The following is a 57,671-nucleotide window of genomic DNA, read 5'->3' as shown; positions in this document are numbered from 1 at the left end:
CAAATTTATCGAGAAGAATTATTAGACTGGATTGCGAGCAACTGGATTAAATTATAATTTTTTACCCCAAATGAGGAAAACCATAAAGAAGTAATTTTTTTGTGACTGTAGACTTGTAAAAAGTTAACAATCTGAACAATTAGAAACGATGAATCAACATTACAGTAAATATTATCCATCTAAACATAAATAAGAATGAGAATTAAACTATTTTTAACATTTTTAAACATAAAAAGTCATTTACAAATTTAAAAAAAATACAAGCCCCCACAATGAAAATACTTTTTAAAACTATCTTAGCACTTTCAATAATTCTTTTAACAATACTAACATTACTATGACTTTAAAATTAAATTCGGTAGCATATAAGTTCTCACCAAAAGAAACAAAAAATATTGTTTTAACTCCAGGAGATTACGATTTTAGAGCATCTGCCCCAGGTGTGGTCCCAAATGTCGGAATAAAGAATTTTGAAAGTAATCGTGCTTATACTTGGCAGTTCTATCTTGTAACTCAAAGAAGATAATATGGCAAAAATTCAATATACAAGTTATATTTTTAACAAACCACCAGATTTATCTGAAAAGGAATATAAAATTATGAAAGAACTTTTTAACGATAATCCTAAATTAAATATAAATCCAGTTTCAAGTTTTAATAAAACATTTAAAGTTGAAATAATATTTCTGGGGATAGGTATTATTTGTGGTCTAATAGCTTCTTTTGACATTGCAAACTGGTTAAACCTAGTTTTTGGAATACCATCTTTTATAATTGGAATTACCTTTGTTTTTAGTTTCATACCTTCTTTTTTTTCATACTTGGGTTTTCTATCTGACAAATCAAATTATTATTCAAATTTAAAAAAAGACATAATTAAGACAAGTACATTCACTGATTATATTAATTTAAGAGAGAAAAGACGATGGAGTCAGTTTTAAACAACCCATATAGAATAATCGGAATATTAGTTGGTACTTCAACAAAGGAAGAGCATACTAAAACTAAAAAACTCAAAATGTATATTGAGGCGGAACAGGAGGTTCCAGAAGATTTTAGCTTTCCAATTATTGGTTCTTTAAACAGAAATATTGATGCCGTTGATGATGCTATTTCAAAACTGAATTTGAATAATGATCGTGTAAATGCTTCTTTATTTTGGTTTTATAATGGTAATGCGATAACAGACGAACCTATGTTTGATGCTTTAAAATCTTCAAAAGAGGAGGCTAAAGAAGCTATTTATGTTTGGATAAAATTAGCAGCAGCGGAAGAAGTTACAAAAAGAAACGCATCGGCTTTTCAAAACCTTTCCACATTATACCTCAATAGTGCTTTCAAAAAGGCAACAATTACTAAAAAAAATCTAGAAAAGGGAATTACTCTAAAATTAAAGTTTTTAGAAAGCGATTTTATAGATGATTTTATTAAATTTTCTTCGGACGAAACTTATAAAGTATCTAAAGAAGCTTTGCAAATCCAGTTTTTAACACAAGTTTATTATGAAATTGAAAAAGTAGATAAAAACATTGTGGATTGGTATCTTGAATGCATTACAAAAATTTCATTTACTGCAAAGCAAAATTATTTAAATGATTTCGTTTCAAAACCAATTGACCATATCAAAACCAAGATTGATGAAACAAAATCGAAAAGAAAAGAAAATCCAAGTAAAGCGTATGATTTAGGGTTAAGCCTATTTGAAAATGAAAACGAAAGAATAAATACAATTCAAAATATTCTAGGCAAAAGCAATATTCAATTTACATCCATCACTGATAAACTTTCTGATGAAATATTACAATGTGGAATTGTTTATTTTAAAAAATATAGAGATACAAATACTGATTCAAGCGAAAAAGCAATGGATTTATTCAAAAAAGCAAAAAAATTGGCCGTTGGAAGCATTGCAATTCAAAGATGTCGGGAAAATACAGAACACCTCCAAGAATGGATTGATGAAAAACCAGAAAGAGAAAAACACAATAAGATAAGTGCAGATTTAACAGCTTTAATTGAAATACTCGATAAATTTGATAAAAAAGCCGAGACGATTGAAAATGCAAGAGCATTTATTAACTTGAGTAAACCACATTTAAACAACATAAAGAATACTTTAGGTGCTACTGATGAAATGTATTTAAAACTTTCAACACGTGTTGCTAGTCAGGCACAAAGTTTTATCATTGAAGAAGTAAACAATGCTCAAGATAATTTTGAATATAAAATTGCAGTAGACAGATACGGAACTTTGAATAAAATAAAGACTGCCCTAAGAATGGGTTGGGAAGTGACCAATTTGATTGGCACTTTAGATATGGAGGGTGACTATAAAACAGGACGATTTAACCAGAATAGAAATGCTTTAAAAAATCTTTGTGTACAGTTAGACGTTAGTACGCCAAGTCATGGTTCATCTTCCCCAAGCACTACTCCAAGACCGTTAACATCGCCAAGAACTAGTCCTACCTATACTCCTCCAAAATCTAATTCAGAAGATATTAATTGGGGCGGGTGGATTTTCGGAATAATTCTTTTTATAATTGTAATTAAGTCTTGTAGAGCAGCGAGCAAAAATGATGATGACAATAATTCAAACCATGAAACAGCAGTTGATTCTAATGCAATTGAGACAATTAATTCAACAGCAGCTTATCCATATGTTGATTCATCAGTAGCAGCTATAGATACAACCGCTATAGCAATGCCTGCCGAACAATATTCAAGTGAGTATATTGGTAATAAATTAGAAAATGGTGCTTCACCGCTAGATAATTGTTTTGGTTCAGGTGACTATCAAGGCAATGCTACTTTGACAATAAAAAATGGTGGTAGCTCTGATGCAATTATATGCTTGTACAGTGTATCTAAAGACAGAACTATAAGAAATGAATATGTGCAAAAAAATTCTACTTTTAAAATGTCAAGCATTGCTCAGGGCAATTATAAAATAAGAGTATTTTATGGTAATGATTGGAATCCAAATATAGAAAATAGTTGTGGTACTAAAGGAAATTTTGAATCTGATGTGAATTTTTCAGAATTTGATGGAGAGGAATATTTTGAAGATAGTTCAAGAGGATTTACAAATGCAACAGTTACTCTTTATACGGTTGCTAATGGTAATGCATCATCATCCACAATAGATCAATCCACTTTCTTTAATAAATAAATAACTGATGTATAAAATGAAAAAACAACTAATATCCGCACTTTTCCTACTCTCTTGTTTTGATGCTTTTGCACAAGTAACCAAAGAAGATATAGGCAAGGAAATTAAGCCTTTGACAGAAAAGGTAAAGTCACTTCAATCTGAAAACAATAAACTGAAAATTGAAATCAGTTCAATAAATTCTAAAATAGCCACTGTAAATCAAAAACTTGACACTCTTAATAAAAAAGTGCAATCAAATATTTCTGATATTCAAAAGACAAATTCAGAGTTAAATGGGAAAATAACAAATTCAGAAACAACAACAAATCAAAAATTCACACAGGTTGACAATTCATTAAGTAAGAATTCATTGTGGTCTATTATTGGAATATTAGGTGCTATTATAGTTTCAGGGTTAGTGTATTGGTTAGTAAGCAAACGGCAAACTACTGATAAAACAGATGTGGAAGCACAAATTAGTAAAACTAAGAAAACACTCGAAGAAGAAGGAGTGAAATTAGATACTAAATTGACGGAAGTACTAGAAACTCAACTAAAATTAGTACAAGAAGAAAGAGCTAAAATACCGGCTAATAAATCAGAAGAAATAGACCATTCACTAGCATTAAAAGTAGCTGATGAAATTGTGCGTATAAATAAAAACCTATCCAATATGGATACCAATACTAAGGGTTTGAAGCAACTATCAGCGTCAGTAAAACGTATTGAAGATAACTTTGCAGCAAATGGTTATGATATGCCAGAGATACTAAACAAACCATTCGACCCACGAATGAAAATGGTGGCGAATATGGTTGAAGATGAAAATTTAGAAAAAGGATCTGAAGTAATAACTAAAATAATCAAACCACAAGTTAACTTTAAAGGAGTGATGATTCAATCAGCGCAAGTAGAAGTTTCTGTAGGTCAATAAATAATTAAAAAATGAGAACAAAAATAGACTTTGGTATTGATTTAGGAACTACTAATTCAGCAATTGCAAGAATTGAAAATGGCAAACCAGTTATTAAAAAATCGGACACCTTAAAAGACACTATTCCTTCTTGTGTTAGTATTAATAAGAAAAAGGATATTTTAGTTGGCGACCCTGCTTTTAGTGTTTTAAAAGCTGATAAAATCAGAGCACTTAAAACTTTGAAGCAAGAAAACTCAAATGCTTACATTGAATTTAAAAGAACAATGGGTAACGATGCAAAATTCCCAAGCTCTAATATGGGCAAAGATTTTACATCGGAAGAATTATCTGCTGAAGTATTAATGAAATTAAAATCATTTATTACAGATGAGGCTGTAAAATCAATAGTAATCACAGTTCCAGCTAAATTTACAATGGTTCAAAAAGATGCTACAGTTAAAGCGGGTAAATTAGCTGGTTTTGAACATATTGAACTTTTACAAGAGCCTATCGCGGCATCTATGGCTTACGGACTTGATGCTGATAATAAAGATGGAATGTGGTTGGTTTATGATTTTGGCGGTGGTACTTTTGATGCTGCTCTAATTAAAGTCGAAGATGGGATTATGAAAGTTGTTGACACAGAAGGAGATAACTGGCTTGGTGGAAAAAATTTAGACGAAGCTATAGTTGACCATATAATTTTGCCATATATAGAAAATAATTTCTCTTTTAGTGATACTATTTCTAATACAAATCAAAAAGAAGTTCTAAGAAACTCGATTAAGGGTTTTGCAGAGGATTGTAAAATTCAAATGTCATTTAAGGACAAGCATAATATATTGACAGATTTAGGAGATTTACCTATAGAAGATGAAGATGGTGAAGAATTGACTTTAGATATTGAAGTAAATCAATCTATGATGGAAGATACTTTTGCTCCAATATTCCAAAAATCAATTGATATATGTAAAGATTTATTAAAGAGAAATAATCTTAAAGGTTCTCAATTAACAACTTTATTATTGGTTGGTGGTCCAACATATTCTCCAATTTTGAGAAAAATGTTAAAAGAGCAAATCACAGATAAAATTAATACAAGTATTGACCCAATGACATCTGTAGCAACTGGAGCTGCTTTATTTGCTTCGACTATTTCTGTTTCAGAAGAGGTGATTGAACAAAGTAGAGACACAACGAAGTTACAATTAGAGATCAAGCACGAAGCAACAACGGTTGAGACTGAGGAAATGGTAAACATCAAAATCCTTAAAGAAAAAACAGAAGGTACTATTCCAGATAAAGTTTTTGCGGATGTGGTTCGTGGCGATAAAGCTTGGTCAAGTGGAAAAAAACAAATTAGTGAAAAAGCAACTTTAGTTGATGTCCAGTTAAATATGGGTGCATCAAATACTTTTGAAGTTATACTGTATGATGAACAAGGTAACAAACTAGAATGTCAACCTAATACGTTTAACATATTACAAGGGATTAATCCGGGACAAGCTACTTTACCCTATCATATAGCAATTGAAATTACTGACCGTATTCAAGGGAAGGATTTATTAACGGCAATAAAAGGATTAGAAAAAAATCAGACTTTACCAGCGACAGGAGTTACTGAAAAATTAAAAACACAAAAAGATATTCGTCCAGGAATAACTTCAGATGAAATTATTATTCCTATTTATCAAGGAGATTATTACGCTGAAGGGACAACTGCTATTCATAGCACTCATATAAATGACATAAGAATTAACGGAGAAGATTTACCTTCATTGCTTCCTGCTGGTAGTGATGTTGAAATCACGCTAAAAGTGAATCGTTCCGAGCAAATGACTGTATCTATTTTCTTTCCTTATTTAAATCATACAGAACAACAAACTGTTGAAATAATACAAGGTAAGTCAGTTAGTAAAGAATGGTTAGAAAATGAAATCAGAAAAGCGAGAAAAACAGCTAAAAGATTACAGGAAGAAAACAATTCAAAAGAAGTTGAAAAAATTATTACCAACATTAATGGTATTACAGAGCAATTAGAGCATAAAGGCGGTGGTGACAGCGGTAAACTTGAAGTTCAGGATAACTTATTAAAAGAACTAAGAGCATTAGATAAATTGGATAGTGAAACCGAATGGCCAAAAGTGGAAAAAGAATTAAAAGAAAACTTTTATGACTTAGAAGAATTGCTAAATAGGGTAAAAAATAATGATGATGAAGGAGATTTAAAAATGGAAGCTGTCGATGCACATATGGAAGAGTTCAAAGTGAAAATTGAACAAATCATAAAGGCAAAAGATGTTATTCACGCCAAAGAACTTATCAAAGAAATAGATAGTTTAGATTGGAGTGTCAGAGATATTTTAGCGGGTCCACAAATGGATATTTCTTTAGTTAATAATATTAACTCCACCTTTTCTGAAATTAATTGGAAAGACAGTAACAAAGCCAGAACCTTATTAAACCAAGCTATTCAAGCAATTAATAATGGAAACGTATCTAATTTGAGACCTTTAGTAGTTCAGATAATTGGAGTTATGGAGTTAGAAGATGCTGAAAAATTAACTGGTAAATTAACTAGATAATTAGAAATTAACGTAAATAGATGCTTTCAAAAAACTTTTCAATAAATGATGATTATAAGGTTTTACTATTCGTAAAACAAGGTTTCTATGCAGAAACGTATAGAGTTAAAGGGAACGATGGAAAACTTTACTTCTTAAAGCTTTTTAATTATTCACAATTGCATAAATCAGCCTTTGATGAAAACAATAATATTCTTGAAATAGAATTAGTAAAATCAATTCAGCACCCAAATTTGGTCACTTACAATGACAGCGGTGAAATTGTTATTGAAAATAAGAAATATGCCTATTTGGTTCTAGATTTTATAGCAGGAGAAACACTATCGGAAAAAATTATTCGTGAAAGATATAACTCTCTTTATGACATTAAAAACCTTATTATTGGAATACTTGAAGGAGTGAAATATTTGCATCAACAAGCTAACCCTATAATTCACAACGAAATTACATTACAAAATGTAATGTTAGATTTAGCCCAAGGTAATCCAAAACCAAAAATTATTGATTTTGGTTACGCAAGAGGGTTTCATCAATCATCAAAGGTGTATAATAAAGAGGGTTTAAATCCTAATTTTCTGGCGACAGAATGTTTTCATAATATTTATTCACCTCAATCGGACCTGTTTTCAGTGGGTATCGTTTTATACCAATTAGTTTATAATTCATTACCGTGGGTTGTTGATGTCTCTAAATTTAAAGGGAAACAGTCTGAATTGGAAGCCAAAATTGTTGAGGAAAGAAAGAAAAAAATCCAATTTCCGGATGTTTCAGATAAGATTATTGATTTTGATAATGAAATAACTAATATTATTAAGAAGGCACTGCATACAGATACGGAAGTTAGATTTAGTTCTGCTGATGAATTTATAAAAGCATTAAAAGGTGAGTTAAAAGTTGATGATATTGATACAATACAAATTCAAAAATCAGATAAAGAACCTACTAAAAAGAAAGCAACATACAGTTCAGCAGCAAAAGGAAAAGGGTTTAGTGCAATTGCAGGAATGCAAGATTTAAAAAATCAGCTTCAAGTTGATGTTATTGATGCGTTACGAAATCCTGAAGAGTATGAAAAATACGGAGTAACTATTCCTAATGGGATGTTATTGTATGGTCCTCCGGGTTGTGGTAAAACATTTTTCGCAAAACATTTTGCGGAAGAAGTAGGTTTTAATTTTATGTTAATTAAACCATCATCATTAAAAAGCCGCTATGTCAATGCTACTCAAGAAAACATTGCAAAAATGTTTGAAGAGGCAGAAGAAAACGCACCTACTATTATTTTCATTGATGAAATGAATGAATTAGTTCCCAATAGAGATAGTGAAGTTCACGAAATGGCAAAAAGTGCTGTAAATGAAATGTTAGCCCAAATGGACAGAACGGGTGAAAAAGGAATATTCATTATCGGTGCTACTAATTATCCGCATATGATTGATCCTGCTATTTTAAGAGCAGGTAGATTAGATAAAAAATTCTATTTGTCCCCACCTGATTTTGAAGCAAGAAAAGCTATGTTTGAAATGTATCTAAAATCTAGACCGATTGATTTTGGAATGGATTATGAAAAGTTAACAAAACTTACAGAAAATTATGTTGCTGCTGATATTGAACTTTTAGTAAATGATGCATCTAGAAATGCATTAAAAATTAAAGGACGGATAACTATGGAAATACTTGAAAATGTGATAGAAAACACAAAACCGTCAGTTTCAATTTTGGAATTAAATAAATACGAAGAGCTTAGAAAAAAAATGGAAGGTGAAAATACTTCTATTAATAGTAAAACAAGCGAACGCCCAATAATTGGTTTTAAAAAATAGAAAGATTAACGAATTATTTTTATAAATTTTAACAATGAGTAAACTTTCGCATCGACAAGAAACTATATTATCCAATACTCGAGATATTTTTGAAAAAAAAACAAATGTTGATTTTATTCAAAAACTTTCAAATTTTTTAAATAAGGTATTTCCTAAAATTGAAAGACTATATGAAAATTATCCAAATGAATTTGAGGAAATTGAGAATAAAATACATTCCATAATATTAAAACAAGATATCATTGAGCATACACTTTATTTGAAAAATCAAGATTATCAGGGCTTAAATAAACATAGAAATGCTTTAGTAGACATTATGCGAACTAAAATTGTAATCCTTGAAAAATCAGATGATTTAAGGTTATCTAAATTTTTAAAAAAATATGGCAATCTGATTCAACATTGGTTTGATAGTGAAAATGGTAGTCGAGCTATTTTGAAAGAAGTTAATAAAGATGAAGGACATTGTTATGTAGCTACAATGGTTTATGGTGATTATAATCATCCAAATGTAATTCATTTAAGAAATTTTAGAGACAATACACTTAATAAATATAAATTAGGAAGTGTCTTTATTAAATACTATTATAAATACTCTCCCTATTGGGTAAAAAAAATGAAGAATAGTTATTTAATCAATAAGCTTTTGAAAGTTTCTATTGATTTCATTGTTTGTAAAATACAAAAATAGTTTCATTTATATTTTATTGATTATCTATCAAGTTTTAATCAATATCAAATGAGAAAGCACAGAATGTCTAATAGTTGAATTAAAAAACAGAAAATATGGAAACAATCTCATTTGACAAATTACTTTTAAAAACCGCTTTTTGTTGCATGGCTTCTGATGGAAATATTGACAAAAAAGAAGTTGAACTAATAAAAAAAATGTGTGAGCAATCACCATTATTTAAGGATTTTGATTTTAGCAAAGAAATCAATATTCTATTAGCAAAGATTAACGAACGTGGTACAGAATTTATTCAATATTATTTTGACTTACTCAATAATTCTAATTTATCAGAAAAAGAAGAACTAATCATAATTGACTTCGCTATTAATACCATAAATGCGGATGAAGTTGTTGAATATTCAGAGGTTAAGTTCTTTAAAGCAATACGAAAATGTCTAAATATAACTGACGATAGCATTTTAGATGTCTACCCCGATTTAGAAATTTATTTAGAAGAAGATATTGACACCGAAAGTAAGTTAGATAAATTAGTAAACAACTATTTAAGTTCAGTTGAATTACCACAATTTGAACAGATTAATTTAGAAAATTTAAGGGATAGTGTTGAATAATTCTATTGTTAAACTCATTTTGGCTATATTATTACTCTTATGTGTTATTAATATGCCTTATGGATATTACCAATTTGTACGTTTTGCATCCATGCTCGCATTTGCCTATTTATCCTTTTCAGCCAATGAACAACACAATAAAAATGAAGCAATCATATATATTTTATTAGCAATCTTATTCCAACCCTTTATAAAAATAGCATTAGGCAGAACGCTTTGGAACATAATAGATATCGTAGTTGGGACTGGACTTTTGGTTACCGTTTTTGGAGATAAAATGAAAAGCGATAAATAATTTAAACTATCTTTAATTAAAAAGCACAAATTTAGAAATATCCTATTTTGTAAGTTAAATGACGAAAAATAATAAAACAATAGTTGTAAAAGGTATAGTTATAGCGACACTAAAGTCAGGTTCAGAAGATTATATCTCTTTAACTGATATAGCAAGAAATAAAAATGCGGAAGAACCAAAAGATGTGGTAAAAAACTGGATGCGTTCGCGGACTACCGTTGAATTTTTAGGTATTTGGGAAGAGTTATACAATCCTGATTTTAAAGGGGTCGAATTCGACTCCTTTTTATTTGAAGCCGGTAGTAATTCTTTTACTTTGTCACCAAGCAAGTGGATTGCAGCAACTAATGCAAAAGGTATTATTTCAAAGGTTGGGAAGAATGGAGGGACATTTGCACATAAAGACATCGCTTTTGAGTTTGCTTCTTGGATAAGTTCGGGATTTAAACTCTATTTAATTAAAGAATTTCAACGACTTAAAGAGGATGAAAACAAGCGTTTGAATTTAGGATGGAACTTACAAAGAACCATTTCGAAAATAAACTACAAAATTCAAACTGATGCCATCAAAGAAAATCTCATTCCAAAAGAAGTTTCAAGATACCAGGAAAGCTTTATTTATGCTAGTGAAGCCGATTTGTTGAATGTGGCTTTATTTGGAATCACTGCTAAACAATGGAGGGAAGCAAATCCGGAAAAAGAAGGTAATTTAAGAGATGATGCTACTATAGAGCAACTAGTGGTCTTGAGTAATCTGGAAAGTATAAATGCCTTATTGATAGCACAAGAATTAAAACAAACGGAACGTCTTTTTCAACTAAATAAAGTAGCTATAGCTCAAATGAAATCTTTAGTTGAAAATAATTCCATTAAAAAATTAAAATAGCAGTAATGATTATTAAGACACAAAAACTCTATTCTCTCTTACTATTCCTTATTTCCTCCATTGCTTTCTCCCAAACCAAACTCCTTTCTTGGAATTTGGAAAACTTTGGTAAATCAAAATCTGAAGAAACAATCAACTACATTGCAAATTCGCTGAGAGATTATGATATTATTGCCATTCAGGAAGTGGTAGCGGGTTATGGCGGCGCACAGGCAGTCGCAAGATTAGCGGATGAGCTCAATCGCAAAGGAGCCAAATGGGATTATGTGATTAGCGACCCAACCAGCAGTAGTGCCTATAAAACCGAGCGATACGCTTTTATCTGGAAAACCAGCAAACTTAAAAAAATAGGCAACCCCTGGCTCGAAAAAAAATACCATTTGGAGATTGACAGAGAGCCGTATTTCTGTACGTTTCAATATGAAAACAAACAATTTACCGTGGTTAATTTTCATGCTATAACCAAAAACAGACAACCTGAAACAGAAATTAAATATTTCAAATTTTTACCTGATGAATATCCCACTTTGAATTTAATTTTTGCAGGTGATTTCAATTGTCCGCAATCACATACGGTTTTCAATCCTTTGAAAAAAATGGGGTATCAGTCTATTTTGGTTGACCAAAAAACGTCGCTGAAACAAGAATGCAAAAATGATAAATGTCTCGCATCAGAATTTGACAATATGTATTTCAAAACTTCGAAAATCACTACCCTAAATTCGGGGGTTATTCCATTTTACAAAAACTTCAACACACTAAAAGAGGCCAGAATAATATCCGATCATATTCCTATTTGGTTTGAGTTTTCTTTGAATTGATAAAATTGAATATAAATAAGAATGAATAGCACACCGATTTAACGGATTGAACAGATTTACACGAATTAAAAAAATCATATTTGTCATTTAGTAACTCAAAATAAAAACTTCAATGATTTCATTAATTATCATTAAAATCTGGGTAAAATTTATGTAATCCGTGTCTAAAACAATCCATATTTGCACAAAAAAACTTAATGGATATAATCAGCGTAAATCTGTTCAATCCGTGTTATCCGTGTACCAATAAATCATTCAAAAACTTCGAAATTATCACCATCAAAACTGGCAAAAACCATACTGGGATGCGAATCTTGATGAAACATATTCCCTTGATTATCAATAGCAATTGCGCCTGCAAAACCATCATAAGGTTTTAATTCGTTGAACGTTTTAGTAAAGGCTTCTTGCAAAGTAAATCCATCGGTAATACGAGTGACAATTTTGGCAGCTGTTGCATTACTTACAATATCTTCGCCTACACCAGTCAAACTCACACCACAAAATGCATTGGCATAATTTCCTGCTACAGTCGCAGAATCTGAAATACGTCCTGGAATTTCAAATCCTTTTCCGCCTGTAGAAGTAGCTACTGCAATTTTTCCATTTTGGTCTAAAGCCACACAACCCACTGTTCCTGTTCCCAGTGATTTCAGTTTCGCTTCATATTCAGCTCGTCGTTGTGGAATCTCGGTTGAAAAAGATTCAAAACCGTGTTGTCTCGCAAAATTAGTTGCTCCACTTCCGCCTAAAACTCTATCGTCATATTGCATCAATATTTGGGCAACCTGAACTGGATTTCGCACTTCTTCGATATTGATAACGCCACTCATTTTCTGGCTTTCACCATCCATAACCGCAGCACTCATTCTTATTTTTCCGTCACTTTGTATTTGAGAACCAATTCCTGCATTAAACAATTCATTATCTTCCAAAAGGGAAACTGCATAAACAACAGTTTCTAATGCCGAATGGTTTTTTAAAAATGCATAGGAATCTTTCACTATTCGTTCTAGTGCATTTTGCTTGGCAACTTTTGTTTCGTGATTGGTAGATGATTCAGAGAAAAAACCGCCGTGTATGATTAGTTTCATGTTATGGGTGTTGGGTGTTGGGTGTTGGACTAAAGACTAAAACCAATTACCCAAAACCTGAATTACAAGTAATGTGAAGATTGTATATGCATTAAATGCGTTTCTAGATTATAGGTGTCAAATTTGCTCATGACATGTGTTACCAAATGTGAAATTGATATCGGTTGTCCTAATTCTACTTTCGTCAAATTAGTATCTTTTATTTCACGACCATCAACCAAAATAACCAATCCGGAACCAATAGCTTCCATTTGGGTATTATTGGTAATCAACAATCCCGTATCTTCTCCAAGTCCTATTCCCAGTACTCTAGGATTACCAACAACGGCTTGAAAAAGTCTGCCAATTCTACCGCGTTGTACAAAATGAGTATCGATAATAACACCATCTATTAAACCCAATCCGCTTGAAATTTTCACTTCGCCTTTCAACAAGGCTTCAGAACTACTGCCCTGATAAATCATATTATTGGAAGCTGCCGCAGCTCCGGCAGAAGTACCGGCATAAATAAATTCTTCGTTATGGTATTTATCCAATAAAATATCGTGAAATGGTGTTCCACCAAGAATGGAAGTCAATCGCAATTGATCACCTCCGGTAAACATAACAATATCTGCTGCTTTTAATCGGGCCAAAACAGCTTCATCGGCAGCTTGCTCGCGTCTTTCGATAGTAAGTATATCAACATTTTTAGCATTCAAATACTCAAATGCTTTAACATATTCAGGTCCAATTTCTCGTGGAATGATTGAAGCCGTTGTAATGACTTCTATTCGTGAATTCTCTTTGTGTTTTGATTCGTTTAGTATCCTTTTTAAAATTCCAGTTTCAAAAAAGTTTAAATTGCTAGTTGCATTTTTATCCAAATCGGTTTCAGTAAAACTTCCTTTATCTACCGCACCTCCTATTATTATTAGTTTTCCTAGTATATTCATTTTGTAAAAATAACCAAAAAGATAAAAAAAGCCATTGAAGTAGTCTTTTTTTTTTAAATTATAACAAACTGAATAATTATTGTTTATTTTTGAGGAAATAAATTTTGATTCCTCTTTTTAAAAAACTATATTAGTTGAATTCTATACTTTTTTTTTAAAAACACCACCACCTAAAACAATCTTTTTTTTCAAAGTTAGAATATATTAGTTTTAAAATCAATTCATTACATATCCATTTTTTAGTTCAAAAAATAACATTTCCGTTTTATGAAAATAATTAAAGTACAAGCCCTTCGTGGCCCCAATATTTGGAGCATCCAAAGAAAAAAATTAATTCAAATGCGGTTGGATTTGGAGGAAATGGAACAATTTCCAACTAATAAAATAGAAGGATTTAGAGAACGAATTGAAACTATGTTCCCTACAATGATTGAGCATCGCTGTTCTGAAGGTTGTCGTGGCGGATTTTTTTCCAGAGTGGAACGCGGTACTTGGATGGGACATGTAATTGAACATATTGCTCTTGAGATACAATCTTTGGCAGGAATGGAAACCGGCTTTGGTAGAACCAGAGAAACCAAAACTCCAGGTACTTATAATGTAGTCTTTAGTTATACCGAAGAAAATGTTGGTCTTTTTGCTGCAGAATCATCTGTTGCTATTGCCGAAGCATTAATTGCCGGAACTGCTTACGATTTAAATGCCGACTTACAAAAAATGCGTGAAATACGGGAACGTGTACGACTAGGACCAAGTACCGGAAGTATTGTAGAAGAAGCCGTTTCCAGAAATATTCCTTGGATAAGACTTGGAACAAATTCCTTAGTTCAACTAGGATATGGTATCAATCAAATGCGTTTTCAAGCAACAATTACCTGTAAAACCAGCAGTATTGCAGTAGATATCGCCTGTAATAAAGAGCAAACCAAAAAAATGTTGGATATGGCCTCGATTCCTGTTGCCAATGGAAGCATTTGTGTAGACGAAGAGAGTTTGTCCGAAACCATTAAAAAAATTGGATATCCTATTGTGCTAAAACCATTGGGTGGAAATCATGGAAAAGGTGCATCTATTAATGTTACCAATTGGGAAGACGCCGTTTCAGGGTTGGCTTTTGCACAAGAATATGGCAAACGTGTCATCGTAGAAAAATTCATTACCGGTTTCGACTTTAGGATATTAGTCATCGATAATAAATTAGTTGCTGCTGCAAAACGAGTTCCTGCTCACATAATAGGAAATGGAAAAGACACTATTCAGCAATTAATTGACACAACCAATCTGGATCCTAGAAGAGGTTATGGTCATGAAAATGTGTTAACCCAAATAGATGTCGATAGAGATACCGAAGACTTATTGGAAAAATTAGGCTACACATTGGAAACCATTCCGAGAATTGGCGAAATTGTATTTCTAAAATCTACAGCAAATTTAAGTACTGGCGGAACTTCTGTAGATGTTACCGATATGATGCACCCTGAAAACATTTTTCTTGCCGAAAGAATTTCAAGGGTAATTGGATTAGACATTTGTGGTGTTGATATCATGGCTGAGAATTTAACACAACCTTTAAAAGAAAATGGCGGTGTAATTCTGGAAGTCAATGCGGCTCCGGGTTTTAGAATGCACCTTGCTCCTTCTGAAGGATTACCCAGAAACGTAGCTTCGCCGGTTATTGACATGTTATATCCTCCGGGTAAATCCTTTCGTATTCCTATAATTGCTGTGACGGGAACCAATGGCAAAACCACCACTACCCGCCTTTTGGCACATATTGTAAAAAATAATGGTTTCAAAGTAGGATTCACCACATCGGATGGAATTTATATTCAAAATCATATGATGGAAAAAGGAGATACCACCGGGCCTCTAAGTGCCGAATATGTTTTGAGAGATCCAACGGTGGAATTCGCCGTTTTAGAAACGGCTCGTGGTGGAATCCTTCGTTCTGGTTTGGGGTTCAGCCTTTGCGATATTGGAATTATTACGAATATACAGGAAGATCATTTGGGTTTAAGTGACATTCACTCTTTAGATGATTTGGCAAGAGTTAAAGCTACAGTTGTAAAAAGCATCAAAAAAGACGGTTGGGCAGTTTTAAATGGTGACGATGAACATTGTGTAAAAATAGGTCAAGATCTAAATTGCAATGTTGCTTATTTTAGTTTGAGTGAAGATAGTGATTTCATTAAAAAACTTTGTACTGAAGGAAAAACGGTTGCGGTATATGAAAACGGGTTTATTACCATCAAAAAAGGGGAATGGAAAATCCGAATCGAACGCGCCACTCACGTTCCTTTAACGTTGGGAGGAAAAGCAAAATTCATGATTGCCAATGTACTTGCGGCAACTTTAGCGAGTTATTTATGGGGTTTTAAAACAGAAGATATTAGTTTGTCATTACAGACTTTTATTCCAAGTGCGGCACAAACTCCGGGTCGTATGAATATTTTTGAGTTTAAAAAATTTAAAGTATTGATTGATTTTGCTCATAATCCATCCGGTTACAAAGGTGTGGAAGAATATTTGCAAAGTGTCGATGCTACTAAGAAAATTGGAATTATTGCAGGTGTTGGTGATCGCCGTGACGAAGATATTAAAGAATGTGCTTTTATAGCAGCCCGAATGTTCGACCACATTATCATTCGACAAGAAAAATACCTGAGAGGAAGAACCGAAGACGAAATTATTGATTTAATACTCGAAGGAATTAAAAATTCAGGTAAAATAGTTACTTATGAAATTATTCCTAAAGAAACTGAAGCAATCAAACACGCTATAAATTGTGCCGAAGAAGGAAGCTTCATCACTGCATTAAGCGATGTGGTTACTAATGCTATCGATATTGTACAAGAATATTTAGATAAAGAAAACGAACACGGAACTGTCTAGCTTTAAATACAATAAACTTAAAAATAACTCAATTAAGTACTTGATTGAGTTATTTTTTTTGTAATTTTGTTTTAAAATAAATTAAAATGAAAGTAATAAACTATACCGATTTACGTCTAAATCTAAAAAAATGGATGGATAGTGTTATTGATGATATGGAAGAAATCATCGTAAAAAGAAAAGACAATAAAGATTTGGTTTTAATTTCGCTTGATGAGTATAATTCTTTAAAAGAGACCAATTATCTTTTATCAGGAAAAAACAGAGAAATATTACTGAAAGCGGTCGAAGACGTAAAAAATAAAAAAACATTCCAAAAAGAATTGATTGAAGAATGAAAATAATTTGGCATTCACAAGCTTGGGATGATTATCTCTATTGGCAAAAAACAGATAAATCAAAACTCAAAAGAATTAATGAGTTAATAAAATCTACAACGAGAACTCCTTTTGAAGGAATCGGAAATCCGGAACCTTTAAAACACGAACTTCAAGGGTATTGGTCAAGAAGAATAGACTCCGAACATCGTTTGGTTTACACCATAAAAGAAGAAGATCTGATAATAATTACTTGTAAATACCATTATTAATTGTCTAGTCCTGAAAAAGTTGACACGGATTAGGATTTAAAATTACATTAAATATAATATGACAGTCCGCAATATGTTCCAAAGGATAAAATATGGCACACAGATAACACGGATTGAACGGATTTTGCACAGATTTAAACAACTGTTTGATTCACCAAGTAAAAAAATCCGTGGAAATCGGTATAATCTGTACAATCTGTGGGCTAATATTTATGCTTTATAAATGTACAAACGACGAAAATTGTATTCGAAATGATTTTAGTCCGCATTACGGATAGTCATAAAATATTAACCTCGGAAGCAAAAACTTTCGAGGTTTTTTCTGTTTTTTCTAAAAAATCGACATTCCAGTCTTAGTCGTCAATAATTCCAAGGCATTCATCCCCAAATCTGAATTTCCTTTTTCATTAAGTCGTGGGCTCCATGTAGAAACAACAAAGTTTTTAGGATATAAAGCTGCAATTCCCCCACCTATCCCACTTTTTCCCGGCAATCCTACTTTATAAGTATATTCACCTGACTCATCATAAAAACCGCATGTTTGCATTAAGGCATTCAATCGTTTTACTTGACTTTTAGTTAAAACTTGTATTCCTGATATAGTTTTTCCTTCATTGGCAAGAAAGAAAAAGGAATGAGCTAATTCCTTACACGTCATTTCTATGGAACACTGATGGAAATAAAAATCCAAAACCATTTCTACATCATTTGTAATATTCCCAAATGACTTTAAAAAATTAGCTAATGCGGCATTTCTAAACCGAGTGTCTTTCTCAGATTGTGCTACTTTTAAATTAAAATCAATAGTTGGACTTCCTGAAATCATTCGTATAAAATCCAAAAAATCTTGTTTAGGATTTTCCAAATGGGTCACAAGCATATCTGCAATAACAATTGCTCCTGCATTGATAAATGGATTTCGTGGAATGCCCTTTTCATATTCCAATTGTACTAATGAATTAAATGCACTACCTGAAGGTTCTACGCCTACTCGTTCCCAAATCCTTTCATCCAAGAATGAAAATGCCAAAGCTACAGTCAAAACTTTAGAAACACTTTGAATAGAAAATTTTTCGTTGCTATCTCCAATTCCAAAGTCCTCACCTTCAATACTTATCAAATGAATTCCAAATTTATCCGGGTCAACTTTTGTTAATTCGGGTATTGATATAGAAACATTACCAATAATAGGAAGTGTTTTTGATTCTTGATAAATCTCGTGCAAAATGGTTTCGTAGTTCATCTAAAGAGTTTAATGAAATTTTTAATATTTTTAATATTAGGTCTTTTGTTTTTTCTTCTTAGCTGCAGGAAATAACACATTATTCAAAATCAGCCTATAACCTGGTGAATTGGGATGTAAATCCAGAACTGTTGGCGTATCTCCCACTTGATGCTGGAAATCTTCAGGATCGTGACCACCATAAAAAGTGAACATTCCTTTCCCTTTTTCGCCATGAATGTAACGTACTTCGCCATTAAGTTCACAGTTTCCCATAACCAAAACATTCGATTTTACTAGAGAGACATCAAAAGAAGTGGTCTGTCCCATGAATCCTTTTACCAATTGTGTGTGGTTTTGACATAGCATACTCGGGATTGGATCCCATTTTGCCGAAAATTCCATTAAGGTAAAATAATCCTTGTCCATCGGAATTCTTCTTTTCGTAGTCATATCAATATCCGAAAATTCATATTGCTCCGCTCTTCTTTCTAAAATAAAATCTTTGAAAGCAAACGAATTATTGTAATTCATTTTTGATTGGTAATTAGGATCACTCGCATCTCCATCAAACATGGCTTCGCAAATATCTACTCCATCTGCTGCTAAAGCAATATCAAAACTATCCGTTGCGGAACACATCGCAAACATAAAGCCACCTCCAATAACGAAGTCCCTGATTTTTTTGGCAACAGCTACCTTTTCTTGAGATACTTTCGAATATCCTAATTTGGTTGCCAATGCTTCGGCATCTTTCTTTTGTTCAATGTACCAAGGAACATTTTTGTATGCTCCATAAAATTTACCGTATTGACCCGTAAAATCTTCATGATGCAAATGCAGCCAATCGTAAAGTAATAATTGGTCACTTAAAACTTCATCATCATAAATTGGTGTAAAAGGAATTTCGGCGTAAGTCAAAACCAACGTCACCGCATCATCCCAAGGTTGTTTTCCTTTAGGGGTATAAACGGCAACTTTTGGTGCTTTTTCAAGCACTATCGTTTCCATATTTTGAGAAGGACTCGAAATTTCATCCAAAATCCTAGCTTCTTCACTATCAGAAAGGATTTCAAAACTCACACCCCTAATCTGGCATTCTTTACGTATTTCTTCAGCATCAGGCAGTAAAAAAGAACCGCCTCGATAATTAAGCAACCAACTTGCTTTGTACTTTTTATCCAAACACCAATACGTAATTCCATAGGCCTTCAAATGATTTTGCTGCGTAGTTTCATCCATTGGCAACAAAATAAAAGAGGCTTTCGCCGAAAAGGAAATAAAAATTAGTAGAATATAGAGTGACTTTCTAAAAGACATTGCCGTTTTTATTCCAAAGATAACAGTTTTTAAGTGATGAAAATCATAAAAAAAACTACTAAAAAAGTACCGTCTGGATACAAGTTTAAAATAGGACACAGATAACACCGATTGAAAAGATTCACACAGATTTTATGATATTATAAAAAAGTTAGCCACGAATTTCACTAATTTTCACGAATTAATTCATAAAAATTAGTGAAATTCGTGGCTAAAATTTCCTCTAAATATTTGTGTCCAGACGGTAACTAACTATAAGCAGCGGATTTTAAATTTATATTTTAGAACGGAACATCACTGTCATCGTCCAGGTCATTCAAATTACTACCAAAAGCTTCATTGGCTGATGGCAAATTTTTAGTAATAAAAGGATTGTCATCTTGGTTCATACTTGATGGTAAATCATCATAACTTCCGCTATGATCTTCTAAATTATCAAACTTTCCTAGATGTCCAATAAACTTCAACCGAACGTTTTCTATACTACCATTACGGTGTTTAGCTATCATTATTTCTGCCTGGCCAGCAGTTGGTGAGGCTTCATCATCATCCCATTCGTCAATTTTGTAATATTCGGGACGATATAGAAACGATACAATATCAGCATCTTGTTCAATCGCACCCGATTCACGAAGGTCAGAAAGCAAAGGTCTTTTACTGGAACCACGGGTTTCAACCGCACGGGACAATTGAGAAAGTGCAATAACAGGAACATTTAATTCCTTGGCTAATGCTTTTAAATTTCGAGAAATCGTAGAAATCTCCTGCTCTCTATTTCCTCCTCCTTTTCCGTTTCCACCAGCAGTCATCAATTGCAAGTAATCGACAATAATAATTCTTATGCCATGTTGCGAAACCAAACGTCTCGCTTTTGCTCTTAAATCAAAAATAGATAGTGAAGGCGTATCATCAATAAACAGTGGGGCTTTTTCTAAATTTTTAACTTTGGTACTCAATTGTTCCCATTCGTGTTTTTCCAGTTTTCCAGTACGCAATTTCTCCGATGACAAACCTGTTTCGGAAGAAATCAAACGGGTTATCAACTGAACTGATGCCATCTCCAGAGAAAATAAGGCAACTGGCATTCCGAAATCAATTGCCATATTTCGTGCCATCGATAATACAAATGCCGTTTTACCCATTGCTGGCCTTGCCGCTATAATAATTAAATCACTTGGTTGCCAACCCGAAGTAATCTTATCTAATTTATCAAATCCAGTCGCTACACCACTCAATCCTTCCTGACCGGCAATTTCTTCTATTCGTTTTTTGGCCTGCAACACTAAACTCTGCGCCGTTTCGGAACTTCGTTTTATGTTCCCTTGTGTCACTTCGTACAATTTAGATTCGGCTCTATCCAACAAATCAAAAACATCCGTTGTTTCATCGTAAGAATCTTCAATAATTTCAGTAGATATACGAATCAAACTGCGTTGAATAAATTTCTGAAGGATAATCCTGGAATGAAATTCAATGTGCGCAGAAGACGATATCTTTTGCGTAAGCTGAATTAAGTAAAAATCGCCTCCTGCCAAATCTAATTTTGCATTTTTCTTAAGTTGTGCAGAAACGGTTAATAAGTCAATAGGCTGTGTTTCTGTAAACAACTGAACGATAGCCTCAAAAATATGTTTGTGAGCATCTTTATAAAAAGCATCGGGCTGTAAAATATCAATTACATCATCTACCCCTTTTTTATCAATCATCATGGCACCAAGCACAGCCTCTTCTAAATCGAGAACCTGCGGTTGCAATTTTCCTTTTTCAAGGCTTATTATAGTAGTTTTATCAACCTTCACAGGATTAATATTTCTGAAGTTTTCCATAGAGCGAAAGTAACAAAAATTAAAAAAATATTGTCATTGAGTTGTTACAAATAATTGTTCATAAGTAACTATTTTTTGTTTATAACCATAAAAAAATCCGAAACTGTAAGGCTTCGGATTAAATATCAAATTGTAAGATTTTACTCTTTATATTCACCCATTTTACTGTATTTGTCCATTCTTTGAGCAACTAATTGTTCTGTTGATAAGTCTTTCAATTCATTAAATCCTTTCATAATATATTGCTCCACCGTTTTGAAAGCAGTCTCTCTATCGTAGTGCGCTCCACCTAATGGTTCAGGGATAATATCATCAACTAATTTTTGTTTTTTCATGTCAGCAGAAGTCAATTTCAATGCTTCGGCAGCTTGTTCTTTATATTCCCAGCTTTTCCATAAAATAGAAGAGCATGATTCAGGAGAAATAACAGAATACCAAGTGTTTTCCATCATATATACCTTGTCACCAACACCTATTCCTAATGCTCCACCAGAAGCTCCCTCACCAACAATTACAGTAATAATTGGCACTTTTAGACGAATCATTTCGATGATGTTTCTGGCAATAGCCTCGCCTTGTCCTCGTTCTTCGGCTTCAAGTCCCGGATAAGCACCCGGAGTATCAACTAAAGTCAATACTGGAATACCAAATTTCTCGGCCATTTTCATCAATCGCAATGCTTTTCTGTATCCTTCAGGATTTGGCATTCCAAAATTACGAAACTGACGTGTCTTCGTGTTGAATCCTTTTTGTTGACCAACAATCATAAAAGATTGTCCGTCAATTTTTCCTAAACCACCAATCATGGCTTTATCGTCTTTAAAACCTCTATCCCCAAAAAGTTCTAGAAAAGTATCCCCACATAAAGCACGTACATGATCCATTGTATAAGGACGACTAGGATGTCTTGATAGTTGTACGCGTTGCCAAGCGGTCAAATTTTTATAAATATGTCTTTTGGTCTCTTCTAGTTTTTTGTTGATTTGTTTGCAAGTATTCGTCACATCAACATCTGATTCCTGACCAATAACCAGACATTTATCTAACTGTTCTTCTAGTTCTTTTATTGGAAGCTCAAAATCTAAATATTCCATAGGATTTCTGCGTTTTATTTTTATTTGGAACGGCAAAGATAAAATTTTAAATCGTTCAAAAAGGTAAATTTCATATTTATGTGCAAAAGTTTGCTTCATCAAACTTTGAGGAACTTATTCTATTTTGTCCTTTTGATAGTGTTTAATCACACCGTTTAGGATTACTGTGATCACAATTATAACGGCTCCGATATAGAATTCAAAGCTCATTTTTTCTTTTCCACCAAGGATAAAATAGGCCAAAACAATCCCATAAACCGGCTCTAGATTAGTCGTCAGCATTACGGTATAGGGCGTCAGTTTTTGCATGACTTTCACCGAAGCAGTAAAGGCATAAGCGGTGCAAATAGAAGCTAAAATCAAAATTAAAACCCAATTATTGAAAGTCAAAACAAAGAAATCTAACGTGAATTTTTGCTGAAATAAAAAGTAAACTGTAATAAAGAATACACCTGCCATGAATTCATAAAATGATATCACGGAAGGATCGTGATTTTCTATCAGTTTTCCGTTCATCAGCGTAAACAAAACCCCTAATATTATGGACACCAAAGCGTATAACATACCTTCCAAATAATTGACCTCCACTTTCATGATCAATGCCAATCCAGCGATAATAATGAGCCCAAAAAACACTTCATACCAAAGTACTTTTCTGCCGTAAAAAATAGGTTCCAGCAGCGATGCAAAAAAAGCGCCCAAAGAGAAAACCGAAAGTGTAATGGAAACATTGGAAACATGAATCGCTTTGAAAAAAGTGATCCAATGCAGCGCGATTAATAACCCTACAAAAATTAATTTTAAGAAGGATTTTAAAGGGATTCTAAATGATTTTCTTTTGAATACAATAAACAGCGATAAAAAAACGCTTGCAAAAAACATGCGGTACCAAACCAAAGCATCGGCTGTTATGGTGATTAAAGCGCCTAAAATAGCGGTAAAACCCCAAATAAAAACAATCAGATGCAGGTTTAAATAAGGCTGCAATTTATCGTTTTGCATTTCGTAATAAATAAATGGCTAATACCCCAAAAGCAACATTGGGCAACCAAACTGCCAACATGGGAGGAATACTTGATTTTTCGGCCAATACGCCAAAAATTTTATCAAAGAAGACAAAGGCAAAAGCTAATGCAATTCCTATCGCCAAGTTGATTCCCATTCCGCCTCTTCGTTTCATGGATGAAACCGAAACCGCAATTATGGTAAGAATAAATGCCGAAACCGGAACACTGAATTTTTTATACAGCACCACTAAATACACATTGATATTAGACGAGCCCCGTTTTTTTTCCTTGTCAATAAACTTAATCAGCTTATTCAAACTCAATGTTTCAGCAATATATACCACAGGGGTTAAATCCTCCAGATCAAACCTAAAACGGGCATCTTTTTGAGGTGCTTTTTCAATTTTGTCGCCAAATTCCCCTACCGTTCTTTTGGTATAATCATACATGGTATAGGTTTTATCCTTTGGATTCCATTTGATTCTGCTTGCAGTAATTTTATACTCCAGTTTCTCTTTATTGAACTTTTCCAATGAAAAATTAAAAGCAGTCTTTGATAAAGTATTAAAGCTGTTTACATAGATAAATTCATTATCGCTAATTTGTCGGTATACATCCGTGTTATCTCCCCGCATAGCCTCTTTTCCTCCCGTCTTCAGGTACGTATATCTAAAGTTATTAAAACCTTCGCTGGCAGCGGGAACGACAAAGAATCCCATCAATAAAACAAAAACAGAAATAATGGAAGCCCCAATAATGTAAGGTCTCAAAAATCGGGTGAAAGAAATACCCGAACTCAAAATGGCGATAATCTCCGTGTTATTGGCTAATTTTGAGGTAAACCAAATAATGGATAAAAATAAAAAAATCGGGAATAAGGAATTGGCAAAATAAATCGTGAAATTATAATAATAGGCAGCAATTTCCACGAATGGAACTTTGTTCTCTATCATTTTATTAATCTTCTCCGAAACATCAATAATAATCCCAATAGGTATAAACATCAACAACATAACCACAAAAGTGGCTAAATATCTTTTTAGGATGTACTTGTCAATTATTGTCATTTAAAAAAGTTTAAAGTTTAAAGTTTAAAAGTTTAAAGTTAGTTATGCAACATTAAACCTTAAACTTTAAACATTTTTTTTACAAACGTTGGCTCATATTCTTCACCATCATTTCTTTCCAAGGTCTAAAATCGCCTGCTAAGATATGTTTTCTGGCCTCACGAACCAACCACATGTAAAAACCAAGATTATGGATTGTAGCAATTTGTTTTCCCAGGTATTCATTGGCGGCAAAAAGGTGACGTAAATACGCTTTAGTATATTCCGTATCAACGTAAGTGATACCCATTTCGTCAATAGGCGAAAAATCATCTTCCCACTTTTTGTTTTTGATATTGATTGAACCATTCGCTGTAAACAACATTCCGTTTCTGGCATTACGCGTAGGCATCACACAGTCGAACATGTCAATTCCAAGAGCAATATTTTCGAGAATATTTATCGGAGTTCCCACGCCCATTAGGTATCGCGGCTTGTCTTCGGGTAAAATTTCACAAACTACTTCAGTCATCGCATACATTTCCTCGGCAGGTTCCCCTACTGAAAGTCCGCCAATGGCATTTCCCTGCTGACCTGAATTCGCAATATATTCTGCAGATTGTCTTCGTAAATCTTTGTACGTACTTCCTTGAACAATTGGAAAAAAGGTTTGTTCGTAACCGTATTTAAAAGGCTGCGAATCTAAATGATTGATGCAGCGATCCAGCCAACGGTGCGTCATGTGCATCGAGCGTTGTGCATAGCGATAATCACAAGGATAAGGCGTGCACTCGTCAAAAGCCATGATAATATCGGCACCAATGGTACGCTGAATTTCCATCACATTCTCCGGCGTAAAAAAGTGGTACGAACCGTCAATATGCGATTTGAACTTCACGCCTTCCTCCTTAATTTTTCGGTTGGCCGAAAGGGAATACACTTGGTAGCCACCGGAATCCGTCAAAATATTGCGGTCCCAGTTCATGAATTTATGCAAACCACCCGCTTTCTCGAGGATTTCGGTTTGTGGTCGCAAGTATAAATGGTAGGTATTTCCCAAGATAATATCTGGGTTTATATCGTCTTTCAATTCTCGTTGATGCACGCCTTTTACGGAACCAACGGTACCAACAGGCATAAAAATTGGGGTTTCAATCACACCGTGATCAGTGGTAACAGTTCCCGCTCTGGCTTTGGACTGCGGATCTTTTTTTAATAAATCAAAATTCATCTGTTTCTTTTATTGTTTTTTTTCGGTCAGATGCAATTCGCCAATAAAATCTTTTTCTCCATTAACATTTATCATAGCTTATTTCATAAACACGTTTTTCTCCCGACCGTTCGGGACGGCAAAGATAGGTTAATTTGAAAATTAGATAATTACATAATTTAAAAATTTAATTAAGATTTGGGAATTCACATTTAGCAAGGGTTTCCAAAGCGCTTTTTGAATCAAATCAACCTTCTAAAATTCAGAATTTGGGCGTGACCCGCTGAAAAAGCGGGTCGGGCTATTCGTTGCAAACGAAGTTCACTGAACACCTATTAAAAATAACGACTAGGTGAAGTAATCTCCCGAAGAAAAATCGGGAGGATTTTCACTGCTATCCCTCACGCAAATAAAATACCTGACAGCCACTGGCAGTTTCCCCCCTTAATCTTACTCAACTCCCGATAGCAATCAAACGAAACAAATCTCACTAAAAACCTCAAAATCTAATTATGTAATTGCAATCTAAATTTTTAGTTAAATCATACTATTCGTATTTATAATTAGTTAATTAACATTTACTTAGTTCATAATTTAACTAAATTTACAATATATAAACCAGAGTGTATAAATTGTAAATTACACCCGAAATAAAATTATTAATTTATTAAGATATTAGATACAATTTTATACCACTCAAAAAATTAAAATAATTATTATGGGAACTACATATAGAAAACAAGAAGCTAAAGAAGTTGCGGAAGTAAAATCAGAAGAAGCATATAATTTAAGAGACTTATTTGAAGTTGGGTTGAAAGACATTTACTCAGCAGAAAAAGCATTGATTAAAACCTTACCGAATATGGTGAAAAATGCTTCATCACCAGAATTAGCCAACACCTTACAAAATCATTTGACTGAAACGAAAGAACATGTTTCCCGCTTGGAAGAAATATTTGAATCTAAGGGTATCAAAGCCGTTGCAAAAAAAAGTGAAGCTATAGAAGGATTAATAGAAGAGAGTAAGGGCATAATAGCAAAGACCGAAATAGGTGCCATGCGTGATGCTGGAATTATTGCCGCTGGACAAAAGTTAAAACAATATGAAATTGCTACCTATGATGCTTTACATTCATTTGCAGAAAATCTTGGTGAAAACAAAGCCGCAAATTTGCTCGCCATGACTCTAAATGAACAGAAAAAAGCGGATGCTGCTTTGAACGAAATTGCTCAATCTAACATCAATTTTAATGCTCAGAAGCAGATTTAATTGTAAATATTAAAAAGTAATTTTGATTAAGGATCAGTAATCATTTACTGTTTTTCAGATCTAAAGCCTGCCTAGTGCAGGCTTTTTTTATGGTTTAGTTTCAAACGAGTCTTACTTTTAAATCATGAGTTCTTCGGGTTTAACAGCTAATATCGGTTTCGCCAGATTTGGTTTTTAGGCTTAATTTTAAAGTCGGTCTTGTATTTGAATTAAAAGTGTTTATCCGAAAAATAAATCTAAATTTAATCCCAAAACCCAGGCAAAGCCTCAGGGACTTTATGCGGCAACTTAAAAAAACGAAAATGCACAACAAACTAATAAAATATTTTTCCGAAATTATGATACTTTCAGATGAAGAATCAGAGGCCATTGCTGAAACTATGAACATTCAACAGTTCAAAAAGGGAACTATTTTGCTAAAAGAAGGGCAAATATCGACAGAAGCATATTTTGTTTTAGAAGGCTGTGTTCGGCAATATTTTTTAGTTGACGGAGAAGAAAAAACCAACAATTTTTTTACTGAAGAACAATGGGTAATTTCTTTAAATAGCTTTAGTAAAAATAGTCCTTCGACCCATTATATGGCGTGTTGTATAGACACTGTTTTGGTAGTTGGCAATAGAGAAAAAGAAGAAGATTTGTATAAACGATTCCCGAAACTTGAAACGATTTCGAGAAAAGTAATGGAAAAAATATTTGCAGAACAACAGGAAATAATGGCGTCTTATACTACAGACTCACCAGAACAACGCTATATAAAATTATTAAAATCAAGACCCGATTTATTTCAAATAATACCACAATATCAAATAGCAAGTTATCTTGGGATTAAACCTGAATCATTAAGTAGAATTAAAAAAAGAGTTACTTTGAAAAAATAAACCAGACCTTGTCAACTTAGTATCGGTATTACTTGTCGGTCAATACTATTGCTACATTTCCTTTTTTGTGTCCTTTCTCAACATAAGTGTGTGCTATGGCAATCTGTTCTAAAGGATAAGTTCTATCAATGACCGATTTTAGTTTGCCAGCCTCAATAAGTTCTTTAAGAAAAATCATATCTTCAGCTTTTTCACTGATTACACCTGTCAGCACTTTCTTGGTACTGGTCATTGAAGTCCATATCCCTTGAAACATCTCAGACATTCCAGCTGCACTTAAAATCAAGATGCCACTTTTAATGAGAGACTTTAAGCTACAGTAAAAAGAAATCTTATTTACCGTATCAAAAATTACATCGTAAGTTTCACCGTTTTGAGTAAAATCTTCTTTGGTGTAATCTATTACGTTATCTGCTCCCAAAGATTTTACCATTTCAATATTCAATGTACTACAGACTCCTGTAACATTCGCTCCAAAATACTTTGCAAGTTGTACTGCAGCAGTTCCTACAGCTCCTGATGCACCGTAGATAAGAACTTTTTGTCCACGCTGAATATTCGCTTTTTTAAGAAAATGCAGTGCTGTTGTTCCTCCAAATGGAATAACTGCGGCCTCCATATGGGATATATTATTGGGTTTTAATGCCAAAACACCATTTTCTGGCAAACATTTATATTCCGCATAAGCACCAAAACTCATTCCTGTAGTACCAAAAACTGGACTACCAACCTTAAAGCGTTTTACATCTTTGCCTATTGCTTCAATTTCACCTGAAAGAACCCCTCCTAGAATATTCGTTTTGGGTTTCGTTAAACCAAAGAACAATCTTAATGCAAACGGGTCCGCTTTACGTAGTCTCCAGTCCCCTGAGTTTACTGCGGTTGCAAGAATTCGTATCAGAATTTCATTCTCTTTAGGCATTGGTTTTTCTACATCTTTAAGAGCAAGAACCTCTGGCGGGCCGTATTTTGTGTACACAATTGCTTTCATTTTGCCAATTTTAAAATTCATTTATTTTAATTACTTTTTAATAGATTGTCTTCTACTAATTCTACTAGGCAAAATTACTTGTCGTAAACTGTTCTCTCATTGACTTTAGTTAAGAAATAAATGGGAGGTGAATTTTGATATAAAATAGTATTTAATTATCCCAAATCGGATGAAATAAGGGCAAACGCATAACAACACCTATTCAAAAATGGCGGTCCAGTGCTTGGTAGAAAAGTTTTGTGCAAATTTGAAGTCCATTCTCCGAATAAAATTAAGTACTAAACCCAATAACTTCAAGTAATTGCTAAAAATGAAACGTTCTAATAATCCCCAAATACTTTAAAAATATAAAACGCTTTCGTTTTAATGGTTTTAAAATAATAACACTTCGCCTTTATCGCTCAGTTTTGTTCCAAATTTTGCAGACAACTGTTGCATGCGCTGGATACACCATTTGTAATCTTCACCTATGGCAAGATTCACCTGATACTTTGAAATCAAAACTGGAATGAGTACTACCTTTTCAATTCGCTGTTTAGAAACTTCCACCTTAAAGAAAAAGGAATGGTCATTTTTTAAATAAGGGTCAACTACGTAATCATCGACAAAATCTCCTGTATCATACAGAATCAATTTATGGTTGTATACTTCTATGCCTTGGAAATTATGTGCACTATGACCATGAATAATTGCTGCCCCGTGATCAATCATCGCATGCGCAAAATCAACGAAATGCCTTTCAGGCTCCTCATTCATATTAGGTCCCCAGTGAATACTGACAATAACAATGTCTGTTTCTTTACGCAATTTCGCTATAGCCGTCAATGCCTTATTGCAGTCATTCTCATTAGAAATATCAATATAATTAACGCCACAAGCAGAAATCCCAGCCTTCCACCTAGGTTCATTATCTGTAAAACCCAGCACTCCCAGCGTATTATTTTTGGTAGTGAGAATAACTGGCTTTTCGGCTTCATTTTCATTCATTCCTGCGCCGGCATGTAGTATACCAGCCGCATTTAGAGTTTGAATGGTTTCAATTAACCCTTCTTCTGAAAAATCTAATATATGATTATTGGCGATGTTGGCAACTGTTATATTGGCAACTGTCAGGGTTTTAATTCTATCAGGAGTTGCTTTAAAATTAAAGGTCTTGAAAATTTTTTTAGTACTGTTAGTCAGTGCGGCTTCCAAGTTAATGATATTGATATCCGTATTTTTTAATACCGGCAACACATTTCCCCAAGGATAGGCATATCCGTTATTACTGATAGTTGCATTGACACCTCTGCCTATCATCACGTCCCCTGTTAACCCAATGGTAATGGTGTTATCACTCATAATTACTTGGTTATTACGCCTCCATACAAGATTAAAATAAGCGCCGAAAAAAAATAATTATCGGCAGTGGGCAAATAGGATTGCCACCATTGGAAGTGAATAAGCGTCTTTATAAAAGAATTTATCTTTTATAAATCTGATAAAGGACACCTCTTTTCTATTCCTAAGAATAGTTACTCCGTTTTATTCCTTTTTTAATAACTACTCTTTTTTTCCATTTTTCTTTTTTTCATCATTCCGTTCATATACATTTTGTCTCCATTTTTCATCATCACATGGTCTTTCATTTTCATCATTTTATTTTCTTGAGCTACAACTCCTAAAGAGCATATAGCAATTACCATAATTACAAATAATTTTTTTTACAATATCTTGATTTTTAAATATTTATAACAAAATTTTGAGTGTTAAAATTACAAAAAATATATTCGTATTGGTAATTTCCATCTGACAATTTTTAAAACAAAAATCTTCTTCTTAGAAAAGAATTTTTATTACAAAATCAGACACGTGATTTCACTTAAAATAAATCCAAAAAAACAATCAACCCCTATAAAAACATCAAATTATAATCTTGAGAGATATTCCTTAATTTTTAGAATACTTACCTCTTACATACACATAAACATTTAATTAACAGACGACTATATTAATTTTATCTAATTTTATATGCTCTACATAATATAAGTATAATAATTAAAAACTGTAAAAATGGAAACAAAAAATCAGACAACAATGACCACTGAATCCAACAAACAAAAACTCTTAATTATAAGAGAATTTAATGCAACCCAAGCGCTTGTTTGGAAAGCCTGGACTGATCCTGAAAAATTCATGAAGTGGTGGGGACCCAAAAATTTTACTTGTCCATTCTGTAAAATCGATTTTAAAGTTGGGGGCAAATATCTTTACTGTATGCGATCCCCTGAGGGTCAGGATTTTTGGGGTACTGGAACCTTTACCGAAATTGTTCCCATGGAGCAAATTGTATACACGGACTCCTTTGCAGATGAGAAAGGAAATCTAGTTCCGTCAACTTATTATGGAATGGAAGGTTTCCCGTTAGAATTACAGGTAACGGTGACATTTGAAGAGCATGACGCTAAAACAAAAATGACTCTTACTCATGTGGGGATTCCATCAGGTAAAATGACCGATTTAACCAATGCTAGCTGGAACGAATCTTTTGACAAGCTCGCAGAAAGTTTAAAATAATTGGGAATGGAAATATTTCTAAAAACAAATCTCACGGATTATAAAATCCGTGAGATTAATAAAAAACGAAGAATCCTCCTTTTTTAGTTATCCAAAAAAGATTCGCTACTAACCGAACAGACAATTTTCGAAGTCTCTTAATCATAACCTCAAATCTCGCACAGGAACCATTAAAAAACATAAACACATGAAAATGAATGAATTTACTTAAAATAATGATGTTTTTTGACATTATATAAAGGGATATTTAATTATCTTTGAGATGGTAATAAGAATCCTTTTTTGCAAAATATACCTTCTTATATTTGACAACTTACAAAAGTTTATAGTGTCTCACAAAAGAATTAGCCACAGACATAAAACACGTAAAATGAGAACAGCATTTTTGATATTTGTTTTAGTTCATACACTACTCCACTTATTTGGATTTGTTAAAGTTTTTGAATTATCAATTATTAAGAAAATCACACAACCCGTCTCAAAACCATTAGGTCTGGTTTGGTTACTTGTCTATAAATAGGCAAGTACTACAAAGTATCGAATAAATGCTTCGTAATTACTAAAAATAGATAGCATGAAAAAGATATTCTTTCTATTATTTTTTCATTTATCAATTATTCCTTTTGCTTTTTCTCAAGAGGCAAGAGACATTGTAAAAAAAGCAGACGAAAAAGCCAAAGGAAAAACTTCTGTCGCCAGCATTACTATTCAAACCATACGTCCCAGCTGGTCACGGGAAATGAGTGTAAAAGCCTGGACAAAAGGCAATGATTTGAGCTTGATATTGGTTTTGGCTCCAGCCAAAGAAAAAGGCGTGGTGTTTTTGAAACGGAAAAAAGAAGTTTGGAACTGGATTCCTTCCATTGAAAGAAACATCAAAATGCCACCTTCGATGATGAGCCAGAGTTGGATGGGAACGGATTTTACCAACGATGATTTGGTAAAAGAAGCCTCCATTCTGGAAGATTACAATCATTCCTTTTTGAAAGAAGTTGTTATTGATGGTAGATCTTGTTATAAAATCCAACTGCTACCCAAACCCAAATCGGCAGTGGTTTGGGGAAAAGTCATTATGGATATTGACAAAAAAGATTTCATGATGCTGCATGTCGAATATTTTGATGAAGACGGCGCCCTCATTAACACCATGCATTGTACCGATATAAAACTATTGGGCGGTCGCTTATTACCCGCCAGAATGGAAATGGTTCCTGCAAACAAAAAAGGAAACAAAACCGTCTTGCTATACAACTCACTAATTTTTGACACACCCCTGGACGATTCTTTCTTTACCACCCAAAACATAACCAAAGTAAAATGATTCTGAAATTAATCTGGAGAAATCTTTGGCGCAACAGCCGACGTACGCTAATTACCATGGCTTCGATCGCGTTTGCCGTTTTATTTGCCGTTTTGATGAAATCCTTTCAGAATGGAGTTTTCAATAATTTAATTAAAAATGTGGTAGGTTATTATTCTGGTTATGTCCAAATTCACCAAAACGGGTATTGGGACGAACAGGTTCTGGACAACAGCTTTGCTTTAGAAAATTCTTTAACAGCCCAACTCCAACAAAATCCCCAAATAACAGCAATCGTTCCTCGATTGGAAACTTTTGTTTTGGCCTCCAAAGGAAATACAACCAAAGGATGCCTGCTGGTGGGTACTGATGCCGTGAGAGAAAATAATTTGACCCAATTGAAAAGCAAATTAATAAAAGGAACTTATTTCGAAAAAAATGAAGAAGCAGTTCTCCTTGCCGAAGGTTTGTCCAAACGATTGGATGTAAGCGTCAACGATACCATTGTACTTTTTGGTCAGGGTTTTCATGGTGTTATGGCGGCCGGAAAATACAAAATAAAAGGCATTGTTCATTTGGCTTCGCCTGCTATGAATGATGCTTTTGTGTATTTGCCATTGGCTGCAGCCCAATATTTTTTGAGCGCCGAAAACAGACTCACATCTGTTTCATTGGGAATTGACAATCCGGAAAACACAGATGCAATTGTACAAAATCTAAAGAATGCTATTGGAGAAAAATATGAAGTAATGCCTTGGCAGGAAATGATGCCGGAAATCGCCAATCACATCAAGGCCGACGGTTTTTCCTTTTACATCTTTTCGGGGATTTTATACCTCATCATTGGCTTCGGACTTTTTGGAACGGTTTTAATGATGACTGCCGAACGCAAATATGAATTTGGAATGCTGATTGCCATTGGGATGAAAAAAACAAAATTAGAACTGATTTTACTGGGAGAAACATTGCTTATTACTTTTTTTGGTGTGCTTTTGGGGTTTTTGTTAAGCTTGCCATTAGTAATTTATTTGAAAGAAAGACCCATTCGTTTTGGAGGAGAAATAGCCAAAGTATATGAACAATTTGGTTTTGAAGCCCTCTTCCCTACCGATGTGGACCAAAGCATTTTTCTAACCCAATCCCTTATTGTTTTGGCAATGGCAATAGTTATTGGCTTGTATCCGCTTTGGCATGTAAGGGGTTTAGATCCTGTGAAAGCAATGAAAAAATAAAATGAAATCATCATGTTGACAAAAATAGCCAGCAGAAATATTTGGAGGAGTAAAAAACGAAGCCTAACCATTATCACAGCGGTAAGCATTGGTTTATGGGCGGGTATTTTTATGATGGCATTTTATAACGGCATGATTGAACAACGCGTGAATACAGCTATTACAAGCGAATTATCCCATATTCAATTGCATCATCCCGAGTTCAGAAAAGAGTACGAAATAAAGTATTATTTGCCGAAAGGCAGAAAAACACTCGAAATCATTGACAAAGACAGCAAAATAAAAGCCGCTTCAGGACGCATTATTATTAAAGGAATGATTGCTTCGGCCTCCGGAAGCAGCGGTATCACCATAAACGGAGTGATGCCCGCCGAGGAACAAAAACTCACCAATCTTAAAGGAAAAATAATCAAAGGAAATTATTTCAATCCCCAAAAGACAAACGAAATCATCCTGAGTGAAAAGCTCCGCAAAAAACTAAAATTGAACCTCAACAAAAAAACCATTCTGACTTTTCAGGATAAGGAAGGCAATCTGGCATCAGCGGCTTTCCGAATTACGGCCCTTTACAAAACCACAAATACGCCTTATGACGACAGTAATGTTTTTGTGAAAATTACCGATATTGATTCGCTGGCAGGAATTCCAAATGCCATAAATGAAATTGCCGTTTTACTGCAATCCAATAAATTACTGGACGAAAGTCAAACCCATCTGAAGCAAAAATTTCCCGGAACAGAAATAAAAAACTGGAGGGAAATAGCGCCGGAACTGGGATTAACAGTTTCCGTGGGTGACCAAATGGTCTTTATTTTTATGGGAATTATTCTGTTGGCGTTGGCTTTTGGAATTGTTAATACGATGATGATGGCGGTATTGGAAAGAACACGCGAAATAGGAATGTTGCTGGCTTTGGGCATGAATAAATTTAAAATATTCATGATGATTCTACTGGAAACTTTTTTTCTGATTTTGGCGGGTTGTCCGTTCGGCATAATGCTTGCCTTTGCTTCTATTGGGATTACCCAGAAAACTGGAATCGACTTTAGCCGCTTCTCTGATGTCTATTCGAGTTTTGGTTACAGTTCCATAATTTATCCCAATTTGACTTCAAGGCAGTTTGTAATTATAATGCTTTTAGTCTTGCTTACCGCTCTATTTTCGGCTTTATTTCCGGCGAGAAGAGCATTACAATTGAATCCGGCAGAATCTTTAAAAAAATAATTACCATGCAAGAAACAGTAATAGATGCGCACAATTTGTCGAAAATATACGATGAAAAAACCATTCCGGTTTATGCGTTAAACAAAGTACATCTTCATATTTCTCGTGGTGAATTTACGGCAATCAAAGGCCCTTCCGGATCAGGAAAAACCACTTTACTGAATATGATTGGTGGTTTGGATATTCCTTCTGAAGGTTTTGTCGAAATTAACGGAACCAACATCACGAAGCTGAAAGGCAATGAGCTAATTGACTTTCGGCTGAATAATATTGGTTTTGTGTTTCAATCCTATAATTTGATTCCGGTGCTTACCGCCAAAGAAAACATTGAGTTTATCATGCTATTGCAAAAGCGTCCCAAAAAAGAAATGGAGCAACGGGTTCAGGAATTACTGAAAGAAATAGGATTGGAAGATAAAATTAATAAACGTCCCCGGGAATTATCCGGCGGACAACAACAACGTGTAGCCGTAGCGAGAGCATTGGCACCAAAACCCCAATTCATTTTGGCAGATGAACCCACGGCAAATCTCGATTCAGTTTCCGCAGAAAATTTATTAAACATAATGTTGAAACTCAATCAGGAAGAGAATATGACTTTTGTTTTTTCTACACACGACCAAAGAGTCATCAATCGAGCCCGAAGAGTCATCACACTGGAAGACGGAAAAATTGTTGCCGATACTGCGCCAACAGCCGTCATACATGAACAAACTGAAATAAAATAAATTATTGTGAAATTTTGCAACTACATCTTAACCGGAATTTTATATTTCATCTGCCTGACAGTTGTTGCGCAAACGGAGGAAACAAAAACGCCGTGGATAGAACTGAACGGCTATATCAAAGACATACAAAGCACTTATTTTATTCAGAAAATTGATTCGAATGCCTCGGTTAATCTGATTCATAATCGATTGAATTTCAAATTTAATATTTCGCCTAAAATAAGTGGAAGACTGGAAATTCGCAATCGTATTTTTTATGGGGAACAAATCAAACAGATTCCTGATTTTGGTAAAACCATCAACCAATACAATGGTTTATTGAATCTTTCCCATTTATGGATAGACGAAAAATCATTTGTGGCACATTCGGTTATCGATAGGATGCTGATTCAATATGGGGATGAAAAATGGGATATCAAAATTGGTAGGCAACGCATCAACTGGGGCATTAACAACATTTGGAATCCAAATGATATTTTCAATGCCTATAACTTTTTGGATTTTGATTATGAAGAACGACCTGGCAATGATGCAATTCGAATTCAGCGTAATTTGAATACTAATTCAGTTTTGGAACTGGCTTACAAACCAGGAAAAAACAAAGAGGAACATACCGCTGCTTTCTTATATAAATTTAATAAATGGAAATATGATTTTCAGTTTTTGGGAGGAGTTTACCAAACCGATTATGTTTTTGGCGGCGGTTGGGCCGGCAATATCAAAGAGGCTGGTTTCAAAGGCGAAATGAGTTATTTTATTCCAAAAAAAAATACTTTGGACACATCCGAAACATTCAGCTTTTCCATCATGGCCGACCAAACTTTTAAAAACGATTGGTACATTTCGCTCGCGAGTTTATACAACAGTAATCCTACGAATGTTTTTGCAGGAAACGGAAGTTTTTACAATTCTAATTTGTCAGCGAAATTGCTGTTTCCGTTCCGTTATAATTTTTATGCGACGGTTATGAAAACAATTTCCCCTATTGCATCATTCAACTTTTCGTTTATTTATTCGCCCGAAAAAAATACGTTGATTGTTGTTCCCTCTTATGCGTGGAATGTGGCGACCAATTTTGATTTGGATTTTACGGCGCAATCTTTTTTTGCGGAGCAGACGAATTCCTATAAGAATTTAATAACTCAAATTTATATCAGGGGCAGATGGAGTTTTTAGAAAATGGATTTAGAATAAAATTATCCTGCGTAACAAATAGTACTGAATTGCTTTTCATGTTGTATTACTTTTGTATACAACAGATACATTCTCTTTTATACCACAACTGCTTTTTAGTATAGAAGAACATATCATTTTTTGGAAGAAATAATAAAAACAACTGTTACTAAATAATAAATTAAAATGAAAGTAGAAAAAATAATTAAAGAGAAACTAGGTACCATAGTAGATGTGCGCAGCCACGATGAATTTATGGGCGGTCATGTTGCAGGTTCCATTAATATTCCCCTGAATGAAATTCCGCAAAGAATTGAAGAATTACGAACTCTTAAAGCACCGCTGGTACTTTGTTGTGCATCGGGAAACCGAAGTGGACAGGCACAGCTTTTTCTGACTGAACATGGAATCGAATGTTACAATGGCGGTTCATGGTTAGATGTAAATTATCATCAATCTCAAATTAGCTAAGTAAAATGATCAACATACTCAAAAAATTATTCGGGTTAGGACCAAAAGTGGACTATGCTGAATTAATAAAACAAGGAGCCATTGTTTTGGATGTTCGAAGTAAAGGTGAATATACCGGAGGACATATAAAAGGTGCTGTAAATATTCCTGTCGATACTTTGAGAAATAACCTATCCCAACTAAAAGACAAGAACCAAACAATTATTACTTGTTGCGCCTCAGGAATGCGAAGCGCTTCCGCAAAAAGTATTTTGAAATCAAATGGATTTACCCAAGTGTACAACGGTGGCGGATGGCGTAGTCTTCAAAATAAAATTGGATAATAAGACAAAAGCAATCAACAAATAAAGCAAGTTAAATTTTAAAAAAAATCATATTATTCGTATTTACAATTAGTTAATTAACAATTGATTTGATTATAGTTTGTTTAATTTTATAGTATTAAAAAAGTAAGTAATGAGTTTGTATGATAAAGCACCAAATTTAGTACCACTTACAACAATTAATCTTAAAAAAACAACTATTATGAGAACTGAAAGTAGTAAAAACGAACCTTTTAAAGGAGCTGTTCAAGCAAAATCAAATGCAGCACATGGATTGAGAGATTTATTTGAAGTTGGATTGAAAGACATTTATTGGGCAGAAAAAGTATTGACTAAAACGTTACCAAAAATGGTAAAAAATGCTTCATCGCCAGAATTAGTTAACTCATTAAAAAACCAGTTAAGTGAGACACAAGAACACGTATCACGTCTGGAAAAAATATTTGAAGTAACAGGTATTGCACCAATAGCAAAAAAATGTGATGCCATGCAAGGTATATTGAAAGAGACTAATGGTCTTATCAGAGAAACTGATATTGGTATGGTACGCGATGCCGGACTTATTGCAGCGGATCAAAAGGTAAAACATTATGAAATTGCAACCTATGGCACTTTACATGCATTTGCAAAAACGCTGGGTGAAAATAAAGCGGCAGAATTGCTCGCTATGAATCTTAATGAAGAGAAAAAAACTGATGCTACATTAACTGGAATTGCTTTATCTGCTGTCAATAGACAAGCTTATAGAGCAGACGCAATTACAAATACTTAGAATGTAATTTTAATTTGAGAATAGTAATAACTTACTGTTTCTCTATTTGATATAAAGCCTGCATTGAGCAGGCTTTTTTTGTGGATTATTGTTATCTAAATTAGTAATTCAGATAATCCCAAACTGCAACTTATTGCTACATTAAATATTCAAAAAAACTTTTGCGGTAACCCTAAATAAAAATTACATTTGCAGCAGTTTAACTTTTACACACAAAATGAAGCCTAACACACAACAATTAAACGATTTAACTATCCAAGTCAGAAGAGATATTCTTCGAATGGTTCACGCTGTCAATTCAGGTCACCCGGGAGGTTCTCTAGGTTGTACTGAATTTCTTGTAACCTTATACCAAAACTTGATGGAACGTAAAGAAGGATTTGATATGGACGGAATTGGAGAAGATCTTTTCTTCCTTTCAAACGGACATATTTCTCCAGTATTTTATAGCGTTTTAGCGAGAAGTGGGTATTTCCCAGTATCGGAACTAGCTACTTTCCGTCTTATTAATTCAAGATTACAAGGACATCCAACCACTCATGATGGTTTACCTGGAGTGCGAATAGCATCAGGTTCTCTTGGACAGGGATTATCTGTTGGGATTGGTGCTGCACAAGCAAAAAAATTAAATGGTGATAACCATATTATTTACACGCTTCACGGAGATGGTGAGTTACAGGAAGGTCAAAACTGGGAAGCCATTATGTATGCTTCTGCAAAAAAAGTAGACAACCTTATTGCTACAATCGATTTAAACGGAAAACAAATTGACGGTACTACAGACGAAGTTTTATGTATGGGAAGTATCCGCGCTAAGTTTGAAGCTTTTGATTGGGATGTTTTGGAAATCGCAAGAGGAAACGATATTGAAGCCATTATTGCCGGAATGACTGATGCAAAATCAAGAACTGGAAAAGGAAAACCGGTTTGCGTATTATTGCATACTGAAATGGGTAATGGTGTAGATTTTATGATGTATAGTCATGCTTGGCATGGTAAAGCACCAAATGACACACAACTTGAAAATGCTTTAGGCCAAAACTATTCTGAAGACGAAACTGACTACTAATTTAGTATTCAGTGTTCAGTCGCAGTATTTATTCCCGATAACTATCGAGATAATCAGGGTTTTTTAGTAATCCAAAAAAACGTAGTGTCTTTGTGCCTTTGTGGCCCAGAACCTTAAAAAGAAAATAAATGAAAAAATATACAAATACAGGAAGTAAAGATACTCGTTCGGGTTTTGGAGCGGGAATGACCGAATTAGGTCAGACCAATGAAAATGTTGTTGCACTTTGTGCTGACTTAATTGGTTCATTAAAATTTGACGATTTCAAGAAAAATCATCCGGAGCGTTTTTTCCAAATTGGAATTGCTGAAGCAAACATGATTGGAATTGCAGCGGGTTTAACTATTGGAGGAAAAATTCCTTTCACTGGAACTTTCGCTAACTTTTCTACAGGAAGAGTGTACGATCAAATTCGTCAATCCGTTGCCTATTCTGAGAAAAATGTGAAAATTTGTGCTTCGCATGCAGGATTAACTTTAGGTGAAGATGGTGCAACACACCAAATCCTTGAAGACATTGGATTAATGAAAATGTTACCGGGAATGACTGTAATCAATACTTGTGATTACAATCAAACTAAAGCGGCGACTTTAGCATTAGCAGATCACCATGGTCCAGTTTACTTGCGTTTTGGACGTCCGGTTGTCCCTAACTTTATGCCATCAGATGAACCTTTCGTAATTGGAAAAGCAATTTTATTAAACGAAGGTACCGATGTAACAATTGTTGCTACAGGCCATTTAGTTTGGGAAGCGCTTATTGCTGCTGAAGCATTGGAAGCTAAAGGTATTTCTGCTGAAGTAATCAACATTCATACGATCAAACCATTGGATGAAGAAGCGATTTTGAAATCATTGGCAAAAACAAAATGCATCGTTACTGCTGAAGAGCATAACATTCTTGGTGGTCTTGGCGAAAGCGTTTCCAGAGTATTGGCATTGCATCACCCAGCTCCGCAAGAGTTTGTTGCAGTAAATGACAGCTTCGGAGAATCTGGAACACCAGAACAATTAATGGAAAAATACAAATTGAACAATCAAGCGATTGTCGAAGCTGTAGAAAGAGTTATTAAAAGAAAATAATTAATTCATTTCCGGATATAAAAAATCCCGTTACAATAATTTTGTAACGGGATTTTTTGCTTTATGCCTTATCTTAAAATAAGTTGATTTTTATGTCAACTTATTTTAGAATGTTAGACATTTTATAATTTTATGGATGACAAGTTGCATCTAAATAATTTTTCTTCCCCGAAGTACAACTTGGAATATCTGCAAATAGATAAGGCAATCCGGTAGCCGGATTTTTAATTTCTAGTTTAGTGGTATAGTTGTCACCATCATCATCTACATCATAAAAATTGGGAATACCATCTCTATCTGTGTCATCTTTAACAGCCCCCCCTTTTATCAATTCTCTTACATATGGCATATATCGATCTCCGTCTAAATCTTCTAAATGATCAGAAATCCCGTCATTGTCGTGATCTAATCTTTTAATTTCATATAACTTGAAACTAAAAATCAGAGGAGCATAGGCTGGAATACCACCACTTCCTGAAGAATAATAGCCTAATCCTGACGGTATAAACATAACACCTGCACCAAAGTCATTGTAAGAAATCGTACCGTCAATATTTGACGTATAAGTACCCGTTTTAAATTGCGGCAAAATCTCTTTCCATCCTTTTATAATATCTTGCCCTGATGCCATTAAGTCAATTCCTGATAAATCTGTCATTTGTTGAGGAAACTTAATTTCCTGAAAAAAAGTTGTTGAAAGCGTCGTTACTTCAGAAACTGTTTGACGATACAAATAATCTCCTTTATAAGAAATCAATAAACCATCTGAATTACAAGGAAATTCCCCCACTCCTTCACGCAATACTAAATAATATACTTTATAAGTAATATCGTTTTGACTTACTTCTCTACTCAAAAGTTTAGGATAACTTGCATTATCCTTATAAGACCATACAGAAGCTTGAGTTCCTCCAGTTGGAATCTTTGTAAAGGTAACATCTTGATCATCTGCAAAACTTGGGTGATCAACAACAGTTATATAATAGGTTTTTAAATATTCTTCAATGTCAGTATTATCAGTGGCATATTGTACTGCATAATCTCTAAGTGGCTCAACTGTAGCGGTATCATTCTTCGAACATGAAAATAAAGAGAGGGTTGTAATTAATAGAATAAAATAATACTTAAATTTGTTCATTATAGCTAAATTTTTAAGTGCGCAAGATACAATATTGATTGATTTTTGTAAACTATTTAACTCCGATTTTAGAAAATTTATGAGAATAGATAAATATTTATGGTGCATGCGGTATTATAAAACCCGAAATATGGTTACCGAAGCCTGTAAAAAGAATCACGTGACAGTAAACGGCCTTGTTGCCAAGCCATCAAAGGAGGTTTTCCCTACTGACAAAATCACGTTCCGTAAAGACCAAATCACCCAAATCATCACCGTTCTGGACATTCCTGAAAATCGTGTTGGGGCGAAATTGGTAGATATCTATAGAAGAAACGATACCCCTGCCGAAGCCTATCAGCATTTAGAACTTTTGAAGTTATCGAAAGAGCATTATCGAAAAAACGGAACGGGAAGACCAACCAAAAAAGATCGAAGAGACATTGATGAGTTTGGAAATGAGAAAGATGAGGATATAGAAAACGAATAGTTATTTACGCTACGAGACAAATCCCGCAAATTTGTCATTTCGACGAAGGAGAAAACCCATATACAGCCATTCCTCATTCGTCTGAATGACAAAATGAAGGAAAAATTAAAAATTACAAAACCAAGTAAAAAGAACAAATTTATTTTTTTCTAAAAAGCAACCCAATGAGCAAAAATATCATCTTAACAAATCAGGAAATTGAGCATAAAATAAAAAGAATCGCTTACCAAATCTATGAAACCTTTGTAGATGAAGAAGAAATTGTCATTGCCGGAATTGCGACTAACGGTTTTACTTTTGCTAAAAAAATAGCACAAGTCCTTGAAACCATTTCGCCTCTTAAAGTTTCGCTTTGCGAAGTTCAAATCAACAAACAAAATCCTCAATTGCCAATTCACACTTCCTTATCAAAAGAACAATACGCAAACAAAGGATTGGTTCTTGTTGATGATGTATTAAATTCAGGCACCACACTAATCTATGCAGTGAGACATTTTATCGATGTTCCTTTGAAAAAATTCAAAACTGCTGTTCTAGTAGATAGAAATCATAAAAAATATCCAGTTAAAGCAGATTTTAAAGGCATATCGCTTTCTACTTCACTACTAGAACATGTACAGATTGTTTTTGATGAGAACGGGGACAATTATGCCTATTTAAGCTAAAATTCCAACAATATCCATAACCGTCTGTTCGATTGTCTTATCATCAACAATCACCTTATGTTGCGCTTGATTGTAATAAAAACTTCTGTCGAAGAGATGTTTTGCAATGAACTCTTTCATCTCGTCGTCACTTTTATCGGCTATAAGAGGACGTTTGCTCTTATTATGAGCCAATCTATTGAACAATGTCTCTATGGAAGCTTTGAGATAAACAGACACCACATTATCCCCTTTCAGCAACTCCTGATTATTTGCATAACAAGGGGTTCCTCCGCCTAAACCTATAATTAAGTTGTCGGGCGAATTCAATAATTCGATAAAAACTTCACGTTCTAACTTTCTAAAATAAATTTCCCCATGCTTTTCAAAAATAGCATTTATGGATGAATTTGTTTTCTCTTCGATCTTTTTATCTAAATCTACAAAAGGGATTTCGATAATTTTTGACAGTTTATTAGCAATTGTGGACTTCCCACAACCCATATAACCTAATAATATAATTTTTTTCATCTGAATAAAACCTTACAAATTAAGGTGTTGAGTGATTTTGTTAAAAAAAGACAAATTTATAATAAAATTGCTTGGAAAACTCCAAAATAAGTCCTTATATTTGCACCCGCATTCAAGGAAAGAATATGACTCGATAGCTCAGTTGGTAGAGCACATCACTTTTAATGATGGGGTCCTGGGTTCGAGCCCCAGTCGGGTCACAATTTTAGTGATCAACACATAATTCCCTTGAAGCATTGACTCGATAGCTCAGTTGGTAGAGCACATCACTTTTAATGATGGGGTCCTGGGTTCGAGCCCCAGTCGGGTCACTAAAGGTCGAGTAATTTATTACTTGACCTTTTCTTTTTTAAGGCCACGTGGAGAAACGGTAGACTTGCCAGCTTGAGGGGCTGGTGCTCGCAAGGGCGTGTGGGTTCAAATCCCACCGTGGTCACTTTTAAAACAAAATAAAAACCCTAACTACTTATTTAAGTGATTAGGGTTTTCTATTTAATACAACACTTATTTCATTAACTGCTGCAAAGGCTTCAACTGCTCTAAATCAATATTAGATTGCTGTAAAACGCTCATCATAGTCACAATATTAGTAGGATTCATATCCTTGCCCAAAATTCGAACAACAGCAAAGCCATTTTCTTTTCTATTGGCGAAAAGCACAAACTCCTCAATATGCTCATCTGAACCTACGTAACTTACCGAAGCACCTTCTTTTCCAGAACTAAACTTCATAAGCTGTTGGTACTTTTTATCCTTTAAAATCAAATTAACTTTAGCACGTTCCACTTCAAACTGCGCCTTGTTTGCATCATTGAGTTTAAAAGCCAGAACATTCATCTTATTAAAAGACTGCAACGCTATTTTTTGTTCCAATGACAATTTTGTTTTATCCACATTCAATATACCTGGAGAAACATCCAGTGCAATGAAGTTCTTGTTTTCAGTGTTTTCCACAAAGTATTTCTGCAATGTGGGTTCCGAATTACAACTGAACAAAAACAAACTAAAGAGCAGCGCAATGTTATAAACAGATTTCATTTTACTTTTTACCTTTTGTTGCTTTCTTCAAATCGTCACCACCAGGAATTCGCATTTTGTCCGTAAGAATAGAAATCTCACTCAAGTCGAAATCACCTGTTAACGACATTAAAACCGTGTCATCATTTTTTGCTCCTTCAATAAACATCAGCAACTCTCTTATTTGAGAATCTTTCGCCCCTGATTTTACCAGAATTTTGATGTTTTTTCCGCTGTCATTTACACGCATCAATTCTTCAAGACCCGCTGATTTTATGTACTTATCCGCAGCAACTTTCATTTCGCCTTCCACTCTGGCACTTTTTGTAGTAAAGACTTTTAAGTTGTCTAATTTTTTTATCAAATTAAGGTATTGTTGCGTTTCTTTATCGGAGGTATCCACTTTTACCTTACTCATTAAGTCAAACATTTTTTTGTTGACAACGATCGAAGTAACACCATCTTGTCCGTCGAATTTATCGAAGGCCGCCTGAGCGAAAAATGGACTTGAAACTAATACTGCTACTACTGTTATTAAAAACTTCTTCATTTTTTTATATTTATTATTGTTTAAAAATTAATTCTTTTGAATCTTGGTATTCTTGAATGTAATATACACTTTCTATGCCAACGTTTACATGATTCGATAATAATGCTAATGCTTTTTGAGTTTCTCTAAGAGCAACTTCGGGATCATCATAAGTTCCTAAATCCTGTTTCTCATTTGCATTATCATAAATATAAAATACATACGTCCCAATTCCCAGCAAAACAACTACCGAAGCCGCAATAGATAACCACACTACATAACGTTTCTTATCCCCGTCCCGAAACTTCGGGATCGGGAGTAGTGGTATTTCTTGCTTCAACATTTGCTCCTTTGCGAGCGGAAAATAACCAACCACAGGCTTGTATTGTTCTAAATGCTGCGCAACATCCAGCGAAGAAAAATAATTTTTTGTCATTGTCATTGCAAAAGCTTCTATACTATTGAAGCCATTCAAACTTTTATTTTTATCCCATAATTTTACCAAAACTTCCTGAGTCGCATCTTCCGCCTCTTCAGTACTTATGAGCAGTCGCTTAGCCAGCCGAAAGACTTTGTCCTTGAATGGCGCTATCAGCTGTACAAACTCATTTTAGTTCATAAAGAGTATTTATTAAGCGGTTATACAATCAAGACGATTCATGATTCTTTTTGTTACAAAAAAACAATAAAATAAAAACTAAAGTTAGTATTTTTACGTTTATAAAAGATATTGAACCCCCAAAACATGAAAAAAGCATACCTACTTTCCCTTTTATTTCTTTTATCCGTTTTCACTTTCCAAAGTTGTCAAGACAATGACGATGTAGCTGCACCTGCAAACTTAGACATTCAGGATTTCATCTGGAAAGGATTAAATCAATATTATTTATGGCAAGCTGATGTACCCAACTTAGCTGATGACCGATTTAATCAAACAGAATTAAATGCTTTTTTGAAAGGATATCCAAATCCAGAAACGCTATTCCAAAGCTTACTTTATAAACCGTCGAGTCTTTTCCCTAATCCTAAAGATGCTGTTGATAGATTCAGTTGGATTGTGGACGATTACTTAACATTAGAGCAGCAGCTACAAGGAACATCCAAAAATAACGGAGTTGATTTTGAGCTAAGGCGTAAATCAGCCAACAGTAATGAAATATTTGGTTATGTCCACTATATTCTTCCAAAATCAGATGCCTTTCCAAAAGACATTAAGCGTGGAGACGTTTTTTATGGTGTAAATGGAACGCAACTTACAGTGAGTAATTACCAAAGCTTATTATATGGAGCAGCTGAAAGTTACACCTTAAATTTTGCTAATCTTACTTATGATTCAAATAATGCCCCAATATTTACCCCTAACGGAAAATCCCTTGCATTGACCAAAACAATTTTAGACGAAAATCCAATTTTTATAAATAAAGTGATAATCAATGGGACTCATAGAATAGGGTATTTGATGTACAATGGTTTTTATTCAAATTATGACAACCAATTGAATGACGCCTTTGGTTTCCTAAAATCAGAAGGAGTAACTGACTTAGTTCTTGATTTACGTTATAATGGAGGAGGCTCGGTTCTTACTTCTACCCGATTGGCAAGCATGATAACTGGCTCATTGACAGGACAAGTATTCGCTAAACTAAAATGGAATGAAAAAAATAGTGACAAAAACACCAATTACCCATTCCCCGATAAAATAGAAGCCACACCGATCAACAGCCTCAACATGACCAAGATTTATATCTTGACTTCAAAAGGTACCGCATCAGCGAGTGAGCTAATTATAAATGGACTGAAGCCCTATATGCCTGTCGTACAGATAGGTGACCTAACCTATGGGAAAAATGTGGCCTCTATAACCTTATACGATTCTCCTAGTTTTGGAACAGCCAACAGAAATCCATATCATCGCTATGCTATGCAACCTATTGTCGCCAACACCGTGAATTCGGCTGGTTTTGGTGATTATTTAGGTGGATTGGAACCTACTTTTCAATTAATTGAGCACGTAAATACATACGGTGTTCTTGGCGACCAAAATGAGCCTTTATTAAATATGGCTATTAGCAAAATTACAGGAGGAACCGCCAGAACGATAAAACAAAGTCAAGGAGAAGATTTTAAATACTTTACAGATTCAAAATCTATGAATGGACAAAATCAAATGCATATTGACAAATTACCCGAAGGTTTTAGAAATACATTGAAATAATTTAAAAAAGTCTCATACTAAAAATATTTTTTTTAAGTTTACATTTAGTATTCAACATCTTAAAACAGATCTAAATGAAAAACTTAAAAAAAGTATTATTAGTAGCAATTATAATTGTCTCTTTTTCATTTATAAGCTCTAAACCATTAGAACCAAAAAAAATAAATATAGTTATTGATGCAAGTCACGGTGGAAATGATTTTGGAGTCATCTCTAATTCCATTAGTGAAAAGCAAATTGTAGAACAAGTCACTAACAAAATTAAGTCTTTAAATAGCAATGTTGTGATTCACCTTACCAGATCGGATGATCAATTTCTATCCCTTGAAGAAAGAGCTGATTTCATCAATAGAATCAAACCGGATTTAGTTTTGTCTCTACATGTAAATGCAAGCTTAAATAATAAAACATCCGGCTTGGAATTTTACGTTGCAAAAGAGACTGAATTTTTTGAAAAGTCAAATGAAATTGCAGAAAAATTAAATGATAAATTTTCAGAGAATACAAATTTAAAAATGTTAGGTGTAAAAACCGGTCCTTTTTATATTCTTAAAAAATCAGATGTACCTGCGGTAATTATTGAACTTGGTTATTTAACCAATGAAAATGACAAAAAATACTTGATTGATGACAAAGAACAAAATAGAATGGCTAAATCCATTTCGGAATTCATTTCGGAAATGAAATAGAAATAGCAGGTATAAAAAAGGCTTTCAGTGATGAAAGCCTTTTTAATTTCAAAAAAAAAATAAAACTAATTATTAAAATAAAAGCCATTTGGACCAACACCAACAGTTAGTTCTTTTTGTAAAGTTCCTGTTATAGAATAAATATATGCTTTACTGTTTGCTGTAAAATCGCCACCGTCAGCAATAAAAATACGGTTGTCATTTACTGCAAATCCGTACATTTTTCCATACGCAGAAGTAGAAGAGTAATTCACAATTGAAGTTACTGAAGCCTCATTTGCAATAATATTCATAGCATAAACAGCAGTTTCTACAGTGTAAAATATTCTATTTTCATAAATATCTAAGTTACTAGCTCCATCTAATGCTTCAGGAAAAGTAACTTTGCTAATAGTTTTGTCGGATAATTTCACTTTTACAATTTCACTTCTTCCTCCATAAGGGCTTCTTAACACATATAAAACACCATCTTTAGCTTCCATTGTATCCGCGCTTGATCCAATATTCACAGAAGTTTCAAGAGTGTTTGTACTAGGATTTACTACCAATAATTTATCATTACTGTAGGGTTCTGTAATATATAATTTGCCATTTTCAAGCACAATTCGGTTGGCTGTTGCATTCAATTCAATTTTTGAATCAACCGTATTAGTTGCTAAATTAATTACTGCTATATAATCGTCAGTATCACCACTCGCCGGATTAGCATATGAATAGGTGTTTCCATTGGTAACATATGCTTTCCCTTCTTTTACCACACCATATCTTGGGTTTTTAAGCCCAGAATCTATTTTAGCAATTAATTTAAAAGTATATCTGTTTACTACATTTATAGTATTAGAGCCACCAGCTATGATATAAGCATTGTCTCCATCAAAAAAAATTGATTGAGCATATTTTCCAAATACATCTGAACCGTTTACAGTACCATACACATCTTGCGTAAAACTACTTAAATCATTACCGATATAAGAAACTGAGCCTTGACCTGAGCCACCTTCATTCAAAATCAGAACACCATGGGTATAGGCTCCTATAGGCTCATTTGAATCATCATCATTCGAACATGAAACAAAAAACGAGATGCTGAGCGCAACTAAAAATAATTTACTGAACTTCATTATATTAAAATTTAAGGATTAAATACATATTATAATTTCTTCCTGGCATGGGTCTATCTTCTAAACTTTGGTACTCTTTATTAAATACATTTAGAATTTGAAAGCCTAGTTTAAAGGAAGATAAAAACTTCAAATCATAATCGATACCAATGTTAGAAACCATGTAATCATCAATGATTTCTTTAGGGTCATTATCTGATCTTGTATAAACAAAACCATTATATAAAAATTGATAATTAATCGATATTTTACTGTGGGCGTACGCTACAGCTCCTGTCACCTTATTGAAAGGAACAAAAAAGAGTTGCTTGTTGGTTTCTTCATTTTTTGAAATGGTGTACGCATAAGTAGCATTGGCGCTAAAGTAGTTTTTACCATAATTATTTTTCCAGCTCAGTATGGTTTCTGCTCCGCAGGCATTTACTTTTTCAGTGTTTTGAGGTGCCCAAATACCATTTTTTCCTGGAATCCATCGCAGTAAATCTTTAATTTTAATGTAATAAACCGTTTGAGAAAAGGTTATTTTTTTATACGAAAAAACATTACCAATTTCTGCCTGATATGAACTTTCGGGTTTTAAATCGGGATTTCCTCCTTCTTCCCAATACAAATCATTGTAAGTTGGAATTCTGAAATTTCGAGACAAATTTAATTTCAGATTGTAAAATTTGTTAAACGCATATGATGACCCTAAGGAGAACAATACAGGCGATTTATAGACATCATTAAATTCTTTTCGGATGCCAAATTCGTTTTGCCATTTTGTATTTACTTGTTGTTTAGCTAAAAAGGCGAACGAACCTAATTCACGAATATGATTGCCAAAACTAGTACCGTATCCTTTGGTTCTGTTGTAATCTAAAACGCCATTAATTTGTATCGATTTAAGTAATTGACAGCCTAAATCGAGTTTGGTAATTAAACTTTCTGTTTTTCCATAACTATAATAATCGCGGTCAATATCAGCAAAATATTGGTAATTTTCGAAAATATAAGCTGTTTTGAAATTGGTTGTAAGTTTATCAAAATCGCCATTGTATTCTATCAAATTACGACTAAAACCATTAATGTATTTTGATTTGGTTTCAGATTCAGAAACCAGAGAAGTATTACGGTCTGTGTTCGAAGTTTGGCTGTATAATTTAAGAATATTATTTTTATTTATTTTATATCCAAAATCAGCATTCAAACCCATCACGTCATATTGTCCATTTCTATTCCGACGTTGTTCTCCTCTCCAATTGTATTTATTTAAGTACAAATAATCATTGGTCGAGCTATTTTTTGAAAACCCAATTTGAGTGCTCCATTTTTCATTCGAAACATTCATTTTATAATTTACGCCAATAGTGTTGAAACTTCCATAATATAACTTTAAACTATTGTCGAATTGGTTGTTAAAAGATAAGTCATTGTTCAAATGAACCGTTCCACCAATAGCACCACTTCCGTAAATAACGCTTCCACCACCAGCTTTTACGTTTATCGAATTGTAATCTGAAGCCGAAATAGTATTAAAATCAGTGCTTCCGTTCATTTGCGAATTAATGTTGATTCCGTTCCAAATGACAGCGGTTTGTGATGCGGTTGTTCCTCTAAATGAAACTGTCGAAAGCATGCCTCGTCCATATTCTTTAAAATAAATAACCGAATTAAAGTTTAACAAATCAGTTAGTAATGCTTCATTTTTGTTGATTATGGAATCATTGAGTTTTAATACCGATTGTGAAGTAGAGAATTTTTTGAAGTTATTGTCAGAAACTACGACTTCTTTTAACTTTGTTATAGAATCGTTTTGTGCCGAAATAAATTGGCATACGCACAGCGAAAAGCATAGAAAGAGTTTTTGTAATGTCATAATTTCTAAACTCTTTTTCCCGAGAGTTCGATATTTGTTAACAAAGGCAGGTCTCCTGGCTCGCGTCTGTTGTTTCCCTTCCCGAGAAACTGAAATAAATTCAGTTAACTCAGTGGTTTTGTAGCTAACAACAGCATTCCAATAACGGAACTAAGCTTACAGTTGCGGGTACAGCTCAGGATTTTATTTTAGATTTTAGATTTTCTAAAAAATCTAAAATCTGTAATTCCACCTGATTCCCTTTTAATGTGTTTTAAAAATCATAACACAACCTTAATGCGGATGCAAATATAAAGTTAAAATTACTGAAAAATCAAATTTGCTTTATTTTTTAAATAAAAATTTAAACAAAAAACAGCTTTTTGACTTAAAGTAAATTCGGACTATCTTTTTCTTATAATTCAATTTTAATTACAGCACCAAAATCAACTTTATTCTGAAATGCATCTTTTAGTGGTAAATTAGTAATTCTACACAATACACTTCGAATGACTCCTGCATGAGCAACGATAATTACCGGCTTAGAACTATTTTTCAGAAGTTCATTTTCCATAAAATCAAAAACTCGATCGTGCAAATCCGTAAACGATTCCCCATTAGGTACTCGAACATTTACAAAATCATTCATCCAAGGTGTAAAATCATTTGGTGGAATTACATCCCAATTTTTCATTTCCCAATCTCCAAAATTCATTTCCAACAAACGGGAATCTTCATTAATAGAAGTAATTACTGAATTTTCTTTGATATAATTCGCCAAAAGAACACAACGCTGCAAAGGGCTGGAATAGAGAATCGCATCTTCTGGTAATTGTTTTTGAATGACTTCAAAAATCACATCGTAAGGCTTCAGTATGCCCACATCCGATTGTCCATAACAAACTCCTTTTTCACAAACCGTATCGGTATGACGTACTAAATAAACTTCCATAAAGCAATAATTGACAGATAAAATACTACTTCGCAAACTTGTTGGGTGGCACCCAAACAATCACCTGTATAACCGCCAATCCATTTCTGAAAATAACGCGCTAAAAAAAATCGAGTCAGAAAAACAGGTATTAAAACCAAAAGAATTTCCCATTGAAAATAAGACAAAGCGATAAGCGGCAACAAGCCAAAAAACAAAGCTCCCACTACTTCTCGCCAAGTGTAATTTTGAGCGATGGGTTTGCTCTTACTAGAGGCATCTTCTCTGGAATAGGCATGGGTAAAGACAATAGAAACAGCGGCGAGACGGCTCAGGGAATGAGCGGAAACAAGCAATAATAGAATTATAAATTGTGAATTATAAATTATAAATTTAGGATTATCCGAGACCTCAATTAATTGAGCCAACCCTTGAAATTTAAGCACTAACAATAGCACTAAACCTATTGCTCCATAAGCCCCAATAGCACTGTCTTTCATAATCATCAGGATTTTTTCTTTGGTCCAACCGCCACCAAAACCATCACAAACATCAGCAAAACCATCTTCATGAAAAGCTCCCGTAACTAAAACCGAAGCAATCATCGAAAACAGGACCGCAATTTCAGGAGCAACTAAATAATTAAAAACGCAATATACCCCAAAAGCCACACTACCTACAATCCAACCAATTAATGGAAAGTAACGAGACGCTTTATTTAAATAATCTGGATTATGATTGATAGTTGCAGGACACGGAATCCTGGTATAAAACATCAATGCGGTAAAAAATATGTGGAGTTCTTTTTTCATTTTTATATTATTTTTATATTTTTTTCTCCTGTAGAGACGCACCTAGAGAGACGCACTGCTGTGCGTCTCTACTGACCACTAACTCCTGCGGATTCAAAACTCGCCATATCGTTCAAGAATGCCACTGCCGATTCAATTATAGGAAAAGCAATGGCACAACCCGTGCCTTCACCCAAACGTAAATCGAGTTGCAACAGGGAACGAACTCCTAGGTAATCTAATATTTTTTGGTGTCCTTGCTCAGCGGAAGAATGGCAAAAAATAGCGTTTTTGGTAATGGATGGATTCTTTTTAAAGGCAATCAAAAAAGCGACACTGCAAATAAATCCATCTACAAGGAGAAGCATATTCTCTTCTTTTGCCTTAAGCATTCCACCAACCATTTGCATAATTTCGAAACCTCCAAAATAGGCTAATTTGCTGTCTAAATCCTCCGAACCATTATAATTATCAATGGCTTTTTTAAGGATGTTAATTTTTTGAATTAACTGTTCATCATTTACACCTGTTCCTTTTCCCACGCAATCTTCTATTGGTAATTTCAAAATAACACTCATTAAAACAGAAGCTGTAGCTGTATTCCCGATACCCATTTCACCAAAACCAATACAATTACTGCCCGTTTTTGCAATAGTGGCAACAATTTCGCTTCCTTTTATAAAACACAAGTCAACTTCTGTTTTACTCATAGCAGGTCCTTGTAAAAAAGAGTGTGTTCCTTTTCCTATTTTTGCCGAAATCAAATTGGCATTCATGGGAAAATCATAATTCACACCCGCATCCACAATTGATAATTGGATGTTATTTTGTTTGCAAAACACATTGATTGCTGCACCTCCTTCGAGAAAATTAATCACCATTTGTCTCGTAACATCTTGCGGATAAGCACTCACGCCATGATTAGCAATTCCATGATCGGCAGCAAAAACGACCATATTAGGTTTTGTGATTTTTGGTTCTAAAGTTTGAAATACCTCTCCTATTTGTTTCGCTACCACTTCCAAAATTCCTAATGACCCTAATGGCTTGGTTTTATTATCGATTTTGTATTGCAATGCTTTGGAAAAATCAGATGAAGTCTCCGTTCTATCTTGATTTTCAAAATTTATATTTTCGATTTTACTTTCGTGTAAAACTGTAATTTCTTCTATAAAAGGAGCTTCTTGTTTTTGTTTCCAATTCAATTGTTGCAACATCGGTTGGTTTTCATAATTGGTGGCAGGTTTGCCTACACAGAAATAACCCAAAGGCTCTATATTTTCAGGTAAACCCAATAATTGCTTGAACTGATAATAATTCAAAATTGAAACCCAACCCATAGAATAGCCTTGTTCTGTAAGCGAAAGCCATATATTTTGTACAGCACAAACCGAACTGAATTTTATTGCTTCATTACTGCCAACTGTTCCAATGGTAAAACTATTCAATACCGAACGATCATAACAAATCACTAATCCAAGTGGCGCTTCCTCAATCGCTTCAAGTTTTAGGGCTTGGTATTGTGTTTTTTGATTTACATCATCAGTTAGATTTGCCGCTTTTATATCATATTCTAAAAACAATTCCTTAATCGCCTTTTTAATTTCAGTCGACTTGATAAGATAGTATTTTGTAGCATCAGTCAAACCCACAGAAGGCGCCCAATGTCCCGCTTGCAGTGCTTTTTGAACCACGGCATCAGGTACTTCATCATTCGTAAAATGACGGGTGTCGCGACGGGATTTTAAAATTTCATCTAAATGGGTCATCTTGAAATAATTTGGTTTTGGTTATTCTTCCCAAACAATAAAACAATAGTCGTTATAGGTTTTGGTCGCAAATTTAGGTAATTCAATCGCTTCCGAAAACAACGGACAGTTAATAACTAAAGTATGAAATTCGCCATTTTCTCCGCAAGGATCAATACCTTTTTCTTGTAATTCTCGTGCTAATTCTTTAGTTAAAATTTTACCCAAATAACTTTCACCCATTGTTGTATTGCAGGAAACAATCATCGTTACAATGCCGCTTTCAAGCATTTGGTTTACCAAAACAATTCGGTCTTGTTGCCACAAAGGCAAAATTGCTTTTAGCGAAGCCGCCTCGCATACTTTGTCCTCCCAATCTTTATGCGGTTGTAAATCGATGTCACCAAAAACGGCTGCTTCCAAATCATACTTGGCTTTTAGCATTTTCAAAACAGCAATAAACTTTGCTTCATAATCACCCCAAGTTGCAGGAATTGCTTCCATAGGCAACTGCATTTTTTGGGCTTGCTGATTCAATATAGCTAAAGGTAATCCATGAGAACGAGACACTTTCCCGTTCTCATTCATCATATTGAGTAGCACTTTTGGAATAAATCCTTGCTGTACCGCTTGCATCATTGCATAACAACTGTCTTTTCCGCCACTCCAGGAAGTTACAAAATTCATATTTTTTCTTTTATTGTTACAGGAATTCCAGAAACCATGAGCACAACGGTATCGGCATTTTTGGCTAAATATTGGTTCATCCAGCCTTGCAATTCTGTGAATTTTCTACCAATGTGAGTTTCGGCATGGACACCCATCCCTATTTCATTGGTTACAATAATAATTGTTGCATTTTCCTGATTGGCAATAGCATCAAATTCGGTTTTAGCTTGTTCTAAGCACAAGGAAACATCATTTTTAGTATCCACGAAAAAGTTCGTCAACCAAAGTGTTACGCAATCAACAATAGCTACTTTTCCCGAAAAATCTATTTCGCTTAAGTGTTTTTCTTTTTCGATATTAATCCATCGTTCGTCACGATCTTTTTGATGGCGATCGATTCTCTTTTGGAAATCATCATCCCATTTTCTGGCTGTAGCAACATACATTGGTTTATCAGATAATTCTTTTGCTAAATTTTCGGCATAACTGCTTTTCCCGGAGCGTTCGCCGCCTGTTATTAAATATATCATTTTTATATTTTTTTAAATCCATACGGACAATGTCGACATCCATTGTCACAACAATGCCCTCTTTTTAGATGAAACCAAGCCTTAAAAACATAATTCCCATTTTCTAAATAATAGTCGATTCCTTCCACGAGATTAGTAGTCTTTGGTAAATCTTTGGCTCTGTTTTCAGTTGCGGTTTCGGGAGTTACTGTTGCCACATACTCCTCTATTTTCATCGAACAAGCGGTGGTAAAACAACTGGGACAAAGGCAATCAATACTATCTGAAGGGTTAAAAATAGGAGGAAAATCATTACACCAACATTGGCGCCCTTCTAAAGTATCACCACAATTAAAGGGTTTTTCGCAAGTAGAGCAGTTTTTGACTTTTATGCTATTCATTTGGTAAAGATACTATTTGTTCATTTTTTTACCACTAAAAATAAACAAGAAATTTTATAAATTTGATATACCTTTGTCGTTATCCAAAAATTAAATTATGAAATTTCCCTTTTATAAAATCCTTTTTGTTCTCTCTTTTTTAGCTTTCATTGGATGTAAGAAAAATGAAAAATCGGATGTCGCAAAAACAACTATCGCAAAAAACACAATTGAATATGCTTCAGGACTCGCTATTTATGAATACGACGGTTATTCAGTTGTAAAGGTGATTAATCCTTGGCCTGATGCCAATAAAAATTTCACTTACGTTCTAAAAGAAAAAAACAGTATCGTTCCGGATAGTTTACAAAAATACACTGCCGTTCAAGTTCCGTTGCAATCGATTGTGGTAACCTCAACTACAAATATTCCTTTTTTGGAAATACTTGGCGTAGAAAAATCATTGGTAGGTTTCCCACATACAGATTATATTTCCTCCGAGAAAACCAGAAAATTAATTGATGTGGGTTCCGTTAAAAACGTGGGACAAAATGAGAAATTAAACATGGAACAACTCATCGAATTGACTCCTGACCTTATTGTGACTTTTGGCATAGACAATAACAATCCGATGATTAAAAATTTAGAGAAAAGCGGCTTAAAAGTAATGATTCAGGGCGATTGGATGGAGCAATCTCCTCTTGGAAAAGCAGAATGGCTAAAACTGTATGGTGCGTTATTTGGTAAAGAAAAAGAAGCCAAAACACTTTTTGATAACATTGTAAAAAACTATAATGAGGCTTTAAAATTAGTCTCAAATAAAAAACCGGAATCAACTGTATTATATGGTTCGATGTATCAGGACCAATGGTTTGTTGCCAAAGGAAATAGCTGGGTGGCACAATTTATGAAAGATGCAAAAGCCAATTATCTTTGGTCTAATGTTGAAGGAACAGGAAGTCTGGGTTTGTCGTTTGAAAACATATTAGATAAAGCAAAAAGTGCTGATTACTGGATTGCCTCGGGTCCATTTAAAACAATATCCGAATTAGGGGACAGTAATCCGCATTACAGCCAGTTTGATGCTTTTGCAAGCAAAAACGTTTATACTTTTGAAAGTAAATTAGGGGCAAAAGGCGGAACAATTTATTATGAATTAGCACCAAGCCGACCTGATTTAGTTTTGAAGGATTATATTAAAATCTTTCATCCTGAATTGCTTCCTAAGTATACTTTTACTTTTGCACAAAAACTAAATTAAATCCTCACCCCTCCCGAAGCGTCCTATCGTGTGGACACAAATATAGATTATTTTTGCGGTTATGAATATAAGCAGAGAGTTTCAAAAGTTATCAGATAAG

The 57,671-nt window shown here is 34.0% G+C and carries 58 protein-coding genes, 3 tRNA genes and 1 riboswitch (1 of these 62 running past the window's edge); of the genes, 36 read left to right on the top strand and 25 right to left on the bottom strand.

From position 1 onward, the window contains the following. From FNW38_RS12385 to FNW38_RS12335, 12 genes are all read left to right on the top strand, one after another. Positions 1-57 carry the 3' portion of a hypothetical protein gene (locus FNW38_RS12385; RefSeq protein WP_143388770.1) on the top strand. It extends 231 nt beyond the left edge of the window, so the window shows 57 of its 288 coding nt (coding positions 232-288); its start codon lies beyond the left edge, outside the window; it ends in the stop codon at positions 55-57. Between the two features lie 280 nt (positions 58-337). Beyond that, positions 338-526, top strand: coding sequence for a hypothetical protein (locus FNW38_RS17515; RefSeq protein ID WP_185963139.1), 189 nt, complete (start codon positions 338-340; stop codon positions 524-526). A 1-nt stretch (position 527) separates the two neighbouring features. Beyond that, positions 528-941 (top strand): hypothetical protein, encoded by a 414-nt coding sequence (locus FNW38_RS12380; RefSeq protein WP_143388771.1) that lies wholly within the window; start codon positions 528-530, stop codon positions 939-941. Beyond that, a complete protein-coding gene (locus tag FNW38_RS12375) occupies positions 926-3,172 on the top strand; it encodes a hypothetical protein (RefSeq protein ID WP_143388772.1) in 2,247 nt (748 codons plus the stop codon). Before FNW38_RS12380 ends, FNW38_RS12375 begins: the two co-directional genes overlap by 16 nt. A 16-nt stretch (positions 3,173-3,188) precedes the next feature. Continuing rightward, on the top strand, positions 3,189-4,088 hold the full coding sequence (locus tag FNW38_RS12370; protein ID WP_143388773.1) for a septum formation initiator: 900 nt from the start codon (positions 3,189-3,191) through the stop codon (positions 4,086-4,088). 11 nt (positions 4,089-4,099) lie between these two features. Next, positions 4,100-6,655, top strand: a complete 2,556-nt coding sequence (locus FNW38_RS12365; protein WP_143388774.1) for an Hsp70 family protein — start codon at positions 4,100-4,102, stop codon at positions 6,653-6,655. A 20-nt stretch (positions 6,656-6,675) separates the two neighbouring features. Next, the gene (locus FNW38_RS12360; protein WP_143388775.1) at positions 6,676-8,478 is read left to right on the top strand and encodes an AAA family ATPase; all 1,803 of its coding nucleotides are present in this window, start codon (positions 6,676-6,678) and stop codon (positions 8,476-8,478) included. Positions 8,479-8,512: 34 nt separating this feature from the next. Continuing rightward, positions 8,513-9,169 carry a CFI-box-CTERM domain-containing protein gene (locus FNW38_RS12355; protein ID WP_143388776.1) on the top strand — a complete coding sequence of 219 codons (657 nt, stop codon included), beginning with the start codon at positions 8,513-8,515 and terminating at the stop codon, positions 9,167-9,169. Positions 9,170-9,264: 95 nt separating this feature from the next. Next, positions 9,265-9,783 carry a tellurite resistance TerB family protein gene (locus tag FNW38_RS12350; protein ID WP_143388777.1) on the top strand — a complete coding sequence of 173 codons (519 nt, stop codon included), beginning with the start codon at positions 9,265-9,267 and terminating at the stop codon, positions 9,781-9,783. Next, the gene (locus tag FNW38_RS12345; protein WP_317129751.1) at positions 9,773-10,078 is read left to right on the top strand and encodes a DUF6804 family protein; all 306 of its coding nucleotides are present in this window, start codon (positions 9,773-9,775) and stop codon (positions 10,076-10,078) included. The genes FNW38_RS12350 and FNW38_RS12345 overlap by 11 nt, the downstream gene beginning before the upstream one ends. Before the next feature lie 58 nt (positions 10,079-10,136). Continuing rightward, positions 10,137-10,964 carry a KilA-N domain-containing protein gene (locus tag FNW38_RS12340; protein WP_143388778.1) on the top strand — a complete coding sequence of 276 codons (828 nt, stop codon included), beginning with the start codon at positions 10,137-10,139 and terminating at the stop codon, positions 10,962-10,964. Between the two features lie 5 nt (positions 10,965-10,969). Beyond that, positions 10,970-11,785: an endonuclease/exonuclease/phosphatase family protein gene (locus FNW38_RS12335; protein WP_143388779.1), complete on the top strand. Its 816-nt coding sequence runs from the start codon at positions 10,970-10,972 to the stop codon at positions 11,783-11,785. A gap of 251 nt (positions 11,786-12,036) precedes the next feature. On the opposite strand, the gene FNW38_RS12330 is transcribed toward FNW38_RS12335, so the two are convergent. Beyond that, positions 12,037-12,879, bottom strand: coding sequence for an isoaspartyl peptidase/L-asparaginase (locus FNW38_RS12330; protein WP_143388780.1), 843 nt, complete (start codon positions 12,877-12,879; stop codon positions 12,037-12,039). Positions 12,880-12,941: 62 nt separating this feature from the next. Further along, on the bottom strand, positions 12,942-13,814 hold the full coding sequence (locus FNW38_RS12325; protein WP_143388781.1) for a cyanophycinase: 873 nt from the start codon (positions 13,812-13,814) through the stop codon (positions 12,942-12,944). 267 nt (positions 13,815-14,081) lie between these two features. On the opposite strand from FNW38_RS12325, the gene cphA reads away from it, so the two are divergent. The 3 genes from cphA (at position 14,082) to FNW38_RS12310 (ending at position 17,295) form a co-directional block, all read left to right on the top strand. Next, on the top strand, positions 14,082-16,706 hold the full coding sequence (cphA, locus tag FNW38_RS12320; RefSeq protein ID WP_143388782.1) for a cyanophycin synthetase: 2,625 nt from the start codon (positions 14,082-14,084) through the stop codon (positions 16,704-16,706). 86 nt (positions 16,707-16,792) lie between these two features. After that, positions 16,793-17,044: a type II toxin-antitoxin system Phd/YefM family antitoxin gene (locus tag FNW38_RS12315; RefSeq protein WP_143388783.1), complete on the top strand. Its 252-nt coding sequence runs from the start codon at positions 16,793-16,795 to the stop codon at positions 17,042-17,044. Continuing rightward, a complete protein-coding gene (locus FNW38_RS12310; protein ID WP_143388784.1) occupies positions 17,041-17,295 on the top strand; it encodes a Txe/YoeB family addiction module toxin in 255 nt (84 codons plus the stop codon). The genes FNW38_RS12315 and FNW38_RS12310 overlap by 4 nt, the downstream gene beginning before the upstream one ends. A gap of 331 nt (positions 17,296-17,626) precedes the next feature. Here FNW38_RS12310 and FNW38_RS12305 read toward each other — a convergent pair whose 3' ends face one another. From FNW38_RS12305 to tgt, 7 genes are all read right to left on the bottom strand, one after another. Next, positions 17,627-18,538, bottom strand: coding sequence for a glutaminase (locus FNW38_RS12305; RefSeq protein ID WP_143388641.1), 912 nt, complete (start codon positions 18,536-18,538; stop codon positions 17,627-17,629). Between the two features lie 36 nt (positions 18,539-18,574). Then, entirely contained in the window at positions 18,575-19,837 is a 1,263-nt protein-coding gene (locus FNW38_RS12300) for an asparagine synthetase B (protein WP_143388640.1), read from the bottom strand. A gap of 281 nt (positions 19,838-20,118) precedes the next feature. Further along, on the bottom strand, positions 20,119-21,663 hold the full coding sequence (gene dnaB / locus FNW38_RS12295) for a replicative DNA helicase (protein WP_143388639.1): 1,545 nt from the start codon (positions 21,661-21,663) through the stop codon (positions 20,119-20,121). A gap of 140 nt (positions 21,664-21,803) precedes the next feature. Then, a complete protein-coding gene (locus FNW38_RS12290; RefSeq protein WP_143388644.1) occupies positions 21,804-22,757 on the bottom strand; it encodes an acetyl-CoA carboxylase carboxyltransferase subunit alpha in 954 nt (317 codons plus the stop codon). Positions 22,758-22,871: 114 nt separating this feature from the next. Continuing rightward, positions 22,872-23,759, bottom strand: coding sequence for a DMT family transporter (locus tag FNW38_RS12285; protein ID WP_143388638.1), 888 nt, complete (start codon positions 23,757-23,759; stop codon positions 22,872-22,874). Beyond that, a complete protein-coding gene (locus FNW38_RS12280) occupies positions 23,746-24,831 on the bottom strand; it encodes an LptF/LptG family permease (protein ID WP_144064981.1) in 1,086 nt (361 codons plus the stop codon). The genes FNW38_RS12285 and FNW38_RS12280 overlap by 14 nt, the downstream gene beginning before the upstream one ends. Before the next feature lie 79 nt (positions 24,832-24,910). Beyond that, positions 24,911-26,041: a tRNA guanosine(34) transglycosylase Tgt gene (gene tgt / locus FNW38_RS12275; protein WP_143388636.1), complete on the bottom strand. Its 1,131-nt coding sequence runs from the start codon at positions 26,039-26,041 to the stop codon at positions 24,911-24,913. Positions 26,042-26,738: 697 nt separating this feature from the next. Here tgt and FNW38_RS12270 point away from each other — a divergent pair. Continuing rightward, complete coding sequence (locus FNW38_RS12270) at positions 26,739-27,290, top strand: YciE/YciF ferroxidase family protein (RefSeq protein WP_143388635.1); 552 nt, start codon at positions 26,739-26,741, stop codon at positions 27,288-27,290. Positions 27,291-27,592: 302 nt separating this feature from the next. Further along, entirely contained in the window at positions 27,593-28,171 is a 579-nt protein-coding gene (locus FNW38_RS12265; RefSeq protein ID WP_143388634.1) for a Crp/Fnr family transcriptional regulator, read from the top strand. Positions 28,172-28,199: 28 nt separating this feature from the next. Here the strand turns inward: FNW38_RS12265 and FNW38_RS12260 are convergent, their stop codons facing one another. From FNW38_RS12260 to FNW38_RS17510, 3 genes are all read right to left on the bottom strand, one after another. Further along, a complete protein-coding gene (locus FNW38_RS12260; protein WP_143388633.1) occupies positions 28,200-29,162 on the bottom strand; it encodes an NAD(P)-dependent alcohol dehydrogenase in 963 nt (320 codons plus the stop codon). A gap of 372 nt (positions 29,163-29,534) precedes the next feature. After that, positions 29,535-30,503 carry a CapA family protein gene (locus FNW38_RS12255; RefSeq protein WP_143388632.1) on the bottom strand — a complete coding sequence of 323 codons (969 nt, stop codon included), beginning with the start codon at positions 30,501-30,503 and terminating at the stop codon, positions 29,535-29,537. Between the two features lie 194 nt (positions 30,504-30,697). After that, positions 30,698-30,847, bottom strand: a complete 150-nt coding sequence (locus FNW38_RS17510) for a hypothetical protein (protein ID WP_185963138.1) — start codon at positions 30,845-30,847, stop codon at positions 30,698-30,700. A gap of 367 nt (positions 30,848-31,214) precedes the next feature. Between FNW38_RS17510 and FNW38_RS12250 the strand changes: the two genes are divergently transcribed. The 11 genes from FNW38_RS12250 (at position 31,215) to FNW38_RS12200 (ending at position 41,092) form a co-directional block, all read left to right on the top strand. Then, a complete protein-coding gene (locus FNW38_RS12250) occupies positions 31,215-31,718 on the top strand; it encodes an SRPBCC family protein (protein WP_218043734.1) in 504 nt (167 codons plus the stop codon). A gap of 574 nt (positions 31,719-32,292) precedes the next feature. After that, a complete protein-coding gene (locus tag FNW38_RS12245) occupies positions 32,293-33,039 on the top strand; it encodes an outer membrane lipoprotein-sorting protein (RefSeq protein WP_143388631.1) in 747 nt (248 codons plus the stop codon). Next, the gene (locus tag FNW38_RS12240) at positions 33,036-34,250 is read left to right on the top strand and encodes an ABC transporter permease (RefSeq protein ID WP_143388630.1); all 1,215 of its coding nucleotides are present in this window, start codon (positions 33,036-33,038) and stop codon (positions 34,248-34,250) included. The genes FNW38_RS12245 and FNW38_RS12240 overlap by 4 nt, the downstream gene beginning before the upstream one ends. Before the next feature lie 12 nt (positions 34,251-34,262). Continuing rightward, entirely contained in the window at positions 34,263-35,474 is a 1,212-nt protein-coding gene (locus FNW38_RS12235; RefSeq protein ID WP_143388629.1) for an ABC transporter permease, read from the top strand. A 5-nt stretch (positions 35,475-35,479) separates the two neighbouring features. After that, complete coding sequence (locus FNW38_RS12230) at positions 35,480-36,202, top strand: ABC transporter ATP-binding protein (protein WP_143388628.1); 723 nt, start codon at positions 35,480-35,482, stop codon at positions 36,200-36,202. A gap of 6 nt (positions 36,203-36,208) precedes the next feature. After that, positions 36,209-37,378, top strand: coding sequence for a hypothetical protein (locus FNW38_RS12225; protein ID WP_143388627.1), 1,170 nt, complete (start codon positions 36,209-36,211; stop codon positions 37,376-37,378). A gap of 183 nt (positions 37,379-37,561) precedes the next feature. Continuing rightward, the gene (locus FNW38_RS12220) at positions 37,562-37,846 is read left to right on the top strand and encodes a rhodanese-like domain-containing protein (RefSeq protein WP_143388626.1); all 285 of its coding nucleotides are present in this window, start codon (positions 37,562-37,564) and stop codon (positions 37,844-37,846) included. Between the two features lie 5 nt (positions 37,847-37,851). Next, on the top strand, positions 37,852-38,169 hold the full coding sequence (locus FNW38_RS12215) for a rhodanese-like domain-containing protein (protein ID WP_143388625.1): 318 nt from the start codon (positions 37,852-37,854) through the stop codon (positions 38,167-38,169). Positions 38,170-38,302: 133 nt separating this feature from the next. Then, positions 38,303-38,941 (top strand): YciE/YciF ferroxidase family protein, encoded by a 639-nt coding sequence (locus FNW38_RS12210; protein WP_235890213.1) that lies wholly within the window; start codon positions 38,303-38,305, stop codon positions 38,939-38,941. Positions 38,942-39,158: 217 nt separating this feature from the next. Further along, positions 39,159-40,010, top strand: a complete 852-nt coding sequence (locus tag FNW38_RS12205) for a transketolase (protein WP_143388624.1) — start codon at positions 39,159-39,161, stop codon at positions 40,008-40,010. 128 nt (positions 40,011-40,138) lie between these two features. Continuing rightward, positions 40,139-41,092: a transketolase family protein gene (locus FNW38_RS12200; RefSeq protein WP_143388623.1), complete on the top strand. Its 954-nt coding sequence runs from the start codon at positions 40,139-40,141 to the stop codon at positions 41,090-41,092. A 130-nt stretch (positions 41,093-41,222) separates the two neighbouring features. Here FNW38_RS12200 and FNW38_RS12195 read toward each other — a convergent pair whose 3' ends face one another. After that, positions 41,223-42,230 (bottom strand): FKBP-type peptidyl-prolyl cis-trans isomerase, encoded by a 1,008-nt coding sequence (locus FNW38_RS12195; protein WP_143388622.1) that lies wholly within the window; start codon positions 42,228-42,230, stop codon positions 41,223-41,225. 79 nt (positions 42,231-42,309) lie between these two features. Here FNW38_RS12195 and FNW38_RS12190 point away from each other — a divergent pair, with 79 nt between their 5' ends. Both FNW38_RS12190 and FNW38_RS12185 read left to right on the top strand, forming a co-directional pair. After that, positions 42,310-42,699 carry an RNA-binding S4 domain-containing protein gene (locus tag FNW38_RS12190; protein ID WP_143388621.1) on the top strand — a complete coding sequence of 130 codons (390 nt, stop codon included), beginning with the start codon at positions 42,310-42,312 and terminating at the stop codon, positions 42,697-42,699. Positions 42,700-42,863: 164 nt separating this feature from the next. After that, the gene (locus FNW38_RS12185; protein ID WP_143388620.1) at positions 42,864-43,364 is read left to right on the top strand and encodes a phosphoribosyltransferase domain-containing protein; all 501 of its coding nucleotides are present in this window, start codon (positions 42,864-42,866) and stop codon (positions 43,362-43,364) included. Here the strand turns inward: FNW38_RS12185 and FNW38_RS12180 are convergent. Continuing rightward, entirely contained in the window at positions 43,356-43,874 is a 519-nt protein-coding gene (locus FNW38_RS12180) for a shikimate kinase (protein ID WP_143388619.1), read from the bottom strand. The genes FNW38_RS12185 and FNW38_RS12180 overlap by 9 nt on opposite strands. Positions 43,875-44,001: 127 nt before the next feature. On the opposite strand from FNW38_RS12180, the gene FNW38_RS12175 reads away from it, so the two are divergent. From FNW38_RS12175 to FNW38_RS12165, 3 genes are all read left to right on the top strand, one after another. Beyond that, positions 44,002-44,074: transfer RNA gene (locus FNW38_RS12175), tRNA-Lys, on the top strand. Between the two features lie 38 nt (positions 44,075-44,112). Further along, positions 44,113-44,185 (top strand) — tRNA-Lys (locus FNW38_RS12170). A gap of 42 nt (positions 44,186-44,227) precedes the next feature. Further along, positions 44,228-44,310: transfer RNA gene (locus FNW38_RS12165), tRNA-Leu, on the top strand. A gap of 68 nt (positions 44,311-44,378) precedes the next feature. On the opposite strand, the gene FNW38_RS12160 is transcribed toward FNW38_RS12165, so the two are convergent. Genes FNW38_RS12160 through FNW38_RS12150 form a run of 3 tightly spaced genes read right to left on the bottom strand, consistent with a single transcriptional unit; the run spans position 44,379 to position 46,015 of the window. After that, positions 44,379-44,912 (bottom strand): DUF4252 domain-containing protein, encoded by a 534-nt coding sequence (locus tag FNW38_RS12160; protein ID WP_143388618.1) that lies wholly within the window; start codon positions 44,910-44,912, stop codon positions 44,379-44,381. Between the two features lies 1 nt (position 44,913). Beyond that, complete coding sequence (locus tag FNW38_RS12155) at positions 44,914-45,441, bottom strand: DUF4252 domain-containing protein (RefSeq protein ID WP_143388617.1); 528 nt, start codon at positions 45,439-45,441, stop codon at positions 44,914-44,916. A 13-nt stretch (positions 45,442-45,454) separates the two neighbouring features. Then, positions 45,455-46,015, bottom strand: a complete 561-nt coding sequence (locus tag FNW38_RS12150) for an RNA polymerase sigma factor (RefSeq protein ID WP_235890214.1) — start codon at positions 46,013-46,015, stop codon at positions 45,455-45,457. Between the two features lie 150 nt (positions 46,016-46,165). Here FNW38_RS12150 and FNW38_RS12145 point away from each other — a divergent pair, with 150 nt between their 5' ends. Continuing rightward, a complete protein-coding gene (locus FNW38_RS12145; protein WP_143388615.1) occupies positions 46,166-47,635 on the top strand; it encodes a S41 family peptidase in 1,470 nt (489 codons plus the stop codon). 74 nt (positions 47,636-47,709) lie between these two features. Continuing rightward, a complete protein-coding gene (locus FNW38_RS12140) occupies positions 47,710-48,324 on the top strand; it encodes an N-acetylmuramoyl-L-alanine amidase family protein (protein ID WP_143388614.1) in 615 nt (204 codons plus the stop codon). Positions 48,325-48,389: 65 nt separating this feature from the next. Here the strand turns inward: FNW38_RS12140 and FNW38_RS12135 are convergent, their stop codons facing one another. The 8 genes from FNW38_RS12135 to FNW38_RS12100 all read right to left on the bottom strand — a co-directional run bounded on the left by FNW38_RS12135 (position 48,390) and on the right by FNW38_RS12100 (position 56,331). Next, positions 48,390-49,445 carry a YncE family protein gene (locus tag FNW38_RS12135; protein WP_143388613.1) on the bottom strand — a complete coding sequence of 352 codons (1,056 nt, stop codon included), beginning with the start codon at positions 49,443-49,445 and terminating at the stop codon, positions 48,390-48,392. Positions 49,446-49,449: 4 nt separating this feature from the next. Continuing rightward, a complete protein-coding gene (locus FNW38_RS12130; protein ID WP_143388612.1) occupies positions 49,450-51,303 on the bottom strand; it encodes a TonB-dependent receptor plug domain-containing protein in 1,854 nt (617 codons plus the stop codon). Positions 51,304-51,331: 28 nt separating this feature from the next. Continuing rightward, positions 51,332-51,594, bottom strand: a riboswitch (cobalamin riboswitch). A gap of 103 nt (positions 51,595-51,697) precedes the next feature. Beyond that, complete coding sequence (gene cobC, locus FNW38_RS12125) at positions 51,698-52,234, bottom strand: alpha-ribazole phosphatase (RefSeq protein WP_143388611.1); 537 nt, start codon at positions 52,232-52,234, stop codon at positions 51,698-51,700. Next, positions 52,219-53,025: an adenosylcobinamide-GDP ribazoletransferase gene (locus FNW38_RS12120; RefSeq protein ID WP_143388610.1), complete on the bottom strand. Its 807-nt coding sequence runs from the start codon at positions 53,023-53,025 to the stop codon at positions 52,219-52,221. Before FNW38_RS12120 ends, cobC begins: the two co-directional genes overlap by 16 nt. Before the next feature lie 68 nt (positions 53,026-53,093). After that, on the bottom strand, positions 53,094-54,773 hold the full coding sequence (gene cobT, locus FNW38_RS12115; protein WP_143388609.1) for a nicotinate-nucleotide--dimethylbenzimidazole phosphoribosyltransferase: 1,680 nt from the start codon (positions 54,771-54,773) through the stop codon (positions 53,094-53,096). Positions 54,774-54,794: 21 nt separating this feature from the next. After that, positions 54,795-55,439, bottom strand: a complete 645-nt coding sequence (locus FNW38_RS12110; RefSeq protein ID WP_143388608.1) for a Dph6-related ATP pyrophosphatase — start codon at positions 55,437-55,439, stop codon at positions 54,795-54,797. Then, positions 55,436-55,951, bottom strand: a complete 516-nt coding sequence (cobU, locus tag FNW38_RS12105; RefSeq protein WP_143388607.1) for a bifunctional adenosylcobinamide kinase/adenosylcobinamide-phosphate guanylyltransferase — start codon at positions 55,949-55,951, stop codon at positions 55,436-55,438. The genes FNW38_RS12110 and cobU overlap by 4 nt, the downstream gene beginning before the upstream one ends. Positions 55,952-55,953: 2 nt before the next feature. Beyond that, positions 55,954-56,331, bottom strand: a complete 378-nt coding sequence (locus FNW38_RS12100) for a DUF5522 domain-containing protein (protein ID WP_143388606.1) — start codon at positions 56,329-56,331, stop codon at positions 55,954-55,956. Positions 56,332-56,428: 97 nt separating this feature from the next. Between FNW38_RS12100 and FNW38_RS12095 the strand changes: the two genes are divergently transcribed. Then, positions 56,429-57,571: an ABC transporter substrate-binding protein gene (locus FNW38_RS12095; RefSeq protein ID WP_143388605.1), complete on the top strand. Its 1,143-nt coding sequence runs from the start codon at positions 56,429-56,431 to the stop codon at positions 57,569-57,571. Positions 57,572-57,671: the final 100 nt, after the last annotated feature.

The sequence above is a fragment of the Flavobacterium gawalongense genome (assembly GCF_007097265.1).
GTDB classification, from domain to species: Bacteria; Bacteroidota; Bacteroidia; order Flavobacteriales; family Flavobacteriaceae; genus Flavobacterium; species Flavobacterium gawalongense.
Note: the sequence above shows the minus strand (reverse complement) of the source record. Positions and strands in the feature narration are given on the sequence as shown.

What these genes read in the sequence shown, in the direction of transcription:
- FNW38_RS12250 (WP_218043734.1), top strand. Translation starts at nt 31,215, where the DNA reads ATGGAAACAAAAAATCAGACAACAATGACCACTGAATCCAACAAACAA.
- FNW38_RS12110 (WP_143388608.1), bottom strand. Translation starts at nt 55,439, where the DNA reads ATGAATTTTGTAACTTCCTGGAGTGGCGGAAAAGACAGTTGTTATGCA.
- FNW38_RS12230 (WP_143388628.1), top strand. Translation starts at nt 35,480, where the DNA reads ATGCAAGAAACAGTAATAGATGCGCACAATTTGTCGAAAATATACGAT.
- FNW38_RS12305 (WP_143388641.1), bottom strand. Translation starts at nt 18,538, where the DNA reads ATGAACTACGAAACCATTTTGCACGAGATTTATCAAGAATCAAAAACA.
- FNW38_RS12215 (WP_143388625.1), top strand. Translation starts at nt 37,852, where the DNA reads ATGATCAACATACTCAAAAAATTATTCGGGTTAGGACCAAAAGTGGAC.
- FNW38_RS12270 (WP_143388635.1), top strand. Translation starts at nt 26,739, where the DNA reads ATGGGAACTACATATAGAAAACAAGAAGCTAAAGAAGTTGCGGAAGTA.
- FNW38_RS12095 (WP_143388605.1), top strand. Translation starts at nt 56,429, where the DNA reads ATGAAATTTCCCTTTTATAAAATCCTTTTTGTTCTCTCTTTTTTAGCT.
- FNW38_RS12200 (WP_143388623.1), top strand. Translation starts at nt 40,139, where the DNA reads ATGAAAAAATATACAAATACAGGAAGTAAAGATACTCGTTCGGGTTTT.
- FNW38_RS12100 (WP_143388606.1), bottom strand. Translation starts at nt 56,331, where the DNA reads ATGAATAGCATAAAAGTCAAAAACTGCTCTACTTGCGAAAAACCCTTT.
- FNW38_RS12375 (WP_143388772.1), top strand. Translation starts at nt 926, where the DNA reads ATGGAGTCAGTTTTAAACAACCCATATAGAATAATCGGAATATTAGTT.
- FNW38_RS12240 (WP_143388630.1), top strand. Translation starts at nt 33,036, where the DNA reads ATGATTCTGAAATTAATCTGGAGAAATCTTTGGCGCAACAGCCGACGT.
- FNW38_RS12205 (WP_143388624.1), top strand. Translation starts at nt 39,159, where the DNA reads ATGAAGCCTAACACACAACAATTAAACGATTTAACTATCCAAGTCAGA.
- FNW38_RS12190 (WP_143388621.1), top strand. Translation starts at nt 42,310, where the DNA reads ATGAGAATAGATAAATATTTATGGTGCATGCGGTATTATAAAACCCGA.
- FNW38_RS12325 (WP_143388781.1), bottom strand. Translation starts at nt 13,814, where the DNA reads ATGAATATACTAGGAAAACTAATAATAATAGGAGGTGCGGTAGATAAA.
- FNW38_RS12300 (WP_143388640.1), bottom strand. Translation starts at nt 19,837, where the DNA reads ATGTCTTTTAGAAAGTCACTCTATATTCTACTAATTTTTATTTCCTTT.
- FNW38_RS12365 (WP_143388774.1), top strand. Translation starts at nt 4,100, where the DNA reads ATGAGAACAAAAATAGACTTTGGTATTGATTTAGGAACTACTAATTCA.
- FNW38_RS12330 (WP_143388780.1), bottom strand. Translation starts at nt 12,879, where the DNA reads ATGAAACTAATCATACACGGCGGTTTTTTCTCTGAATCATCTACCAAT.
- tgt (WP_143388636.1), bottom strand. Translation starts at nt 26,041, where the DNA reads ATGAATTTTGATTTATTAAAAAAAGATCCGCAGTCCAAAGCCAGAGCG.
- cobU (WP_143388607.1), bottom strand. Translation starts at nt 55,951, where the DNA reads ATGATATATTTAATAACAGGCGGCGAACGCTCCGGGAAAAGCAGTTAT.
- FNW38_RS12195 (WP_143388622.1), bottom strand. Translation starts at nt 42,230, where the DNA reads ATGAACAAATTTAAGTATTATTTTATTCTATTAATTACAACCCTCTCT.
- FNW38_RS12355 (WP_143388776.1), top strand. Translation starts at nt 8,513, where the DNA reads ATGAGTAAACTTTCGCATCGACAAGAAACTATATTATCCAATACTCGA.
- FNW38_RS12245 (WP_143388631.1), top strand. Translation starts at nt 32,293, where the DNA reads ATGAAAAAGATATTCTTTCTATTATTTTTTCATTTATCAATTATTCCT.
- FNW38_RS12160 (WP_143388618.1), bottom strand. Translation starts at nt 44,912, where the DNA reads ATGAAATCTGTTTATAACATTGCGCTGCTCTTTAGTTTGTTTTTGTTC.
- FNW38_RS12180 (WP_143388619.1), bottom strand. Translation starts at nt 43,874, where the DNA reads ATGAAAAAAATTATATTATTAGGTTATATGGGTTGTGGGAAGTCCACA.
- FNW38_RS17515 (WP_185963139.1), top strand. Translation starts at nt 338, where the DNA reads ATGACTTTAAAATTAAATTCGGTAGCATATAAGTTCTCACCAAAAGAA.
- FNW38_RS12220 (WP_143388626.1), top strand. Translation starts at nt 37,562, where the DNA reads ATGAAAGTAGAAAAAATAATTAAAGAGAAACTAGGTACCATAGTAGAT.
- cphA (WP_143388782.1), top strand. Translation starts at nt 14,082, where the DNA reads ATGAAAATAATTAAAGTACAAGCCCTTCGTGGCCCCAATATTTGGAGC.
- FNW38_RS12280 (WP_144064981.1), bottom strand. Translation starts at nt 24,831, where the DNA reads ATGACAATAATTGACAAGTACATCCTAAAAAGATATTTAGCCACTTTT.
- FNW38_RS12140 (WP_143388614.1), top strand. Translation starts at nt 47,710, where the DNA reads ATGAAAAACTTAAAAAAAGTATTATTAGTAGCAATTATAATTGTCTCT.
- FNW38_RS12285 (WP_143388638.1), bottom strand. Translation starts at nt 23,759, where the DNA reads ATGCAAAACGATAAATTGCAGCCTTATTTAAACCTGCATCTGATTGTT.
- FNW38_RS12310 (WP_143388784.1), top strand. Translation starts at nt 17,041, where the DNA reads ATGAAAATAATTTGGCATTCACAAGCTTGGGATGATTATCTCTATTGG.
- FNW38_RS12335 (WP_143388779.1), top strand. Translation starts at nt 10,970, where the DNA reads ATGATTATTAAGACACAAAAACTCTATTCTCTCTTACTATTCCTTATT.
- dnaB (WP_143388639.1), bottom strand. Translation starts at nt 21,663, where the DNA reads ATGGAAAACTTCAGAAATATTAATCCTGTGAAGGTTGATAAAACTACT.
- FNW38_RS12130 (WP_143388612.1), bottom strand. Translation starts at nt 51,303, where the DNA reads ATGACATTACAAAAACTCTTTCTATGCTTTTCGCTGTGCGTATGCCAA.
- FNW38_RS12350 (WP_143388777.1), top strand. Translation starts at nt 9,265, where the DNA reads ATGGAAACAATCTCATTTGACAAATTACTTTTAAAAACCGCTTTTTGT.
- FNW38_RS12315 (WP_143388783.1), top strand. Translation starts at nt 16,793, where the DNA reads ATGAAAGTAATAAACTATACCGATTTACGTCTAAATCTAAAAAAATGG.
- FNW38_RS12290 (WP_143388644.1), bottom strand. Translation starts at nt 22,757, where the DNA reads ATGGAATATTTAGATTTTGAGCTTCCAATAAAAGAACTAGAAGAACAG.
- FNW38_RS12185 (WP_143388620.1), top strand. Translation starts at nt 42,864, where the DNA reads ATGAGCAAAAATATCATCTTAACAAATCAGGAAATTGAGCATAAAATA.
- cobT (WP_143388609.1), bottom strand. Translation starts at nt 54,773, where the DNA reads ATGACCCATTTAGATGAAATTTTAAAATCCCGTCGCGACACCCGTCAT.
- FNW38_RS12340 (WP_143388778.1), top strand. Translation starts at nt 10,137, where the DNA reads ATGACGAAAAATAATAAAACAATAGTTGTAAAAGGTATAGTTATAGCG.
- FNW38_RS17510 (WP_185963138.1), bottom strand. Translation starts at nt 30,847, where the DNA reads ATGGTAATTGCTATATGCTCTTTAGGAGTTGTAGCTCAAGAAAATAAA.
- FNW38_RS12145 (WP_143388615.1), top strand. Translation starts at nt 46,166, where the DNA reads ATGAAAAAAGCATACCTACTTTCCCTTTTATTTCTTTTATCCGTTTTC.
- FNW38_RS12265 (WP_143388634.1), top strand. Translation starts at nt 27,593, where the DNA reads ATGCACAACAAACTAATAAAATATTTTTCCGAAATTATGATACTTTCA.
- FNW38_RS12260 (WP_143388633.1), bottom strand. Translation starts at nt 29,162, where the DNA reads ATGAAAGCAATTGTGTACACAAAATACGGCCCGCCAGAGGTTCTTGCT.
- FNW38_RS12155 (WP_143388617.1), bottom strand. Translation starts at nt 45,441, where the DNA reads ATGAAGAAGTTTTTAATAACAGTAGTAGCAGTATTAGTTTCAAGTCCA.
- FNW38_RS12380 (WP_143388771.1), top strand. Translation starts at nt 528, where the DNA reads ATGGCAAAAATTCAATATACAAGTTATATTTTTAACAAACCACCAGAT.
- FNW38_RS12360 (WP_143388775.1), top strand. Translation starts at nt 6,676, where the DNA reads ATGCTTTCAAAAAACTTTTCAATAAATGATGATTATAAGGTTTTACTA.
- FNW38_RS12120 (WP_143388610.1), bottom strand. Translation starts at nt 53,025, where the DNA reads ATGAAAAAAGAACTCCACATATTTTTTACCGCATTGATGTTTTATACC.
- FNW38_RS12370 (WP_143388773.1), top strand. Translation starts at nt 3,189, where the DNA reads ATGAAAAAACAACTAATATCCGCACTTTTCCTACTCTCTTGTTTTGAT.
- cobC (WP_143388611.1), bottom strand. Translation starts at nt 52,234, where the DNA reads ATGGAAGTTTATTTAGTACGTCATACCGATACGGTTTGTGAAAAAGGA.
- FNW38_RS12235 (WP_143388629.1), top strand. Translation starts at nt 34,263, where the DNA reads ATGTTGACAAAAATAGCCAGCAGAAATATTTGGAGGAGTAAAAAACGA.
- FNW38_RS12135 (WP_143388613.1), bottom strand. Translation starts at nt 49,445, where the DNA reads ATGAAGTTCAGTAAATTATTTTTAGTTGCGCTCAGCATCTCGTTTTTT.
- FNW38_RS12255 (WP_143388632.1), bottom strand. Translation starts at nt 30,503, where the DNA reads ATGAGTGATAACACCATTACCATTGGGTTAACAGGGGACGTGATGATA.
- FNW38_RS12210 (WP_235890213.1), top strand. Translation starts at nt 38,303, where the DNA reads ATGAGTTTGTATGATAAAGCACCAAATTTAGTACCACTTACAACAATT.